This window comes from Sutcliffiella rhizosphaerae (assembly GCF_917563925.1).
Lineage (GTDB): Bacteria > Bacillota > Bacilli > Bacillales > Bacillaceae_I > Sutcliffiella_A > Sutcliffiella_A rhizosphaerae.
The window spans coordinates 346028-403698 of sequence record NZ_CAKJTJ010000001.1 but is presented as its reverse complement, the minus strand read 5'-3'; the positions used below and the strand labels follow the sequence as shown (position 1 = coordinate 403698).

The window sequence follows — 57671 nt, the reverse complement described above, 5'->3', positions numbered from 1 at the left end:
AGGAGTCGCTGGGACAAATGCTGCCAAAATGGCAATTGGTCTAGGAGCAGACGTAACGATCCTTGACTTGAACCCAGACCGTCTCCGTCAATTGGATGATATCTTTGGAAAAGACATTCAGACCCTTATGAGCAACCCGTTAAATCTTGAGGTTGCTGTAAAGGAATCAGACTTAGTCATTGGTGCAGTACTAATCCCTGGAGCAAAAGCACCAAAATTAGTAACGGAAGATATGATCAAAACAATGGGAGCAGGTTCTATTGTAGTTGATATTGCTATTGATCAAGGTGGCATATTTGAAACAACAGACCGCATTACTACACATGATGATCCTACATACATAAAACATGATGTAGTTCACTATGCTGTGGCTAATATGCCAGGTGCTGTGCCGCGTACTTCCACCATTGCATTGACAAACGTTACCGTTCCTTATGCCGTTCAAATTGCGAATAAAGGCTACAAGCAGGCAGGCCTTGACAATGAAGCAATACTTAAAGGGATCAACACATTGGATGGTTATGTAACATATGCAGCAGTAGCAGAATCCCATGGATTAGCATATGAAAGTGCAAGCAATTTGTTAGTGAAATAAATAATCAAAATGCCGAATTCCTCCCAATGTAAGGAATTCGGCATTTTTTTATTGAGTAAGTATTAATTTTGAAATTATTAACGTTTGTCTTATCTCTTGAGGAGCCAAGCTAAGTCGCTACGCTGGTGGCTTCCGATTTTTAACTTAAAACCTACTATGCTTTAATTATTTTTAAATCTTTTGGATAACTAGTAAGAAGCTCTATTCCGCTTTCTGTAACTAGTATATCATCTTCAATACGAACCCCCCCGACACCAGGCTTATAAATTCCAGGTTCAATCGTAAAGGTCATTCCCTTTTGTAGTGTCATGGTATTTGTTGCATTCATGGAAGGATATTCATGAACCTCAATTCCCAACCCATGGCCAATTCTATGTGTAAAGAACTCACCATAGCCATGATCCGTGATTACAGAACGTGCTGTTCGGTCTATTTGACCAATTTCAACCCCAGGCTTGCAGGCTTCCACTGCAGCTAGTTGTGCTTTTAGAACAGTCTCATAGATTTCCTGCTGTTTCTCGTTTACGTTCCCAAATGCAACGGTTCTTGTTATGTCAGAACAATAGCCATTTAACACGACACCGAGATCAAATAAAACAAGATCGCCATCTTTTACAGTATCTAATCCTGGTTTACCATGTGGTGCTGCTGTCTTTTCACCAGTAAGTGCCATTGTGGAAAATGACATTTGGCTGATCCCTTTTTTCTTCAATTCATACTCAATAACAGCAACAAGTTCTTGCTCGGTAACACCATTCTTCAAATGGTGAACACCTACTTCTACACCAAAGTCAGCAAGCTTGGCCGCCTCACGCAAGATTGAAATTTCCTCCTCGTCTTTTATCAAACGTAGTTGAAACATTTTATCCTCAGCAGATGCGAGAGAGGCATCAGGAAAGATACCTTGAAGCTTATGTAATCTTGCGATGCTCATATGTTCCTGCTCTACGGCGATTTTATCGATGGAGAGTCCGAGTCTTGTTATATACTCCTGCACCTTTTGCCAAGGATCATCCGTATCATCGTAGCCAACAATATCAAACTTCCAACCGGATTTTTTTACTTGTGTAACTTCCATGTTTGGACAAACTATAGCAGGCTTGCTATTTGGAAATGCCAGTAATCCTAGTAGTCTTTCGTGTGGGTTAGTATAAAACCCGCTTATGTAAAAAACATTTGGTGTAGAAGTTAAGAAACAAGCTGATAAGTCCTCATCCTTTAACCATTCGACAAGTTGATGCAATCGGTACTCTTTCATTTTTACCCCATCCCTTTCAAATACTTCTAGTTTCGAAGTTTTATGTTTACATTTAGATTATCAGGGAATCTTATTTCTGTAAATTTTATTAAGTAGCTTTCTACTTTTTTCTTTTGAAAATACTTATTTTTAAGAGTACTAAAAGTAATAACGCTTCATTTGAAGGAATTTTACAACAAAAAGCGAAGTTACAAGTAACCGTATTTTATCAAAGGAGTGTTTTTACATGAAAGTATCTTATCATGGACATGCCGTTGTGAAAGTGGAAGCTAACGGAAAAACGATATTATTTGACCCATTTATTTCAGGGAACGGATTGACAGATTTACATGCAGATGATGTAAAAGTGGATGTTATCCTGTTGACACATGGACATAATGACCATGTAGGGGATACAGTGGAGCTTGCATTGAAAAATGATGCATTAGTAGTGGCTCCATTTGAACTTGCAGAGTTCCTAAGTTGGCAAGGTTTAAAGGTACATGAAATGCATATCGGTGGTAAACATAAGTTCGATTTTGGAACAGTGAAATTAACCCAAGCTTTTCATGGCTCTAGCTACACTGATTATGAAACAAATTCTATCACATATACGGGAATGCCGAGTGGGATACTCCTAACCATTGATGGGAAAACCATTTATCATGCCGGAGATACTGCCCTTTTTTCTGATTTGAAAATGTATGGAGAGCAGCATGACATCGATATCGCGTTTTTGCCAATCGGCGATAACTTTACTATGGGGCCAGAAGATGCAGTGATTGCGGCAAAATGGCTAAATGCATCCACAGTAGTACCGATTCATTACAACACATTTCCGGTGATTAAACAGGATCCATATGCATTTGTATCGAATCTCCCAACAAATGTTGGTAAAGTACTCGAGGTAGGCGAATCGATAGAGTTATAAAAAGATGAGGAGCGGATAATCCGCTTCTTTTTTTTATGTTGATGAATATACATGATACAAGCTATTTATTTTGGAAGGAGTGATTGTTTTGAAGAATCGATTACTATTGGCTTTACTGTGCATTGGGGCATTATTTTACTTTGCTGTGCCTAGATTGCCAATGTCAGAAGATGGATTAGCAGGTTGGTTTGCAATTTCTTGGACTGTGTTTGCATTAATGGCAATCGGAGGCAATTTAGTAGCTATAATGTATTTACCAAAACGCAGAAAGCTAGTAAATAAAGTAAAACTGGCAGAGGTTAAACGAGCTAGGTTACGTCAATATCAGTAATCAACATTGAACCCAATGGAAATCACCCGTATAATAAAGGTAAAAATATCTATGTGGACGGGTGAATATTGTGACAAAGCATGAACAAATTCTCCATTATATCGAAGAATTGCCGATAGGGGAAAAAATTTCGGTTCGACAAATAGCCAAAGCGCTAACAGTAAGTGAGGGAACGGCTTATAGGGCGATTAAGGATGCGGAAAATAAAGGATATGTCAGTACCATTGAACGGGTTGGTACCATCAGAATTGAACTGAAGAAGAAAGAAAATATAGAGAAACTGACTTTTGCAGAAGTGGTTAACATTGTGGATGGACAAGTACTTGGTGGAAAAGAGGGCTTGCACAAGACGCTTAATAAATTTGTAATTGGAGCAATGAAGCTCGAAGCAATGATGCGCTATACCGAAGCAGGAAACCTTTTAATCGTAGGTAATCGTACCAATGCCCATAAACTTGCAATTGAAGCAGGAGCGGCAGTGTTGATAACAGGTGGTTTTGATACGGATGATGACGTAAAGGCAATAGCAGACGAGATGAAACTACCGATTATCTCCAGTAGTTACGACACATTTACTGTTGCAACCATGATAAACCGAGCTATTTATGATCAACTTATCAAGAAAGAAATTGTGCTTGTAGAAGACATCCTTACCCCTATTGAGGCGACTACTTATTTAACAACAGAAGGCACCATTACCGACTGGTATAACGTAAACGAAGAATTCAAGCATAGCAGATTTCCGGTAATTGATAAGAACTTGAAAGTGCAGGGAGTCGTAACTTCAAAAGATGTGCTTGGAAAAGAATACAGCACCCCAATCGATAAAGTAATGACTAAACATCCAATTACCGTAAACGGAAAAACCTCGGTAGCCTCAGCTGCTCATATTCTAGTATGGGAAGGAATTGAAATGCTGCCTGTCGTTGACCCGAGTCACCATCTACTTGGAATTATCAGTCGCCAAGATGTATTAAAAGCATTACAAATGATCCAAAGGCAACCTCAAGTAGGTGAAACACTTGATGACATCGTAACCAACCAGTTTGTAGATATGACTGAACAAAAAGGGGACGAAATATACATAAGTGAAGTGACCCCGCAAATGACCAATTCCGTCGGGACAATCTCTTATGGTGTTTTCACTACCATTGTTACCGAAGCGGCAAGGCGAGTAGTACGTAATTCGAAAAAAAGCGATATAGTGGTAGAAAATATCACCATCTACTTCATCAAACCAGTACAAATAGACAGTAGCCTCGAAATTCGCCCCAAAGTCCTCGAATTAGGTCGAAAATTCGGCAAAGTAGACGTAGAAGTATATAACGAAGGCAACGTCGTCGGCAAAGCTATGATGATGGTGCAGTTGATTCAATAGTGGGTTTAGTAGAAGCAGGGGACAGGTTAGAGGTTCTCCTGCTTTTTTTAAGTAGTGATCATTTAACCAGGTAATTCAGTGGCGGCGATTTTTGTCGATTCACGTCGGTTCGTCGATATGTGGGGAGTTTTCGTCGATATAATCTTAATACCGTCGATAAATCCAATTTTCCGTCGATATCCCAAAAATTAGAGGAGTTTCTGAGTAGGTGTAGAAGTAGTTTTAGAATAAATAAACCAAAAGGAGAAAAAAATGATTGTCAAATCAAGAGAAAAGTCTCAAAGGTTGCTCGCTTTTGAAGCAGCAATTAGGAGAGTGCCAAAAAATCATGAAAAATACCCTCTGATTGAAAAAGAACATGGAAAACTTCACTACGGCTTCGTTGGTGAAAAAGCCCTCGACTTCTTCCTTACCTTCCACCCAAATGAAAACACACATATTTTGCATGGTATACGTCTCGCAGATCCGTCGGATAGATATTTTCAAATGGATACTCTTCTCATCACCCCAAGCTACTGTGTCATTCTTGATGCAAAATACATTTCTGGTGTTCTAGAACTTGATTTATCAACAAATCAGTTAATTCGGCACAAAGATGACCAACAAGAACGAATAGGTGACCCAATCGCACAAATTTCACGGCAAAAATATCAACTATCCACTTGGATGCAAGAATACAATTTTCCACCTTTACCAATACACGGTCAAATTGTTTTAAGTCACCCAAATGCTACCCTCATTAACACCACTCCATACACGATGAAGAACTTAACCTTTCATACAAATCTACCAACTAAACTGAATGTAATAGATAAAAAACATCCCAAGCAGATTCTAGAAAAAAATGATTTGCGTAGGCTTATAAGAACGATAAAAAAGAAACATGTACCTGATCACTATAACCTCTTAAGTAATCTCAACATTCCCTATCAAGAATTAATCAAAGGAATTTTTTGTCCCTCATGCTGTTCACCTGGGATGAAAAGGGAAAAGGGAAATTGGATGTGTCTAACGTGTACCAGTCTTTCAAAGATTGCACATGTTCCAACCATACTAGATTATAAATTACTTATTGGAAGGACCATAACAAATCAGCAGCTTCGAGATTTTCTAAAACTCTCTTCGGCTAGTATTGCTAAGAACATTCTTGTTTCTCTAAATCTCCCTTCAATTGGCACAAATAGAGGAAAAACCTATATCCTTGATCATTTTCACATATGATGGTTGTTTTTTTATTTGTTGAGCAATGAACTTTGGTAGGTTACGACGAGGCAGGAGGGAATAACGATGAAGCCAAGGGGGAAATCGACAATGCCAAGGAGGAAATGGACGAAGTCAAAGGGAATATAGATGAAGCCAAGGGGGAAGTGGACGAAGTCAAAGGGAATAACGATGAAACCAAGGGGAAATGGACGAAGTCAAGGGGAAATCGACGAATAGACAAAATGCGACAATTCCCGAGTGTCCCGTGCATCTCCATCCTCCGTCGCACAACTCCATCGCCCCATCCCAAAATAAAAAAACCGCCCTCATCCAAGGACGGTTAAAACCTTTAATTAGTCACGGTTTTTTCTTTCATTTCAGCTTCTTTTACAGCTTCGGCTTCTTTAATCGCAAAGGGGAGGTAGTAGCGGTATGCTTTCACTCCTGCCCAAATGCTTCCCAGTCCAACCAAGATTAGAATAATACCCACTACAATGGCAACATTGGATAAAGGGTTAATTAGGGTATTTATTCCGAAAAAGAAAACAAAGCTACCAAGTGCTATGCTGGACTTTCCACTTAACCATTTTTTCTCTGCTGGGAGATGTGTGCGGAAATATTTAACCTTATACATGACATAGAACATGAGGGAAAAGATAATTAGAAATATAAAAATAGCCAAAGGGAACACTCCTTATTTTTTGTGGGTTATTTTCGCAAACTTTAAAAGTTATTCATCCGTTCTTTTCCTGTATACAGTTTCGAAATTTGTCCAAAATGCACATGTAATAAGTCCAAAAACCGACTTTTACGTGATATAAGAAAAGAACCTCATTTTATTAGTATTCTATCATATCCATACAAGCTATATTGTAACGAGTTCGTGAACAAAATTCAAAGTTTCTAAATGGGTCCACTAATTAGGCAACTTATATTTCTTTGAGAACGATGGAATCTATGATTAAATGTAAGAAATGAAACTCGCAAAAGAGGGATAATATGAGACAGCAAATAATAGATGAAATAAAGGCTCATGATACGGTAATCATCCACCGTCACGTTCGCCCTGACCCGGATGCATATGGATCGCAGTGTGGATTAGCTGCGTTAATTAAGGAAAGCTATCCGGAGAAGAAAGTGTATAGAGTCGGGAAAGAAGAGGAGTCGCTAAATTTTCTTAGCAAACTTGATGAGATTCCGGATTCCACATATGACGGTGCACTTGTTATTGTATGTGATACCGCAAATACAGACCGGATCTGTGATTCACGCTATAAACTTGCTAGTAAATGGATTAAAATAGACCATCATCCAAATGAAGATAGATATGGAGATATGATGTGGGTAGATACTGATGCCAGTTCTACAAGTGAAATGATTTATGAGTTATATCTCATTGGAAAGAATCAGGGCTGGATTATGACCAAGGAGTCGGCAAGGTTAATATTTGCCGGAATAATTGGAGATACTGGTCGTTTTCTATTCCAAAGCACCAATACAAAAACTTTTCAGTATGCGAGTGAATTACTGAGCTTTGGCTTTTCTATGACAGCACTCTATGATGAACTTTACCGTACAAAGCTTCATATTGCTAAATTAAGTGGTTATGTATTAGAACATTTCGCATTACATGAAAATGGAGTTGCTTCCATGAAAATAACTCCTGAAATTTTGCAAAGGTATAATGCTATTCCTTCCGAGGCATCACAGCTTGTAGGAATGCTTGGGAATATTGAGGGCATTAAGGCGTGGGTGTTCTTTATTGAGGAGTCAGATCAGATTCGTGTTCGACTTCGTTCAAAAGGACCTATTGTCAATACGATTGCAAAAAAATACAATGGTGGAGGCCATCCACTTGCGTCTGGTGCTTCCATTTATCATTGGAAAGATGCCGATCAAGTGCTTGCCGATCTTGTAGAAGCGTGTGGTCAATAATAATAGGCTGATTTCGGAGACTTTGTTTCATTTGCAAACTATACAAAGGACTTGTAATAATTGATACTGTCGAGCTCTTTTCCAGCATTTAATTTTAAAAAGCCTACTTTTAATGGATAAATGGCAACAATTCTATAAAGAGAGAACTGTGCTTCTTTCCAGTTCTCTCCTTATTCTACCTTGACTATTAACAGGTCAATTTCAATAGTTGTATCAATATAAAGGAAATTCACTTCAAAATAATATTCCTTATCATCTAGGGCATATCTTTTATTCTCGATCATTTTTATCAATAACTCTCTATTCTCTTTTATATTTGCCAAATCCTTAGAGACTAAATGATTCAGGTCTTCTGTAATTCTTGCGATTATCGAACTGCTGCTAAAGGAATTTAGCATATACTTTTCATGATTGATAATGGTTATCTTGAAATCTTCAATTTCCAACTGGTCTTTTTCTTCATTTAATTTATCATTATCCTCGGTAAGGATATCGATTCTTTCTTCAAGCTTCTTCACAGTATCTTTATATTCCGATAATTCGCTGACATAGATGTCTACAGATGTTCCGTACATCCAAATGAAGATTAGCCAACCCAATATAGCACCTATGACAGTACCTGAGAAAAAACGCTGCCAGCCTGGATCGCGGTTGTAAGGGGGAACCCTCATATTACATGGACTCCTGAGTAAACCAACTGATAATTAATGCCCCTAATTGGGCTCCTCCTGTGGCAGAAATAATGAGAAGCAGCTGTTTCACCAGGAATTTCGTTTCTCCATCAAATAATCCTTTTTCTAAATTGTAGAATGTATCAAAGGTACCACCAATTGCCGCTACGATTGCCCATATTTTCAAGCTATTTGCCAAACGAAACATGCGTGTTAATGGTTGGTCCCCGACTAAAAAGGCGGCGATTCCTCCTATAAGGGCTCCGCCGAGAATTACTCCGATGGCGATAAAAAAACTAAATATGAGGGTTGCGATAAATGGATCTTTAACATCCATGTCCATCATCCTTTCTGTCCTTACTTCATGTATATGGACAGGACTATTCAAGTATGAGACGTTAGTAATTGTTTTTTCATGGAAAAGAATCCTATAATAAAAATACAATGGAAGTTTAATAAGGTGTGATATAACATGAGTGTGATTCATTTACATATAAAAAGTTGTTATAGTTTGTTAAATAGTTCTGTGCGTTTTTCGAGTCTCATTGAACGTGCGAAAGCGTTCGGAATGACTGCTCTTACATTGACGGACGAAAATGTGATGTATGGAGCAATCGATTTTTATAAAAGCTGTGAAAAAGCTGGAATAAAGCCAATTATTGGGCTTACTTTATCTGTTAGTGAGAAGGATGAAGGAAAAAGCGGGAGCTATCCCATCATTCTTTTAGCAAAAAATAATCAAGGCTATACTAATTTGATGAAACTATCTAGTATTGTGCAAACGAAATCCTTGGACGGTGTACCAAAAAGATGGCTGCGGCATTATACAAACGGATTGATAGGCATTCTTTCTGCAACAGAGTCAGAGTTGGCGCTTGAGGAGGAGGCAACTTCAACAGAGTTTCTGGAGATGTTTGAAAAAGATTCAGTCTACCTAGGGGTCGATAGGAACTCAGGAGAATCTTATCAAAAATCCGAAGAGACACGCATGCGCCATTCCGATTTACCATTAGTTGCAATAAGCAAAGTGCATTATCTATTTAAGGAGGATGCTTTTGTATATGAGTGCCTGAGGAACATAAAACAAGGAACAAAGCTAGAATCACTCCCGAAAGAGTCCTCTGATTATTTTAGAGACCAAACGGAGTTGGTGGGGCTTTTTGAGGATATACCGGAGGCATTGGAAAATACATTAAAAGTAAGCAGTCAATGTCATGTATCGTTTGAATTTGGGAATGCTGCCTTACCACGGTATCCTGTTCCAAATGAAAAGTCAGCCGATGTGTATTTGGATTCTATTTGCTGGGAAGGGTTGGAAAAGCGAGTAGGGAATGTGACTCCAGAATATAAGGCACGTCTGACCTATGAATTGAAAGTAATTAAAGGCATGAAGTTTAGCGATTATTTTTTAATTGTGTGGGATTTTATGTTATTTGCTAAAAACGCAGGGATTTTAACAGGCCCTGGACGTGGCTCTGCTGCCGGCTCATTGGTTGCCTATAGTTTGAATATTACGGATGTAGATCCAATCGAACATGATCTGCTTTTTGAACGGTTTTTGAATCCTGAGCGAATTACCATGCCAGATATTGATATCGATTTTCAGGATAATAAAAGGGACGAAGTGATTAAATATGTTGCCCAAAAGTATGGAGAGCTACATGTTGCTCAAATTATTACCTTTGGTACATTAGCGGCTAAAGCTGCATGGCGGGATGTTGCTAAGGTATTGAATCTTTCAGGAAAAGAAATAGAAATGATATCAAAAATGATTCCCACAAGGCCAGGAATCACGCTCCAAGGGGCATTAAAAGAAAATGATAAATTGCAAAAAGCAATCAACGAAACAGTAGAAAGGCAGCAGGCATTCAAGACAGCGCAAAAAATAGAAGGATTGCCACGTCATACATCCACACATGCTGCTGGGGTTGTGATTACTGAAAAACCATTAACTGAGCTTATTCCAATTCAAGCTGGTCATGAGGATATTTATTTAACACAGTTTCCAATGGAAACGCTAGAAGAACTCGGATTATTAAAAATGGATTTTCTTGGTTTGCGAAACCTTACGATGATTCAAAATATCCGGTACCTCATTAAAAAAGAAACAAAACAGAAAATAGTGAATGAGGTGCCCTATAATGATATGTCCACCTTCCGCCTATTAAGTGAAGGAGACACCTCAGGAATTTTCCAACTGGAATCACCAGGTATGCGAAAAGTACTGACAAAACTAAAACCAACCAATTTGGAGGACATCGTTGCAGTAAATGCTCTTTACCGACCGGGGCCAATGGAACAGATTCCAACTTTTATTGATAGAAAACATGGGAAACAAAAAGTAAAGTATTTGCATCCCGATTTAATTCCCATCCTGGAAAAAACGTTTGGTGTCATCGTTTATCAGGAACAAATAATGCAGATTGCAGCAGTTATGGCCGGCTTTTCCCTCGGGGAAGCAGACTTATTAAGGAGAGCGGTAAGTAAAAAGAAGAAAGAGGTATTGGATAAAGAGCGTACACATTTTGTAAATGGATGCATGAATAAAGGATATGAACAGGAAATAGCCAATGCGGTATATGATTTGATTGTACGCTTCGCCGATTACGGTTTTAACCGTAGTCATGCAGTAGCATATAGTTTTATAGCCTATGAGCTAGCATACTTAAAAGCGACCTATCCAAAACTATTTATGTCTACCTTATTATCTTCTGTAATGGGTCATGAACAAAAGCTTTCGCAATATATCAATGAAGCGAAAAGAAAAGGGATTAAGATATTACCTCCTTCTATTAACAATAGTGGGATAGGATTTTCAGTAGAGAAAGAGGGAATTCGCTTTAGCTTGTTAACTATAAAAGGTATCGGAGTTCAAGTTATCAAAAGCCTGGTAGATGAGCGCAAAAATAAAGCGTTTGAAGATTTATTTGATTTTTGTAAAAGAATGGCGGACAAAGTAAACAGAAAAACGATGGAGATGCTAATATACTCAGGAAGCTTAGATGAGTTTGGGGAGGATAGGGCAACATTGCTTGCGACATTGGATGTAGCCTTACAGCATGCAGAATTAATGAAGCCTGCTGAAGATAACCAAATTGATTTTTTCTTAGAAGAAGAGTTTAATATTAAGCCAAAATATGTAAAAGTAGAGTCGTTACATCCTATGGAACAGCTTCAATTGGAGAAAGAGGCGTTAGGTTTTTACCTATCTAAGCATCCTACAGAACCCTATTACGATTATTTTCAGGTAGGAGGAGCTAAGCTCATAGGTGATCTTGCCTCAAAAGATCGTAAAAAGGTAAAAATAGGGATTTTTATCACAAATGAACGGGTTATCAGAACAAGAAAAGGCGATTTGATGGCTTTTCTTACATTTTCAGACTCATCAGGTGAAATAGAAGCTGTTGCCTTTCCCGATGTGTATTCTCGGTTCTCTCCTTTGCTTCAGTCAGGCGAAACTCTTTTAGTCGAAGGAAATGTAGAAGAAAGAGAAGGAAAGACACAGCTTATTATTAAACAGGTAGAAGCAAGTAAAACAGTGAAAGAGAAATATGCTTCCTTAGTTGGAAATCTTTTCTTGCAAATAAATGAAGAAGTGCATGAAACAGAGGTAATGGAACAATTGCAAAAAGTACTAAGGCAATATTATGGTCCCTCCCCTGTTTATGTTCACTATATTCAGTCCAAGAGAACAATTAAATTGCAACCATCTTTCTTTGTGACCCCTACAGAAGAGTGTTTAAATAAATTGAAAACGCTGCTAGGAGAAGGGAATGTCGTGTTCAAAAATTCTTTACAATAATTAATATTATGATATAGTTAACAAAGGTGGTCTGACCACCTTTTCTTGTGAAGTATATTAGTATAAGTTATACAATATATAGTAATTTTTAGCTCCAGCTTGAAGGCGTCAAGAAGGTAAAAACCAACCTTTTCGCAGCTGAACGAGGCGCTTCCGCTTTTCTTACTAACAAAAAGCTAAATTGCAAGGGGGATGTAATCAGTGTCATTAAAAGAAGAAGCCTTACATATGCATAAAGTTCATCAAGGAAAATTAGAATCTAAATCAAAAGTGCCTGTTAGAAATGCTCAAGATTTGAGTCTTGCATATTCTCCTGGGGTAGCTGAACCGTGTAAAGCAATTTATGATGATAAAAATAAAGTTTATGACTATACAATGAAAGGCAATATGGTAGCGGTAGTTTCTGATGGCACAGCGGTGCTAGGTCTTGGGAATATTGGTCCTGAGGCAGCCTTGCCTGTTATGGAAGGGAAAGCAGTACTATTCAAAAGCTTTGCAGGAGTAGATGCATTTCCGATTTGTTTGAACACTACAGATGTAGATAAGATTGTAGAAACTGTAAAGCTATTGGAGCCAACATTCGGGGGTGTCAACCTTGAAGATATCGCTGCTCCAAACTGTTTTGTAGTAGAAGAAAGATTAAAAAAGGAAACGAATATTCCTATTTTTCATGATGACCAGCATGGAACAGCGATTGTTACTGTGGCAGGTCTTGTAAATGCTTTGAAGCTTGTTGGTAAAAACATTGGAGAAATAAAAGTGGTAGCCAATGGAGCGGGAGCAGCCGGGATTGCAATTATAAAATTATTATATCGATATGGTGTGCGAGATATTACGATGTGTGATTCCAAAGGCGCTATTTATGAAGGACGTCCTTTTGGAATGAACAGTGTAAAGGCAGATGTGGCTACCTATACAAATCGAAATAAAATAGAAGGTACACTTGCTGATGTCATGAAAGGGGCGGATGTGTTCATTGGTGTGTCCGTTGAAGGTGCCCTGACACAAACGATGGTAGAAAGTATGAACGATAATTCTATTATCTTTGCAATGGCTAACCCAAATCCTGAAATAATGCCGGAAGAAGCAAAAGTGGCTGGAGCAAGCGTAGTTGGGACAGGCCGTTCTGATTTTCCTAACCAAGTAAACAATGTCCTTGCATTCCCAGGGATTTTTAGGGGAGCACTGGACGTTAGAGCAACTCATATTAATGAACAAATGAAGATAGCAGCTGTTGAAGCGATAGCGAGTCTTGTAGCAGACCATGAACTTTCAGCTGATTATGTTATCCCTGCACCTTTTGACCCTCGCGTAGCACCTGCAGTTGCTGCTGCAGTTGCAAATGCAGCAATGGAAACAGGTGTTGCTCGTATTAAAGTTGACCCTGAAGAGGTTGCAGAAAAAACAAGGCGTACAGCTATTATTGGAAAAAGTGAATAGTATATGGCAACAACTAAAATGTATTTGGAGATAGTGAAAAAAATTCGATCCATCATCATGGAAGATGGATTGACAACAGGTGACAAAATTCCATCTGAACGAGAATTGTCCGACAGACTCCATGTCGGGCGTTCTTCTGTTCGGGAAGCACTTCGGGCCTTGGAGTTACTAGGGTTAATAGAAACAAGGCGTGGAGAAGGAACATTTATCAAGGATTTTAAAGAGCACCACCTGGTGGAGATTTTAGGAACATTTATATTGGAACAGGACAAGACCAAAACGGATCTCCTAGAAACAAAATGTGAAATAGAAAAATCCTGTCTGCTTCTCTTTATGAAAAAAGCAGATGTTGCTGATTATGAATCATTAAAAAACTTAATAGAGAAAAACCCTGAGAGAACTGACTTTTTCAAAAGGTTATTTATAACTGTGAATAACAGCTTACTCTTAAGAATCTGGTCACTTGTCAATAGTTATGCACTTATTATCGCAAAAGGTAATATGATAGAGAACGGTGTGTATATGGAGTTGCTAGAAATGTTAAGAGAAGGGCAATTGGAAAGAGTTTTAATGTTATATGAAAAATATTTTGCGGAATTTGTTGATAGAAAGCAGACATAAATCTACAACATCCAAAATATAATTTCCGTTACATTTACAGTATGAGGAAAAAGGTAAGTAAAGGAAGTTTTATGGAAATAATGTTGACAGCCTTACTTGCCAATATTTTGATCTGTTATTAGTACCAAATACCAAAACTAAGTAATAACTATTAGGTTGATTTTAAATATGCACGGAGTCTTTTCCGGACTCAATTTAAGGGAGGTTCTATCGTTTTGTTAAAGGATTTGTTCACAAAGAAGAAAAAATATGCTTCCATCCCATCAGAACAAGCAAAGCAAGATGTTCCAGAAGGGATTATGACAAAATGTCCAAGCTGTAAAAAAATAATGTATACGAAAGAATTGATGAAGAATTTAAAAGTATGTCTGCACTGTGGGCACCATCACCCTATGAATGCAAAAGAAAGAATTCTAAGCTTACTTGATGAAGGGACTTTTCAAGCTTATGATGTGGACATGGTATCGGAAAATCCACTTCATTTTCCTCAATATTTAGAAAAGCTTGAAGGTGACCGTAAAAAAACAGGCATAAATGAAGCAGTTGTGACAGGTGAAGGAACTATAAATGAATTACCACTCGTGATTGCTGTAATGGATTCTACATTCCGTATGGGAAGTATGGGTTCAGTTGTTGGAGAAAAAATTACGAGAGCAATCGAAAAAGCGACAGAAAAGAAAGTGCCTTTTCTAATTTTTACTGCTTCTGGTGGAGCGCGGATGCAAGAGGGAGTTTTAAGTTTAATGCAAATGGCAAAGACTAGTAGTGCTTTGAAACTTCATAGTGAAAAAGGCGGCTTAATCATTTCTATTATGACACACCCGACAACAGGTGGAGTATCAGCGAGTTTTGCATCTCTAGGAGACTTTAATTTTGCTGAGCCTAAAGCTTTGATAGGATTCGCTGGACGCCGTATTATTGAACAGACGATTCGTGAGGATCTTCCAGAAGACTTCCAAACTGCAGAGTTTCTGCTAAAGTGTGGGCAACTTGATGCTGTTATTCCTCGCCTTGAATTAAAAGAAACTTTAACAACAGTATTGGATATTCATCAAGAAAGGGGCGAGACAAAGTGGTAGGAGAAATGGAATTCGAAAAACCGGTTGTTGAACTCCGCAAAAAAATTGGGGAATTAAAAGAATTTACAAAAAATAGTGACATGGATCTTACGAGTGAAATAGAGAAGCTAGAAGTAAGATTACAAAAACTAGAATCTGATATATACGGAAATCTCACTCCATGGGATCGTGTTCAAATTGCAAGACATCCAGAACGTCCCACCACTCTGGATTATATTGAACGAGTATTTACAAACTTTTTAGAGTTGCATGGTGACAGGTACTATGGGGATGATGAAGCAATTGTGGCAGGAATCGGGAAGTTTGAAGGAATTCCTGTAACCATTATCGGTCACCAACGTGGTAAGGATACAAAAGAAAACATTCGCCGTAATTTCGGAATGCCACATCCAGAAGGTTATCGTAAGGCTTTGAGGCTTATGTATCAGGCAGAAAAGTTTAACAGACCTATTATTTGTTTCATTGATACAAAAGGAGCCTATCCTGGAAAAGCGGCAGAGGAACGCGGGCAAAGTGAAGCAATTGCTAAAAATCTATTTGAAATGGCGGGGTTAAAAGTACCTGTTATTTGTATTGTCATCGGTGAAGGTGGTAGTGGTGGCGCGTTGGCACTTGGAGTAGGGAACCATGTTCATATGCTTGAAAACTCTACGTACTCTGTAATATCTCCTGAAGGAGCAGCAGCCATTCTTTGGAAGGATGCTAGTCTTGCGAAGAAAGCTGCCGAATCTATGAGAATTACTGCACCAGACCTGTATGATTTAGGAATCATTGATAAGATTATTCCGGAAGCAAAAGGCGGCGCGCATAAAGATACGAATTATCAAGCCGAGGGTATTAAGGAGATTTTGAAGGAATCTTTACAAGATCTAATCCCACTCTCAGCGGACGAATTGATTGAGCACCGTTACGCGAAATATAAACGAATTGGTTCTTTTTCTTTTAAAGAACAGTTGAAGGAACAACCGGCTGCTGAGAAAATAAACTTATAAGAATTGGAATGGGACGAGATCCAAAAACTCGTCCTTTCTTTTATGCCGAACTAAATAATAATTATTTTAAATTGGTAGTTATATGCAGCAAAACTGGGTATGTTATACGATGAGACCGCTATAAGTTTACTTTTTTGAAACAATTAGCCGACAAATATCTGTTGTTTTCGACAAATTCACATGTTAATTTTTATAAAGATGCTTTACATAACACGTATATTTCTAATAAAATAAGTGTTTGGATATGTTTTAATAGGTAAATAAGCTCAAGAGGTGAAATAAATGAAACGAATAGGCGTACTAACTAGTGGTGGCGATGCACCTGGTATGAATGCTGCTGTTCGAGCGGTTGTTAGGAAGGCCATCTATCACAATATAGAAGTATTTGGGGTATATCGTGGGTATGCAGGACTTATAGAAGGTGACATAAAGAAGCTAGAAATAGGTTCTGTTGGGGATATTATCCATCGTGGAGGTACAATGCTTTATTCTGCTCGCTGCGAAGAATTTAAAACCCGTGAAGGGCAGCTTAAAGGAATTGAGCAATTGAACAAGCATGAAATTGAAGCTTTAGTAGTTATAGGTGGAGATGGCTCCTACCAAGGCGCAAAAAAGCTAACGGAACATGGCTTTCCTTGCATCGGTGTGCCAGGAACCATTGATAATGACATACCAGGTACTGATTTTACTATCGGTTTTGATACAGCTTTAAATACAGTGATTGATGCTATTGATAAAATTCGTGATACTGCGACATCTCATGAACGTACATATGTTATCGAAGTAATGGGCCGTCATGCCGGAGATATAGCTTTATGGGCAGGACTTGCTGGTGGTGCAGAGACAATCCTCATTCCTGAAGCAAAAGATGATATGAAGGAAGTGCTTGCGAGACTTAAGCGCGGTACTGAACGTGGTAAAAAACACAGTATTATTATTGTTGCAGAAGGTGTAGGAAGTGGCGTTGAATTCGGGAAGAAAATTGAGGAAGAAACCAAATTTGAAACACGTGTTAGTGTGTTGGGACATATCCAGCGTGGAGGATCTCCAACAGCATTTGACAGAGTGCTTGCAAGCCGTTTAGGTGCAAGGGCAGTAGAGCTACTAATTGATGGACACGGAGGAAGATGTGTCGGAATTCAACAAAACATACTTGTGGATCATGATATTATTGAAGCATTATCTCAAACCCACACGATAGATAAGAAAATGTATAACCTGTCAAAAGAACTTTCCATTTAATAATATTTTCACTTTGGAATCGTTTTCATTACCAGGGTATACATAATTTGGTTGGTGGCAAGGTACCCACTTGATTTATAATAAAATGGTTGTATTAGATCGGAATAATAAATTGGAGGAACTATACATGAAAAAAACCAAAATTGTATGTACAATCGGACCGGCTAGTGAAAGTGTAGAGAAATTAACACAACTCATAGAAGCAGGAATGAATGTTGCTCGTCTAAATTTCTCCCATGGAGATTTTGAAGAGCATGGAGCGAGAATCCGTAATATCCGCACAGCAGCTGAAAGTACTGGAAAGAATGTTGCAATACTATTAGATACAAAAGGCCCGGAAATTAGAACTCATACGATGCAGGATGGTGCAATCGAACTTATTGCTGGAAATTCTATTACTATTTCTATGGAAGAAGTAGTAGGAACAACTGAAAGATTCTCGATTTCTTATCCTGGACTTATGGAGGATGTTTCTCCTGGTTCCCGTATTCTACTGGATGACGGCCTTATTGGTCTTGAAGTAGTAGAGGTAGGGAATGATGAAATTCATACAAAAATTCTAAACTCTGGTACGTTGAAAAATAAAAAAGGTGTGAATGTACCTGGTGTAAAAGTAAACTTGCCTGGGATGACGGAAAAGGATGCAAATGATATCCGTTTCGGAATTGAACAAGGAGTTGACTTTGTTGCAGCATCCTTTGTAAGACGTGCATCCGATGTATTGGAAATCCGTGAGCTATTAGAAGCACACAATGCCGGTGATATTCAAATCATCCCTAAAATTGAAAACCAGGAAGGTGTAGATAACATCAATGAAATCCTGGAAGTATCTGATGGTTTGATGGTTGCTCGTGGAGATCTTGGTGTAGAAATTCCAGCAGAAGAAGTTCCTCTTGTGCAAAAAGAACTGATTAAGAGATGTAATATTGCAGGAAAACCTGTTATTACTGCAACACAAATGCTAGATTCCATGCAACGTAATCCACGTCCAACCCGTGCCGAGGCAAGTGATGTGGCGAATGCTATTTTTGATGGTACAGATGCGATCATGCTTTCTGGGGAAACAGCAGCAGGATCTTATCCGGTAGAAGCGGTTCAAACGATGCATAACATTGCTTCCCGTGCAGAACAAGCGTTGTCTTACGGAGAAATATTAAATAAAAATAGCAAGCAGGCTGCTTTGACCATTACAGATTCAATTGGACAATCTGTTGCTTATACAGCTATCAGCTTAGATGTTTCTGCGATTGTTACACCTACAGAAAGTGGTCATACTGCACGTATGATCTCAAAGTATCGTCCTAAAGCTCCAATCGTTGCTGTTACTTCCTGTGAAGCAGTATCTAGGAAGCTTGCCCTTGTTTGGGGTGTATATCCTCGAATAGGACGTCAAGCTACCTCCACGGATGAAATGCTTGATGTTGCAGTGGAAGAGTCCTTGAATACTGGTATCGTATCGCATGGTGACTTGATTGTTATTACAGCAGGTGTGCCAGTAGGAGAAAAAGGAACGACCAACTTGATGAAAGTTCATGTAGTTGGGGATGTTCTTGCAAGTGGCCAAGGAATTGGCAGAAAATCAGCTTTCGGTAAAGTGGTTGTTGCTACAACTGCTGAAGAAGCGCAAACCAAAATGACCGATGGTGCAATTATTGTAACGAATGGAACGGACAAAGATATGATGCCAGCATTGGAAAAAGCATCAGCACTTATTACAGAAGAAGGTGGATTGACAAGTCATGCCGCAGTAGTCGGATTAAGTCTTGGTATCCCTGTAATAGTTGGAGTGGAACATGCAACTTCTGTTTTCCATGATGGACAAGAAATAACTGTAGATTCATCCCGTGGAACGATTTATAATGGCCACGCAAGCGTACTATAATTAATACGACTGACCCCCTTCATTCTTACTATTTGTTAGAGGAAGGGGGTCTTCTTTTTAGCTAAAATTAGAGTTATTTTTTGTTTTTTGCTATAATTAATGAGACATTTGGTTGTCTAAAAGAGAAATGGGGTTGACCACTATTGTTTAGAATCATACTATTATTGCTTATTGTGGTACCTGCACTGGAAATCTTTCTTTTTATTACAGTGGGGAAAAACATTGGCGCAATGCCGACATTATTGATGGTGTTCCTTACAGGTATGTTAGGAGTGTTGCTTACTAAACGCCAAGGACTTTCTGCATTACGGAATGCCCAACAAAAAATTAACAACGGTCAAATGCCTGGAGATGTTTTAATAGATGGATTGTGTATATTCTTTGGGGGATTATTATTAATAGTGCCAGGGTTTTTAACTGATTTCATTGGACTAGCGTTGCTTTTCCCTTTTTTTAGAAATCTGATAAAACCTGCTATATTTCGAGTGATTCGAAATAGGATGCATAGAGGACAATACATTATTATTAACAGAAGATAAAAATTGAAAAAATATTTACTAATGGGGGAAGATCATGAAACATTGGTTTAAATTATTGCTGATTTTAGCCTTGGTTATTTCTGGACTTAGTATGCCAAATATCGCAAACGCTTCTGGTGGAGAAGATGAAGAAGAAAGTATTAATGAAAAATTTGGCCTTCCAATTGTCGTTTATGGTGGAACATTGAATGATAGTCAAAAGCAAGAAGTACGTGATCTCTTAAAAGTTAAAAATCCTGAAATGGTAGAAGAAATTACCGTAACAGGTGAAGATTTAGTCAAATACATTGATGGTGAAGACCGTAACGCCCGCATGTTTTCTTCTGCAAAAATTACTAGAAAAGAAAAAGGCGAGGGTCTGACAATTAACCGGGCCACCCCGGAGAATATAACACAAGTAACGGATGATATGTACGCAAACGCACTACTAACCGCTGGTATTGAAGATGCTGAGGTCATCGTCGTATCACCTGTAAAGGTAAGTGGTCACTCTGCACTTGTTGGGATTTATAAGGCCTATGAAGTTAGTGGAGAAACATTAAATAAGGACCGGATGGAAGTTGCAAATGAAGAATTGACACTTGCTACTGACCTTGCAGAAAAAGAAGGACTAGACAGTGAAAAGGTTAGTGAGTTGCTCACAGAAATAAAGAAGGAAATTGCTGATCAAAATCCTGCATCTAGGGAAGATGTAGAACGAATCGTGGAAGAACAACTTTCTAAACTTAAAATTGAACTTAGCGACCAAGACAGACAGCTTCTTATTGATTTGTTTGAAAAAATGCGTTCTTTGGATATAAATTTTGATAACGTAAAAAAACAACTCGAAGATATTTCTAAGGATATTAAAAACAGGATTGAAGAAGTAGTTGGAAATGAAGGTTTTTGGCAAGGTGTGGCAGATTTCTTCCGTGACCTATTCCAATCAATAGCAAATCTTTTTAAATAGTTAATCATTTCCGCTCTCCCTTTGGGATAGCGGATTTTTATGTCATCACGGAAAAAGAAAAAGCCAGCCCATTCTAAGAGATAGGCTGACTTATATTAAACAACTCTGTTTTTTCCTACAACATATAAATAAATATCTTTAAAGACTCCAGCCTTCCATAGAGTATTAAATATAACGACCACAACAGGACCTGCGATCAACCCTAAAAAACCCATCAACTGAAAACCGACAAATAAGGAGATAAGTGTTGCCAATGGATCAAGACCGATGCTTGTTGATAATATTTTTGGCTCCATTAATTGTCTTTGGACAATGACAATTAAATATAAAACCCCCAAACCAATAGCAAGTGGTAAATTCCCGCTGATGGCTAAAAAAATGATCCAAGGAACAAAGATTAGACCCGTTCCTAAATAAGGGATTAAATCAATAAGGCCAATTATTAAAGCAACGGTTATAGCATATTCAACCCGAAGAATAAGTAATCCGATTAATACGATAATGGTTGTAATGGATATTAAGGTTGCTTGGGCTCGTAAGAATCCAAAAAAGGCCCTTTTTAAGCTGGAGAATACATTTGTTAGGCTACCTTGTACCTTTGGTGGAGTGAATTTTTGTAGCCTAGCTTTCAGTTTATACCAGTCTTTACTTATGAAGAAGGTGGCTAATAAAGAAAAAATCAGGACAGTGGCAAAGCTAGGGATCCAAGTAATTAGCTTAGGAAGATTAGTCAGGAAATTTTGGATAAAGCTGCCGACTGTGCTAGCTACTGTTCCACCAATATTTTCAATGTTCGTCATTAATGATTGTTGCTGTCCTTCTTCGAGGCTATGAAACATAGCGGTTATCTGATTGAAAAATGGTAATATTTGCGTAACGATAAATGTCTCCCCATATACTACAAGTGTTTCAAAATGACCTGGTACAACTTTTGCTAAATATTCAGTACCAGATACAATTTCTACGATCAGCAATGTGACAATACCTGCAACGGCTGCAAAAACAGCGAGGATTGATATAAAAACGGCTAAGCTTCGCGGAAGCTTTCCTTTTCCCTCTAGTACATTCACTAGTGGATTAATAAAGAAGGCCAAGATTAAAGCTATGATAAATGGATATGCGATGGAAAATATGTGATATGAAGCATAAATCCCTAAAATTATGATTAGCAGGACTAAAAGAAATCGAAAGAAAATATGTACGTAATTCCAGTTCACATGAACACCTCTCATTACCATAATTTACTTAATACTATTTTACAACCTCAATACTTCTTTTCCTAGCGATAATATGAAAAATTAACAATATTCAGTACAATACTAACTCTTTTTCTTTCATGATTCATTATGATAGTATGAAAAGGGGAATGGACTTGGAAGGATGAAATGGAATGATAAGTCAGCCAACATTGTTTTTACTCATACTTTTGTTGATAGGTTTTATAGCAAAAAATCCATCACTCATGTTTGCAGTTGGAGTACTATTATTTATAAAGTTGATAGGTTTGGATAATAAAGTGTTTCCACACCTGCAAGCAAAAGGAATCAATTGGGGCGTTACGATTATTACCATCGCCGTTCTAGTTCCAATTGCGACCGGAGATATTGGATTTAAACAATTACAAGAAGCGCTTAAATCTTCATACGCATGGGTAGCGCTTGCGGCAGGAGTATCCGTTGCGTTAATAGCTAAGAGTGGATTAACACTATTAGCAAATGATCCGCATATCACTGCTGCATTGGTATTCGGTACTATTTTAGCAGTTGCGTTATTTAATGGTGTAGCAGTAGGTCCATTAGTTGGTGCTGGAATAGCTTATCTTGCAATGAAGATTGTCGAGTACTTTACATAAGATACTTTTCACAAATTGTTTTTTTGTTATAATATTTATTACAAGTCTTTCGTTCTTTTCATTCACAAAAGTCTGATAATTGTTTATAATAGGGACAAGGACACATCCTTCCTAAACAGCAAGAGACTTATTGTTCGCCAAGAATGTGCGCACTCCCACGAATCTTGATATCTGGTGATACTGCGCTTATTTTATTGCATGGAAATGTAAGCATTTTCTTAGTTTGCTAGATTCTGAATTGATAAATAACTTTTAATATTTATTCATAAATTTGTTCTTTATCATTATTTTGAGCAAGCGTTCGGGTGAACAATAGGAGTAAGGATTTGGGGATATTTCAAATAAAGGAGAGGTTTCATATGACAACAACTAAAGGTCTAGAGGGAATTGTAGCAACGACATCGGCTATCAGTTCCATTATTGATGACACATTGACGTATGTTGGCTACAATATTGATGACTTAGCTAATCATGCAAGCTTTGAAGAGGTAATTTACCTTCTTTGGCATCAAAAATTGCCTAACAAGAATGAGTTAAATGAACTTAAAAAAGAGCTTGCGGAAAATGCGGCCCTTCCTGAAGAAGTAATCAATCATTTTAAAACGTACCCAATTGATAAAGTGCATCCAATGGCTGCTCTTCGTACGGCAGTTTCTCTACTTGGTTTATATGATGAGGATGCAGATAAAATGGATGAGGAAGCTAATTACCACAAAGCTGTTCGTCTTCAAGCAAAAATGCCGACAATTGTGACAGCGTTCTCAAGAATTCGTAAAGGTTTATCGCCAATTGCTCCAAGAACGGACTTAGGATTTGCGGCTAATTTCCTTTACATGCTAACAGGTGATGAGCCTTCTGATATCGCTGTGGAAGCATTTAACAAGGCGTTAGTATTGCATGCAGACCACGAGCTGAATGCATCGACATTTACAGCGCGTGTATGTGTAGCAACCCTTTCTGATGTGTACTCTGGGGTTACAGCTGCGATTGGTGCATTGAAAGGTCCATTACATGGTGGTGCCAATGAAGCAGTAATGAAGATGCTATCTGAAATTGGAGAAGTGGAAAATGCGGAGACCTATATTCGTGAAAAGCTTGCAAACAAAGAAAAAATTATGGGCTTTGGTCATCGAGTATACCGCCAAGGAGATCCACGTGCGAAACATTTACGTGAAATGTCCGAAAAGCTTACTCATATAACTGGACAACCAAAATGGTATGAAATGTCCGTTAAAGTGGAAGAGGTTGTAACATCCGAAAAACCACTTCCGCCAAACGTAGATTTCTATAGTGCTTCCGTGTATCATTCCCTTGGTATTGATCATGATTTATTCACTCCAATTTTTGCGGTAAGTCGAGTATCTGGGTGGTTGGCACACATTTTAGAGCAATATTCCAACAACCGCTTAATTCGCCCTCGTGCTGAATACACAGGTCCTGGGAAACAAGAGTATGTAGAACTGGATAAACGTAGCTAATTGGTAAGAGAAGCGACAAATTAACAGACTTTGTTATAATAACAAGGAGAGGGATAACCCTCTCCAAAAACGAACATTCTTACTATTATTCTTAGGAGGTTTTCACATTGACACAAGGAAATAAAATTACTGTAACTGATGGTGTATTAAATGTACCTAACAACCCAATTATTCCATTCATCGAAGGAGACGGTACAGGTCCTGATATTTGGGCGGCTGCATCTCGAGTATTGGAAGCAGCGGTTGAAAAAGCATATAATGGCGAAAAACAAATCGTATGGAAAGAAGTATTGGCAGGAGAAAAAGCATTCAACCAAACAGGTGAATGGTTACCAAGCCAAACTTTAGAAGATATTCGTGAGTACATAATTGCAATTAAAGGACCTCTTACAACTCCAGTTGGTGGTGGGATTCGCTCTTTAAATGTTGCATTACGCCAAGAGCTTGATCTTTTCACTTGTTTACGCCCTGTACGTTATTTCCAAGGGGTTCCTTCTCCTGTAAGACGTCCTGAAGATACGGACATGGTTATCTTCCGTGAGAATACAGAAGATATCTATGCAGGTATCGAATATGCAAAAGGATCTGAAGAAGTAGAAAAACTTATTAATTTCCTTCAGACAGAAATGGGAGTTAACAAAATTCGCTTCCCTGAAACGTCTGGAATCGGAATTAAGCCTGTTTCTGAAGAAGGTACTTCTCGTCTTGTTCGTGCTGCAATCAATTATGCAATCGAACATGGCCGTAAGTCTTTAACGCTAGTACACAAAGGAAACATCATGAAATTTACAGAAGGTGCTTTCAAAAACTGGGGTTATGAGCTTGCTGAGAAGGAATTTGGAGAGAAAGTATTCACTTGGGCACAATATGATCGCATTGCAGAAGCAGAAGGAAAAGACGCTGCTAATAAAGCTCAAGAAGCTGCGGAAGCTGAAGGTAAGATTATTGTAAAAGATTCAATCGCTGATATATTCTTACAACAAATCTTAACACGTCCTAAAGAGTTTGATGTAGTTGCGACGATGAACCTTAATGGTGACTATATCTCTGATGCACTTGCTGCACAAGTTGGTGGAATTGGAATCGCTCCTGGAGCTAACATCAACTACGAAACAGGACATGCTATTTTTGAAGCGACTCACGGTACCGCTCCAAAATATGCTGGACTTGATAAAGTAAACCCATCTTCTGTTATCCTTTCTGGAGTGTTAATGCTTGAACACCTTGGTTGGACAGAGGCAGCGAAGCTTGTTGTAGATGCGATGGAAAAATCCATAGCTTCTAAAGTGGTAACGTATGACTTTGCACGTTTGATGGACGGTGCAACTGAAGTCAAATGCTCCGAATTTGGAGACGAATTAATTAAAAACATGTAATGATAAATGTAAAAGAGCAGTGCTTATTTAAGTATAAGGACTGCTCTTTCACTAGATTAGGGAATAGGAGGAGTTATCATGACAATAAGACGTAAAAAGGTATCTGTGATTGGTGGAGGGTTTACGGGAGCAACCACTGCATTTCTGCTTGCTCAAAAAGAACTGGCGGATGTTGTACTAGTAGATATTCCACAAATGGAAAACCCTACTAAGGGAAAAGCTTTAGATATGTTAGAAGCAGGTCCTGTCCAAGGCTTTGATGCAAACATTACAGGAACTTCTAACTATGAAGATACAAAAGACTCTGATATTGTTGTCATCACAGCTGGAATAGCTCGGAAGCCAGGCATGAGCCGTGATGATCTTGTACAAACAAACCAAAGTATCATGAAGAGCGTCACGAAAGAAATTGTTAAACATTCTCCTAATTGCTATATCATTGTTTTAACCAACCCTGTTGATGCGATGACATATACGGTCTTTAAAGAATCAGGATTCCCTAAAAACCGCGTTATTGGTCAATCTGGTGTACTGGATACAGCTCGTTTCCGTACATTCGTTTCCCAAGAACTGAACCTTTCAGTAAAAGATGTCACAGGGTTTGTTCTTGGCGGACACGGCGATGACATGGTACCGCTTGTACGTTACTCATATGCAGGTGGTATTCCGCTTGAAACACTCCTTCCTAAAGACCGATTAGATGCTATTGTAGAAAGAACAAGAAAAGGTGGAGGAGAAATAGTAAATCTACTAGGTAATGGTAGTGCTTACTATGCTCCTGCTGCATCACTAGTAGAAATGGTCGAGGCGATTCTTAAAGATCACCGTCGTGTCCTCCCTTCCATAGCATATCTTGAAGGAGAATATGGACATGAAGGAATTTATCTTGGTGTCCCAACTATTTTGGGTGCCGGTGGAATTGAAAAAATTATCGAACTAGAACTAACTGATGATGAAAAAGCAGCGTTGGCAAAATCAGTAGAATCCGTGAAAAGTGTAATGGAAGTGTTATCATAGTTATGAAATCTTATTCGGGGAATGTTTTCCCCGGATTTTTAACATAATAATGTAATCGCTTTCAATTTGTTTTAAACATTGTAGGGGGTGTCTCTATGTTACTTGGTAAAAAGAGAAAGCTTGGGAGAAAGCTAGCGGAGATACAAGTAGGGGAAAAATTAGAACTGACAGAGAAAATTGAAGATAAAGATTTGTTATTATATCTTGGTCTTACGAATGATGCGAATCCTTTATATATTCAGCATGATTATGCATCACAAACACCTTTCAAAAAACCGATTGTACCTAGTATCATGTTAACTGGAATTATTACATCTGCCGTCTCCAAATATTTGCCTGGACCAGGTAGTCATATTGTAAGTCAGGATATTTCATTTCCAAAGCCGGTTTATCACTATGGTATAGTTCAATTTCTATTTGAAGTTGTGGAAGTAGATGCAAATAACCATAGTATTTTAATGACCGTTCATGGGACAAACGAAGAGAAGCAGACGGTCATAAAGGGCTCTATAAAAGTTTGTCCTCCACATCGCTTGGAACCAATGGAAAGCAGTGCTTTGGAAAACTTTTAAATCGCTTCTTTTAAAACCCAAAACCACTATTATTATTTTTTCTTGAAAGCTACCTTGACAGTAATTTTATTATTGTTAGGGTAGTTTTTGTTTTTAGCATAATCTGACAAGCTTAAGCTCCTATTTGCACGAAGTTGATTACTAAAAAAGGTAATAGGTAAAAACTTACTTTTTTTGTTTTACCGTTATTCTATTTGGTATTAAGTATCCTATTTTCTTATGTAATATAGAGTCCCTCTATGATTTAAACAGGAAGAACGAAAAGAGTATAAACTTCTTTTTCAACTAATTTTTATTTATTGTGATGAATATTATTTACGTGTAGAATGAAAAAGTAAAGATATAGGAAAATAGGAATTGGCGATTGGGTATATGGGTTTTCCAAAACAATTTTAGTGGAGGAAATAGATGAGTAAAAAAATACTTATTGTAGATGATGAACAATCCATTGTAACTTTGCTTCAATACAACTTGCAGCAAGCAGGCTTTGAGATAACTGTGGCCATGGATGGAGAATCCGGTTTGTCTAAAGCTATGGAAGAGCATTTTGACATGATTGTTTTGGACTTGATGTTACCTAAAAAAGACGGTATCGAGGTTTGCAAGGAACTTAGACAACATAAAGTGCATACGCCCATTTTAATGCTCACTGCAAAAGATGATGAATTTGATAAAGTATTGGGTCTTGAATTGGGCGCAGATGATTATATGACAAAACCTTTTAGCCCAAGAGAAGTGGTGGCAAGAGTAAAAGCAATCCTTAGAAGAATGCAACAGATGCAACAATCTGGAGCTGTAGTTGTTCCAAAAGTAGAGCAGGAATCTAATGCTATCATAATTGGAGACGTAAAGATTATGCCTGAACATTATGAGGCATATTTTAAAGGACAGCGGATTGAATTGACTCCAAAGGAATTTGAACTTTTAGTCTATCTATCAAAGAATAAAGGGAGAGTGCTGACGAGGGACCAACTACTAAGTGCTGTTTGGAATTATGACTTTGCAGGGGATACGCGCATAGTAGATGTTCATATTAGTCATCTTCGTGAAAAGATAGAAGTGGATACTAAAAAACCTACATATATAAAAACAATTAGGGGCCTTGGTTATAAGCTGGAGGAACCAAAGCAGTATGAATAGATTTCGATCACGTCTTTTATTTGCACTCGTAACACTTATCATTGTCGTGCTGGTCGGACTGGGGATATTGCTTGGGCAGCTTTTTAAATCGTTCTATTTGAACACATTTAATCAAAGGCTCATAAAAGAGACTAATTTAGTGACGATGCTTGTGGAAGAGGAAAATCGATTATCACCTGAATTGCAAGTAAAACTTGAAGAGATAAGTAAGACACTTTCAGCACGAATTAGCATTACAGATATTGATGGAAATGTTCTTTATAGCACAGCCGGACCAACTTTTTCTAGTGAAGGATCTCTTCAGCATACGATTGGGGAGGCCGTTCAGAAAAATAAAGCACGTGATCGAATTTTCTATGAGCAAGATGAAGAGATGTTTTACTACGGCAGTGTACTTAACCGTAACGGAAATCGGGATGGTTATATCATGCTAAGTACGCCGATTGGTTCTCTCCAAAATGTAAATCAACAAATTTGGGGGTTACTTATTGCAAGTTTAGGGGCAGCTTTTGTGGTTATTTTACTACTTGGAGTTAAAATTACTTCCAGGTACACCCGTCCGATTGAATCTGCAACTAAAGTGGCGATGGAACTGGCAAAAGGAAATTATAAGGCAAGAACGTTTGAAGAACATGTGGATGAAACGGGAATGCTAAGTCAATCCATCAACATTTTAGCAAGAAACCTTCAAGATATGTCAAAGGCACAAGAAATGCAGCAGGATAGATTGCGGACTCTCATTGAAAGCATGGGAAGTGGGATTATATTAATTGATGGACGTGGGTATGTCAATTTAATAAATAAGGCATATAAGGATACCTTTCATGCAGATCCGACTGAATATTTATATCGTCTTTATTATGAAGCAATCGAACATAAGGAAGTAGTTACATTAATTGAAGAGATCTTTATGACAGAGGTTAATGTCCGAAAACAGTTGCTTCTACCACTCCAAATAGAACGGAGGCACTTTGATGTATATGGTGCACCAATCATAAGTATCAATGATGAATGGAAAGGTATTGCACTCGTTTTTCATGATATTACAGAGTTAAAAAAGCTGGAGCAGATGCGAAAAGACTTTGTTGCCAATGTATCACATGAACTGAAAACACCTATTACGTCCATTAAAGGATTTTCAGAAACGTTATTAGATGGAGCAATGAATGACAAGGAAACACTAGAGTACTTTCTTTCCATCATATTAAAAGAAAGCGATAGGCTTCAAGTGTTAATTGAGGACTTATTAGATCTATCGAAGTTAGAGAAACAAGGGTTTAAGTTATTGCCGAGCTACATTGACATTATAGCCGTGCTAGAAGAAATTATCTTTATCCTTGATGGTAAAGCAAAGGAAAAAGATATTGAACTGATATTTTTTAAACCTTCCAATGAATTGTTTCTATTTGTAGATGCAGAGAGAATTAAACAAGTATTTATTAATCTTATTAATAATGCCCTTTCTTACACCCCAAGTGGTGGAAACGTAACAGTGAAAGTGATGGATGTTGGGGAGAATGTAAATATTAGTGTTGCTGATACCGGGATTGGAATAGAACAAGAAGAAATTCCAAGGATATTTGAAAGGTTTTACAGGGTAGACAAAGCGAGAAGTAGAAATTCCGGTGGAACTGGATTAGGTCTCGCAATCGTCAAACATATTGTGGAAGCGCATCATGGCAATATTACCGTAGATAGCAAATTAAATAAAGGAACAACTTTTACGGTTAAATTGTCAAAAGAAAACAAACATTTACAATAGATTTACAATTATTTCATTACCCGTTTACAAAGCTTTGCTATTATAATTCTTGAAAACCCCTTCATCCAAGGAGCCAATTTTGGAAGAGGAGAGAGCCCACCCAGCTCTCTCTTTTTTTTTCTGTTTTTAGAGATAGATGCCTAGAAAGGATAAAAAAACAAATTATTCAATAATACGAAACTTTTCCCCCATCTCCACGTATTAATTTACGAGAAGAATAAAAGGGGAGAGTACAACTTGATGAGTATAAAACGAATTTATACGGCAGTATTTCTGATTATCTTAGCTGCTGTGATTGGTTCTGTTGCCTTAACATCCTGGTACACAGTCGATCAGTCTGAACAAGCAGTTATCATGACTTTCGGTAAGGTCGAAGAGGGAATCAGTGAGCCAGGATTACACTTTAAGATGCCATGGCCAATTCAAGAAGTAGAAAAAATATCGAAAGAAACGTTTAGTCTTCAATTCGGCTATGAAGAAAAAGATGGCGAAATAGTTGAATTTACAAAGGATACAAAGATGATTACAGGTGACGAAAATATCGTATTGGCTGATATGGTAGTTATGTGGAAAATAAGTGATCCTGGGAAATACCTATTCAATTCGAATGACCCTCAGGACATTCTGTATAATGCAACTTCCGCTTCATTACGGAGTATTATTGGAAGCACTGAAATTGATGAAGCATTAACTTCCGGTAAAGGACAAATAGAATTGGAAGTATTTGAACTTCTTACTTCTTTAATGGAAACGTATGACATCGGAATTTCTGTTACATCAGTCAATTTGCAGGATGTTGAACTGCCAAATGCTGAAGTGCGTAAAGCATTTACAGATGTTACAGATGCACGCGAAATGGAAGTTACGAAAACAAACGAAGCCGAAAGATATCAAAGTCAAAGAATGAATGAAGCAGAAGGAGAAAAGGCAGCGATCATGGCCAAAGCAGAAGGAGAAAAAGCAGCTAGAACAGAACGAGCGCGCGGAGATGTTGCAAAGTTCAACTCCATCTATGCCGAGTATGCTAATGCACCAGAATTAACGAGAAAGCGTCTTATTTTAGAAACGATGGAAGAAGTATTACCTTATGCCGAAATTTTCATTATGAACGATGATGGCAATACGATGAAATACTTACCAATTCGATCTGAGTCTTCTACACCTAAACCGCCAGCCACCACGGAAGGAAGTGAGAATAATGAGTGATCAAAACATCATAAATCTAGAAAATAAAAAACCTGATTTGAAATGGAAAACCATTATTCGTGGGGGGTTAATGGCAGTTGTCCTACTAATTATTTTTGGAGTTGTTCTCGCAAATGTTTTTGTTGTAAAAGAAGGAGAGTATAAGGTTGTTAGGCAGTTCGGGGAAGTTGTGAAAATTATAGATGAACCTGGTCTAAAATTTAAAACTCCATTTATTCAAACTGTTACAACCGTTCCTAAATACCAAATGCTTTATGATGAAGCGGGTTCAGAAATTAATACTCGTGATAAAAAACGTATGCTAATAGATAACTATGTTGTCTGGAGAGTAACTGACCCGGAACTAATGATAAGCACACTGGCAAGTCTTGTGAATGCGGAGACAAAAATGTCAGAGTTTGTTTTCTCAGTTGTTAGAAGCGAGCTAGGTCAATTAAATTATGAAGATATTATTAATGATGAAAAGTCTTCCAGAGGTAGTTTAAATGATCAAGTAACAGAAAGGGTAAATACGTTAATGGAGGGGTATGGTGTAGATGTGACAGATGTTAGGATTAGAAGAACAGACCTTCCTCCAGAGAATGAACAATCAGTATTTACTCGTATGATCTCCGAACGACAAACAACTGCACAAGATTACTTGTCACGGGGAGATGCTAAAAAGAATAAAATTATGTCAGAAACCGATCGTACAGTAAGAGAAATGCTTGCAAAAGCAGAAGCTGATGCAGACACGATTAGAGGACAGGGTGAAGGGGAAGCGGCAAAAATATATAATGACGCTTTTTCAAAGGATGCAGGCTTTTATGAGCTATATCGTACACTTGAATCTTATAAGAAGACCATTGATGGAGAAACAGTTATCATACTTCCATCAGATTCTGAATATGCAAAGCTCTTAATGGGTGGTTTGTAATAACCACTTCTTTACTAAATCCACAGTTTTTATTTCTATTCCTATCCATGATAGAATAGAAGTACGACTGTGGCTTTTTTGCCTAATTAAAATATGATACAAGTGTAAGACGTAAAGCTCCTAGCACATATTCTAAAAACGGATAGAAATTAAAAAATGTATTTTAAAAGGAGGAGTACCTTGTGGCAAATAAATTAGTATTAATTGACGGTAATTCAATAGCATACAGAGCATTCTTTGCACTACCCCTACTAAGCAATGAAAAAGGAATACATACAAATGCCATATACGGCTTTACTATGATACTTATGCGCATTCTAGAGGAAGAACAGCCAACCCATATGCTAGTAGCCTTTGATGCAGGAAAAACAACATTTAGACATAAAACATATGGTGAATACAAAGGTGGCAGACAAAAGACACCACCTGAACTTTCTGAGCAATTCTCCTTCCTGCGCGAGCTGTTGGATGCTTTTAATATTAAGAGGTATGAGCTGGAGAATTATGAAGCGGATGATATTATTGGAACTCTTGCTAGACAAGCTGCAAAAGAAGATTTTGAAGTGAAGGTCATCTCTGGTGACAAGGATTTGACGCAGCTTGCAACCGAAAAAATCACTGTAGATATTACTAAGAAAGGGATTACAGATGTAGATTCGTATACTCCAGCTTTCATTGAAGAAAAATATGGTTTAAACGTTAATCAAATTATTGATATGAAAGGGCTTATGGGGGATTCTTCAGATAATATCCCAGGTGTACCAGGAGTTGGAGAAAAGACCGCAATCAAACTATTGAAAGAATTTGGAACGATTGAAACCCTTTTAGAATCGATTGACAAGGTCAGCGGCAAAAAACTCAAAGAAAAGCTTGAAGAGAATAAAGAGCAGGCGATTATGAGTAAAGATCTTGCCACCATCATGACAGAAGCTCCAATTGAAGTTACTGTCTCTGATTTATTGTATGAAGGGTATGATACGAAGAATGTAATAGCGATTTTTAAAGAGCTCAGCTTTAACTCCTTATTGGACAAGCTAGGGGAAAGTGGAGAAGACGTGACAGAGGATTTAGAAGAGATTTCCTTTGAAGTGCTAGAGGAAATTAAGGAAGAGCATTTTGCTAATGATAATTTCCTAATGGTGGAAGTCCTTGATGAAAACTATCACAAAGCTGAAATTCAAGGGATTGCCCTTGTAAATGAAAAAGGAAATTATTTTATTCCAACAGAGGCTGCATTGAAATCAGACCAATTTGCTGCATTTGCTTCTGATTTAACGAAAAAGAAGTCGGTCTTTGATGCGAAACGGGCAATTGTAGCATTAAAATGGCAGGGAATCGAACTAAATGGTATTGATTTTGATTTTATCATCGCTTCTTATATTGTAAATCCGTCAGAAACCTCGACGGACTTGGCAGAAATCGCAAGGAAAAAAGGATACTTTCAAATAGAAACAGATGAAGCTGTTTATGGAAAAGGGGCAAAACGTTCCATTCCGGATCAAGAAATAGTGGCCAAGCATCTTGTTCGTAAAACCTTTGCCATGCAGGAAATGAAAGAATCCTTTATCCATGAATTAAAAGACAATGAACAGTTGAAATTGTTTGAAGAACTAGAAATGCCGCTTTCGTTAGTGCTTACTGAGATGGAAGCTTTAGGGATTCAAGTAGATAGAAACCGCCTAGAGGACATGGGAGAGGACCTATCTAATAAGCTAGTGAAGATTGAAGAAAAAATTTATGAACTTGCTGGAGAAACGTTTAATATCAATTCACCTAAGCAACTTGGTGTTATACTTTTTGAAAAATTAGGGCTGCCAACAGTTAAAAAAACAAAAACAGGCTATTCTACGTCAGCAGATGTTTTGGAGAAGCTTGCAGAAAAGCATGAAATTATCCAACAAATTCTCCATTATCGTCAATTAGGTAAACTAAAGTCAACCTACATTGAAGGTTTGCTAAAAGTAATCCATAGGGATACAAATAAAATTCATACTCGATTTAATCAAGCTTTAACGCAAACTGGAAGGCTGAGTTCAATTGATCCTAACCTTCAGAATATTCCTATCCGCTTAGAGGAAGGCCGCAAAATTAGAGAAGCGTTCATCCCTTCAAAAGAAGACTGGATTATTTTTGCAGCCGATTATTCTCAAATCGAACTTAGAGTCTTGGCCCATATTGCAAATGATGAAAAGCTAATCGAGGCATTTAATGAAAATGCAGACATTCATACGAAAACTGCGATGGATGTTTTCCACGTCTCAAAGGAAGAAGTGACTTCTAATATGAGACGCCAAGCAAAGGCTGTTAACTTTGGAATAGTATACGGTATCAGTGATTATGGATTATCACAAAGTCTAGGGATAACCAGAAAAGATGCGAAGACGTTTATAGATAGATATTTAGAAAGTTTTCCAGGAGTAAAAGCTTATATGGAAGAGAGTGTGATGGATGCAAAGGACAAGGGATATGTGACAACTCTTCTGCACCGTCGCAGATACCTTCCTGAAATTACAAGCAGTAATTTCAATCTGCGCAGCTTTGCTGAACGTACAGCGATGAATACCCCAATACAAGGGAGTGCAGCAGATATCATTAAAAAAGCGATGATTGACATGGCAGCAAAACTAGAAGAGGAGAACATGCAAGCAAATCTTCTTTTGCAGGTTCACGATGAACTTGTATTTGAAGCACCAAAGGATGAAATTGAAAAGCTAAAGAAAATCGTTCCAGAAGTAATGGAGCAGGCGGTGGACCTTAAGGTTCCACTTAAAGTTGATTACTCCTATGGGTCCACTTGGTACGATGCGAAATAGTAGTAAGGATGTGTAAACTATGCCAGAACTTCCTGAAGTGGAAACAGTAAGGAAAACATTAGTACACTTAGTAAGAGGAAAAAAAATCAGAGAAGTAAAGGTATTGTGGCCAAAAATGATAAAAGAGCCAGATGATGCTGTGCGCTTTGGTCATATGTTAGTGGGCCAGGAAATATTAGAAATCGGAAGAAGGGGGAAATTTCTCCTATTCTACACGAATGACTATTGCCTCGTATCTCATTTAAGAATGGAAGGCAAATATGGCTTATTTCAAAAAGAAGATCCAATAAATAAACATACTCACGTATTCTTTTATTTTGATGACGGTACAGAGTTAAGGTATCAGGATGTTCGTAAGTTTGGAACGTTGCACCTTTATAAAAAAGGTAAGGAATTGGCCTCTAAATCCTTAGCGAGCCTTGGTCCAGAGCCATTTGATGAGAGCTTTACTCTTTCGCTCCTTAAAGAGCGACTATCAAAAACGAATAGAGCTATAAAAGCTGTCTTGTTGGATCAAACGGTAGTTGTGGGACTCGGAAATATTTATGTAGATGAAGCTCTGTTTCGTGCAGGAATCCATCCAGAGAGAATCGCCAAAAGTCTGATGGAGGAAGAACTAAAGAAGCTACAACAAGAAATCGTCCTCACCCTACAAGAGGCAGTGGATAAGGGAGGAAGTACGATTCGCTCCTATGTGAATTCACAAGGACAAATCGGAATGTTCCAGCTCGAATTGTTCGTATATGGCCGCAAAGGTGAGTCTTGTAAGAAATGTGGTCATATTATTGAAAAATCTGTAGTGGCTGGTAGAGGTACTCATACATGCCCAATTTGCCAACCTAGGCCATAATAGCTGTACTATAAATAATCTAAAGTTCAATCGAACACATCGAATGGGCTCCTGCCATATACTATCTTAGTGATAGTTAGGGAGGAGCTATTTATGATTCCATACATCTCACTTGTACTACTAGCTTTTGCAGTTAGTCTGGATAGCTTTAGTGTTGGTTTGACATATGGCCTGAGAAAAATGAAGATACCTTGTAAATCTATTATGATAATTGCTTGTTGCTCGGCCATTTCGCTTTTGCTTGCCATGTTTGTTGGTACCATACTAATGAACTTTCTCTCCCCAGCTTTTGCAGAAACCATCGGCGGTGTAATTCTTGTTTTACTGGGGATATGGGTGCTTTACCAGTTTTTTAGATCAAGGACAGAAGATAATTCCGTCTCAGAGGTAGATGAACGCATATTATTTAATCTAGAGATAAAATCCTTAGGGGTTGTGATTAATATCTTAAGAAAGCCGACAGAAGCCGACTTTGATCGCTCTGGGTCTATAACAGGACTGGAGGCTTTTTTTCTTGGAATTGCATTGTCCTTAGATGCTTTTGGAGCTGGGATAGGAGCTGCTTTGCTAGGATATTCACCTTGGTTGATGGCATTTGCCGTTGCAGGAATGAGTTCCATTTTTGTCATCACTGGAATAAAGCTTGGGAAAATTTTCTCTAAAGTTTCATGGGTTAACAAATTTTCATTTTTACCTGGAGTATTGTTAATTATTATTGGTATTATAAAAATGTAAATAACCGTTACATTACAGGCAACTGATAAACGCTAATATGCATCATTTTTCTCCTTTAATCGGATGCCCATTACCACACAAGGTAACTTTGCTCCATCCAAGGATGGTATTAATAACTTTGTCTATTGTATAGAAGGGAAGAGATTCCTAGGCCGTTTGCATACGGAACAATCAAAGAGGCTGACGTAAGTGGCCTCTCTTTTATAAAGGAGAGTGATGTACATGCCTCAAATCATAGGATTAACAGGCGGAATTGCAAGTGGAAAAAGCACGGTAGCTAACATGTTCCGAGATAAAAACATACCCGTTGTCGATGCGGATATCGTCGCCCGTGAAGTAGTGGAGATAGGGACAAATACATATAAACAGTTGGTGGAAACTTTTGGTAATGAAATTCTGAATAGCGATCGATCGCTAAATCGACCGAAGCTTGGTAGTATCATCTTTCAAGATGAGGAAAAAAGGAAGCAATTAAACAATATTATGCATCCTGCCATCCGTTCTAAAATGAAAGAACAAACAAAGCAGTACATAGAAAAAGGGCATGAAACTGTCGTTATGGATATTCCCTTATTGTTTGAAAGTAAGCTGACACATTTAGTCGATAAAATAGTGCTTGTTTTCGTAAATGAAAAGACCCAACTTAAACGCCTCATGAATAGGAATGAATTGTCAGAAAAAGAAGCAGTAGATCGGATATCATCTCAAATGCCATTAAAGGATAAGGTGGCATTGTCACATGCGATTATTGATAACAATGATACTTTGAGTTATACAAAGCAACAATTGGAAGAAATATTACAAGAATGGCATATTCCAAATTAGGGGTATGCCCTTTTTTTATTTTATAGGTGACATGTTTGAAATAAATATGTTATACTAATTGCAGAATAACAGAACAATAAGTATAACATATATGCAGAAAAGGGGTATTTTCATGAGAGCAAAGGTTGCAATTAATGGATTTGGACGAATTGGGAGAATGGTATTCAGACGTGCAATCCAAGAGAAAGGCTTAGATATTGTTGCAATCAATGCGAGCTATCCAGCCGAGACATTAGCTCACTTAATTAAGTATGACACAAATCACGGACGATTTGATGCGGACGTTTATGCACAAGACGATGCCCTTATCGTAAATGGTAAGCGCATTCAATTGGTTAATGATCGAAATCCGGAAGCACTCCCTTGGAAAAAAATGAATATTGATATCGTGATAGAAGCAACAGGAAAATTCAATTCCCGCGAAAAAGCTGCGCTTCATCTTCAAGCTGGTGCAAAGCGCGTAATTCTAACTGCGCCAGGTAAAAATGAAGACGTGACTATTGTAATGGGAGTTAATGAAGAAGTCCTAGATCTTAATGATCATTTTGTCATCTCCAATGCATCTTGTACGACAAACTGCCTAGCACCAGTTGTAAAAGTACTTGATCAACAGTTTGGGATTGAAAATGGGTTAATGACTACCGTTCATGCATATACAAATGATCAGAAAAACATTGACAACCCGCATAAGGATTTAAGGCGTGCAAGAGCATGTGGCCAGTCTATCATTCCCACTTCAACAGGGGCGGCAAAGGCATTGTCACTTGTTTTACCACATTTAAAAGGGAAATTGCATGGAATGGCACTTCGTGTTCCAACTCCCAATGTCTCTTTAGTTGACCTTGTAGTAGATTTGAAAAAGCCTGTTACAGTAGAAGAAGTAAATGATGCTTTCCAAACAGCATCCATAAGTACCATGGATGGTATTCTTAATGTAACAATGGAACCATTAGTATCTATTGACTTTAATACAAACCCACATTCTGCGATTGTAGATGGATTATCCACAATGGTGATGGGGGAAACAAAAGTAAAAGTTCTTGCCTGGTATGATAATGAATGGGGCTATTCTTGCCGAGTCGTTGACTTAGTAAACTATGTAGCAGAGAAAATGATGGAATCGAAAGAAGTTATGGCAGGATAATAAAACTTGAATAGAATCGTTGTAAAGGCAGCTAATGATTGATATTAGCTGTTTTTCTGTTGCTTTTATTCGTCTTGCAATACGTACGAAGAAAAAATCCGATAAAATCTGGATATAGAATAGGCTAGACTTTTTCTTTAGCCCTCTCCCCATTTAAAGCACAGCTTGATCAAATGTGGGCTTATGAGATTACATAATCATTTAATAAATATCATTCAGAAAATGATAATACACTTTTTAGCTTCAAATAAGTTATATTAAAAACAAAAATTTTATAGATATTCCATGCACTTTTGAAAATGTCCCTTGGTTTTTAGTACTAATATTATCTATGCATGTTACTGTTACTTTAAAAAGTGCAAATTGCCTGTTGCAAATCCAAAACAAAAACAGTATACTATTTTTCGTGAACTTCTTGAAACGATTATGTGGCTACTTAAAGGGTTAGGACCTCTCTGGACTAACTTTCCCCCGTGGTAGTAAAACAATAATCAATTTTTACCTTCAAAGGATTTCATGTTTTATTAAAAAATGAAAAGGGGGAACGTGAGAGATGGAAACTATAGGTCGTCACGTTATTTCAGAGTTATGGGGTTGCGATTTTGACAAATTGAATGATATGGATTATATCGAAAAAACATTTGTAGATGCTGCATTAAAATCAGGTGCAGAAGTGAGAGAGGTTGCTTTTCATAAATTTGCACCTCAAGGAGTGAGTGGTGTAGTTATTATTTCTGAGTCCCACTTAACTATCCACAGCTTCCCAGAGCACGGTTATGCAAGCATAGATGTATATACATGTGGAGAATTAGATCCAAACATTTCAGCTGATTATATTGCAACAGCATTAAATGCTCAAACGCGTGAAACAATTGAACTTCCACGTGGGATGGGTTCTGTTCAAGTAAACAAAGCAAAAGCTCTTTAAAATTATATGTAAATGAATTAAAATAAAAAGAGGTGTATAACATGCACCTCTTTTTATTATACGCAAATTTAATAATACATATTGACTATATAAGTAAGGGGTTGTCTGAATAAAGTGGGAGCTATGCAGAAATTAAAGGGGTTGCTGACCAATCACTCGGAAACTAGAGAAAATCACGCTGATGAAGAATTGCGAAGCCGGTATTATAAAATAACTAACAAAAATGCGATTAAGACACTTCAAGATTTGTTTCAAAAGATGGAAGGTGTAATGGTAAAGTCTGTATCTGAGGAACATGGTGAAATTGCTGTGCAAATTACGAAAGGTAAGAAAGCTTTTATAGTTGTAACAGTAATTTCAGTCCGTCCTTTTGAAACAGCGGTAGATTTCTCCGCTACGACAGATACAAAAATATTACCTTTTGACTTTGGATATAGTAGACAATTAATAAAACAGATGTATGATCGGATAGATAAATCGATGACCTACATTGGCTCCGGACTTAATTCGGAATCAAAGTAGAATAGAAACGGAGTTGAAGCCATCATGAAATGCCCAGCATGTCACCATAACGGGACGAAAGTATTGGATTCACGTCCGGTAGAGGAAGGAAGATCTATTAGAAGAAGAAGAGAATGTGAGTCTTGCTCCTATCGTTTCACCACCTTTGAGAAAGTGGAAGAAATACCGCTTATTGTCGTGAAAAAAGAAGGAATAAGAGAAGAGTTCAGTAAAGAAAAAGTATTGCGAGGTCTAATCAGGGCTTGTGAAAAGAGACCAGTATCCCTTAATCAATTAGAAGAAATTGTATTTGAGGTGGAAAAGGAACTTAGAAACATTGGCATTTCTGAAGTGAAAAGTGATATGGTTGGTGAAATGGTCATGGAGAGACTCTCCAAAATTGACGAAGTTGCATATGTCCGCTTTGCATCGGTCTATCGACAATTTAAAGATATTAATGTTTTTTTGGATGAATTGAAAGAAATAATAGAAAAAGAAAGAAAATAAAAAACGTATTGTACATGCGTTTTGTAAAGAGAGGCGAACAATTACCTCTCTTTTTTATAGCTAAATTTTATTTATTTAAAGAAAGGTTTGGATGTTTCATGTCAGATCGTCATTGGAATGAGTTGGTTCCTGTTGACCGCTATATCGTCCGCTCAAATGGGGTACTTCAATCATTCGATCGAAAAATCTTAACCAAACTGTATCAGCCCCTTCTTGGGTATAGAGGGTATAGTTTGTTTATGACCTTGTGGAGTGAACTAGAAGAAGAGAATTTATGGGGAGAGGAAACAACACATCATAGTATTATGACAACCATGCAATGTAACCTGAAGGATATTCATCAAGAACGGTTAAAGCTTGAAGGCATCGGACTATTAAAGACGTTGGTAAGGGAAGAAAATCAGATTCGTACTTTTATTTATGAACTGCAGCCCCCTTTGTCACCTGAGGCATTTTTCTCAGAACCGATGCTTACGATTTATCTGTACAATCGTTTAGGGAAAACAAAATATGCAAGCATTAAAAAATATTTTTCAGAAAGTGTCCTGCCTCAAGAAGAGTATCGAGAAATAACAAGGAGCTTTAGTGATGTTTTCCAATCTGTACAATCAGAAAATCTTGTTTATGCATCCAACGAGCAAATGATGGAGGAGCTTCCTCTAGAAGAAGGAGCTGAATTTGTGGACCGTAAAGTAGGGAAGGAGCCTAAAATAAGTGAGCAATCTTTTGATTTTGAACTATTTTATGCGGGTCTTTCTGAAGTTGTCATCCCTAAAAAGTCCATTACCCCTAAAGTGATAGAGGCAATTGAAAAACTTGCCTATATTTATTCCGTTGATCCTCTATCAATGAGGGACATGATGATGAATACAATTGATGTAGATGGAAAAGTAAATATTGAAAAGCTTAGAAAAGCCGCGAGAGATTGGTATCAGCTGGAATACCAGGATACTCTTCCTACTTTGGTTGAGAAAGTTCAACCAATACATTTAAAGCAGTTTACAAACAAAAAACCTGCAACCAAAGACGAACAGCTCATCCAACAATTAGAAAACGTTTCTCCTAAACAAATGCTGACAGATCTTTCTAATGGATCGGAACCATCCATCTCTGACCTCCGTATCGTAGAAGACGTATTGTTCAAGCAGCAACTTACCCCTGGTGTAGTCAATGTGTTGCTTTACTATGTCCTGCTAAAAGCAGACATGAAATTAAACAGAAAATATGTAGAGAAAATTGCCAGCCATTGGGCTAGAAAACAAGTGAAAACAGTCGGTGAAGCAATGGAACTTGCAAAAGAAGAGCATCGTCAGTACCAAAACTGGGCAGAGAGCAAATCAACTAATAGTACAGTTCAAACAAGTTCTACATCCAAAAGTAAAAATGAAAAAACTGTACGTAATAGATTTGTAAGCGAGGAAGGCTTGACAGGCGAAACAAATGAAGAGGCAGATCGGTTTCAAGAAGTCCAAGAAGTCGAAAAACAAGAACTCATGAAGCGACTTGAGAAGCTTAAGGGAAAGAGACTAAAACTAGATTAATAATACGTATATAATATAAAATGTACTTGTGAAATGCTGTTTTGCCAATAATCGTTGGTGGTGAGCATAGTGGAAAAAGTGGCTTTGATTGTAAATCCTAATGCGGGAAATAATAAACTGGTTAACTCTATGAAGAAAATAGAGGACATACTGAGGTCCTCATTTGATGATGTTTCCATCCATACAACAGAAAAAGAAGGGGATGGTGCTCGACTTGCAAATGAATTGGCTAGCAGGGTAGATCTTGTGATTGGCTTAGGTGGGGATGGTACGGTACACGAGCTCATAAACGCCATTGCCCCATTAAAAAAACGCCCTGCATTTGCCATCATTCCTGCTGGGACTTGCAATGATTTTTCCAGGACAATTGGAATGAATCAAAACCCATTAAAAGCAGTGGAGCAAATTGTAAAAAAGAAAACAGAAAAAGTCGATATTGGGACATATGACAATCGTTATTTTTCAAACTTTTGGGGAATAGGCTTAGTCTCAAAGGTGGCAGATAATATAGATAGTGGAACTAAACAGCTCCTAGGAAAGCTTTCGTACTATATTGGCGCTGGCCAAACAATGTTAGAGGAGGAGCCGTTTCAATTAAAAGTAACAAGTGATACAGAAAGCTATGAGGGGAAGGCTGTTATGCTATTGATAGGTAACGGTTCATTCCTTGGTGGAATTAAATCCCTCATTCCGATTGCAAATGTAAAAGATGGGGAATTGGACGTACTCATTATTAAACAAACCTCCATCACACATCTTTGGACATGGATCCAGACAAGACTTCAAAATGAAATACCAGATCAAATAGATGATGGCTTAATTTTTTTTCAAGCAAAAGAACTTACGGTTGAAGCAATTCCTTTGCAAAACATTGATGCCGATGGTGAAGCAAGAGGTAAAACTCCTTCTCTAATAAAAATATTGCCTTCTCACCTGGAAGTGGTAGTTGGCGATATACCTCCCTTACCATCATCCTAGATAATAGTATGCGTCTCCTTTTAAGAGGAGGCGCTTATTTTTGATAATTTATACATTTTTGACCAATCCTCCCCATATACATAGAAGCAGGTGTAACAAAGGGGGGACAAACTTGTTTGAGATTTCCTTTCGAAAAGAAACAGATGCTTTAGCAGTATTTATGAGCCTGCTTCAAAAAAATCCTGAAAGTGATTCTATCCTTTCTTTACATAAAGAAAAAATTGTTGTGGAATCAAAGGATAAATTATTTATTAAAAACACCATCATTCCGGTGTTCAAGCAGTATATTCAAGGGGTGAAAATAACTGAATGGGTGATGTCTATACTAGAAAACACATACTACTTTAAGGACGTGGAAGAGCAGGAACAAATTCTATGCATTCTACAATCCCTGCTATTAGGTGAACGATCAGATATCCCGAACCTTCCTTCTGTTGAGCAAAGAGAGAATATTCTAGAAAATGTTATGGATGCTTTCTTTGAAAAGCCTATTTCCTTTTCATTCGATTCATTTCTTACATTTAGGTTGAAAAAGTACTTTGAATCCATTCACATCTACTTGGAATCAGCTATTGATGAATATAAATTGGAACAGGAATATCAGTCATTCATCCATCAACTTCGTAATTTGCTTACGACCACAGAACCTAAAATGGAGGAGCTCCACTTGCTTTATCAATATCAATTTGACTTTTACGATAAGACGTTCAAACTTATACCAAAAAGTCAGTTGATAAAATATATGAACCGAACTCATTTCAATAATTATTCCTACTATATCGATTCCGTCGTATTGGCACCACTTGTCTCAATATCACCTAAAAAACTTTACTTATACACAGATAATGCTGAACATCAGCTTGTGGAAACCATTAAGAATATATTTGAAGAACGTGTGGTTGTTTTACCATTTCATTACTTTGGGCAAAATAAAAGCAAAATTGATTAATTTGCGGACTTGATTTTCTGGATTTTGGAGAATATAATAACCTACATAATCCATTTTAATTTTATAGCCCAAAAGTTTTGATGAGGACAAGAGTGTATTATGATGGTCTTTAGAGAGGGAAGTCACTGGCTGCAAGCTTCCTGGCATAAGTAAACTACTTACCACCTCTGAACTTCAACAGTGAACTCACAAGTAGCTGTTGACGGGGAGAACCCTCGTTATACACGAATGAAGCCATCTATATATTTAGATGGGAATTTGGGTGGAAACACGGATATTAAACTCGTCCCTTGTCTATACAAGGGGCGGGTTTTTTTATTTATTTAAGGTTTTTTTCATAAGAGTTCTTTGAATAACCTTTTTCTGTGAGTAACGGACTCTTTTTGAAAAGAGCCTTATTAAAAATTTATTAAAGAGGTGACAGGGATGTCTGACATTTTGAAAATCACATTTCCAGACGGAGCGATAAAGGAGTTTGAGCAGGGCACCACAACAGAAGATATCGCTGCATCCATTAGCCCAGGCTTGAAAAAGAAGGCTATAGCCGGAAAACTAAATGGAGAATTAATTGATTTAAGAACTCCTATTCATAAGGATGGAGAAATAAGTATCGTTGTCCAAGATTCACAAGAAGCTCTCGAAATCATGCGTCATAGCACTGCCCATCTAATGGCACAGGCAATTAAACGATTATATGGTAATGTCAAACTTGGGATTGGCCCAGTGATTGAAAATGGATTCTATTATGACATTGATATGGAAGAATCATTAACTCCTGCTGATCTTCTGAAAATCGAAAAAGAAATGAAGAAAATCGTAAACGAAAACTTGGATGTTGTCCGGGTAGAGGTTTCAAGAGAAGACGCTTTACGTCGCTATGAAGAAATCGGTGATGAATTAAAGCTTGAGTTAATTCGTGAACTTCCTGAAGGTGAAATAATCTCTATTTATGAGCAAGGAGAATTTTATGACCTTTGCCGTGGGATTCATGTTCCTTCCACTGGGAAAATTAAAGAATTTAAGCTTTTAAGTATTGCGGGAGCATATTGGAGAGGCGACAGCAAAAACAAAATGCTACAACGTATTTATGGTACAGCCTTTTTCAAAAAAGCAGAGCTTGATGAGCATCTTCGCCTATTGGAGGAAGCAAAAGAACGTGATCACCGAAAAATCGGAAAAGAGCTTGACCTGTTCTTCAATTCACAAAAGGTAGGCCAAGGGTTGCCACTATGGTTGCCTAAAGGTGCAACGGTTCGCCGTGTAATTGAACGATATATTGTCGATAAAGAGGTAGAACTTGGTTATGATCACGTTTATACTCCAGTTATGGGAAGTGTCGAGCTTTATAAAACTTCTGGTCACTGGGATCATTACCAAGACGGGATGTTTCCACCAATGGAAATGGATAACGAACAGCTTGTTTTACGTCCGATGAACTGTCCGCACCACATGATGGTCTATAAAAACAGTATCCACAGTTATCGCCAGCTTCCAGTCCGTATAGCAGAGCTTGGGACAATGCACCGTTACGAGATGTCTGGCGCTTTAGCTGGACTTCAACGTGTAAGAGGAATGACTTTGAATGATGCACATATCTTTGTTCGTCCAGATCAAATTAAGGATGAGTTAAAGCGTGTAGTGAACTTGGTTCTTGAAGTGTATAAAGACTTTGGTTTTGAAGATTATTCATTCCGCCTTTCCTATCGCGATCCAGAAAACAAAGAAAAGTACTTTGATGATGATGCAATGTGGGAAAAAGCACAAACTATGTTGAAGGATGCCATGGATGAGCTTAACTTAGATTATTTCGAAGCTATAGATGAAGCAGCATTCTATGGTCCAAAACTTGATGTACAAGTAAAAACAGCACTTGGTAAAGAAGAAACTCTTTCTACTGTCCAGCTGGACTTCTTACTGCCAGAAAAATTCGATTTGACGTATGTTGGAGAAGATGGAAAACAACACCGTCCAGTAGTTATTCACCGTGGAGTGGTTTCTACGATGGAACGCTTCGTTGCTTTCTTAATTGAAGAGTACAAAGGAGCCTTCCCTGCTTGGCTTGCACCGGTACAAGTCCAAGTTATTCCGGTTTCTCCTGATGCACACTTTGAATATGCAAAAGAAGTACAGGACCGCTTGAAATCCAAAGGCATTCGCGTCGAAATGGATGAGCGGAATGAAAAAATTGGCTACAAAATCCGTGAAGCACAAATGCAAAAGATTCCATATATGCTAGTGTTAGGGGACAATGAAATCCAAGATCGAGCAGTAAATGTGCGCAAATATGGCGAACAAAAATCAGAAACAGTTTCCCTTGAGAAATTTGTGGATGAGTTAGTAAAGGTAGTCAAAAAGTAAGAGTAGATGCTACTAAAGGTATTTGGTTTTTCCCTATCATCGTTGACTAAAACACATCCGGAAATCCCGGTACTTCTAGCAGAAACTCATCACCAATAAAAAAGTATTGCACATCAAGAATTAATCTGATAGAATTTAAAACGTTGTTTCAATTAATATACGAATTCTTGACAATCGATTATCATTAATGATATATTTAACAAGGTCAAAAAAGAATACTTGTTTGAGAACAAGAAGAAGCACCCGCTTCTCACCTGATTGACGCAATTGGCAGTTGGCAGGTTTTACGACAAAAGTTAACTTTTACTTAGTAAATCGTAAAGTGTGGGTGTCTATGTGCACCCACACTTTTTTGTTCTACAATGTGCGGTAAATTGTTCGTCAAACGGTGTTCGGAAAAAACCTTGGAGGTGGCTAATTATTAGCAAGGACATGATGGTAAACGAAGGCATTCGTGCTCGTGAAGTTCGTCTAATCGGTCAAAATGGAGACCAGCTTGGGATTAAATCTAAAGTAGAAGCGCTTGAGATTGCAACCCGTGCAAATCTTGACTTAGTAATGGTTGCGCCTAATGCAAAACCTCCTGTATGCCGGATTATGGACTATGGAAAGTTCCGTTTCGAGCAACAGAAGAAAGATAAAGAAGCGCGTAAAAACCAAAAAGTTATCAGCTTAAAGGAAGTTCGTTTAAGTCCTACTATTGATGAGCATGACTTCAACACAAAACTTCGCAATGCAATTAAATTCCTTGAAAAAGGAGACAAAGTAAAGGCTTCAATCCGTTTCAAGGGTCGTGCCATAACACATAAGGAAATCGGTCAGCGTGTGCTGGATCGTTTTTCAGCTGCATGTGCAGAAGTTTCCACAGTTGAGTCTCATCCAAAAATGGATGGACGTAGCATGTTCTTAATTTTGGCACCAAAAAACGAAAAGTAATTCATATGAGGAGGAACTCCAATGCCTAAAATGAAAACTCATCGCGGATCAGCGAAAAGATTCAAGAAAACTGGATCTGGTAAACTGAAGCGTTCTCACGCATATACAAGTCATATGTTCGCTAACAAGACTCAAAAGCAAAAGCGTAAACTACGTAAAGCAGCAGTAGTGAGCAAAGGTGATTTCAAACGCATTCGTCACATGTTAGACAACTTAAGATAATATTTTTAAATTAGGAGGTACACAAAATGCCAAGAGTTAAAGGCGGTACAGTAACACGCCAACGTCGTAAAAAAGTCATCAAATTAGCTAAAGGTTATTACGGTTCTAAACACACTTTATATAAAGTAGCAAACCAACAAGTAATGAAATCCTTAATGTACGCTTACCGCGATCGTCGCCAAAAGAAGCGCGACTTCCGTAAGCTTTGGATCGCTCGTATCAACGCAGCGGCTCGCATGAATGGTCTTTCTTACAGCCGTCTAATGCACGGTTTAAAAGTAGCTGGTATTGAAGTTAACCGTAAAATGTTAGCGGAACTTGCAGTTAGTGATGAAAAAGCATTTGCTGAATTAGCAACAGCTGCAAAAAACAGCTTAAACAAATAATTTAAAAACATCTGTAGACAACCTGAAGTTGTCTACAGTTTTTTTATTTATTAAAAAAATTAAGAAAGGTTTAGCTTCTCAAAGATATGAGTCTCTTTGTCTAGAAGAAGAAACCCGATCTTTTCTTATGGACTATGCACATCTCTTACAATCGCATACAAAAGCCACTCCTCTTGGTGTTCTTTGAAGACAAATCGCATAGCTTGCCAAGTAACTCCACTTTCGTCTGTTGCTTTTGAGTAGTATTCTACGTATTTAGCATCTGGGTAATTTTCTGATATGGTGTTTAATGTGCCGCCACTATTTACAGATGAGCTGTTATAAGTAACAGTTTCATAGTTTACAGGTTCACCCATTATGGTATGGAATAAGTATTTATCTACATAGTTTGCTTTCGTTGCAGTTATTTCTTTCCCAGAAAGAAGGTCATGGCCCCAAAGGATTTCATGATCATTCCCAGTCAACTCTTCTTTAGCTAAAACTACCTCTGCCGCATCAAAACTACCTATATTTGCGAAGCTCGAGAAAACCACACCATCTGGATGGGAGATTTCAGTTATTTCTTCCCATTTAAGATGTTCTAAAGAAGAAAGTAATGATACGCTTTTCTCCAAAAGTATTTCTTCTTCAGTGGAACTTGGAGGTTCATTTTTAACTTCATTTTCTCCCCCATCAGCTTCACTTAAAGGTTCATTCTCGATTATTATCGTCTTTTCTGTTAGAGGGCTGCAAGCTGTCATAAAAACTAGTACTAAAATCAGTATAAAAACATAGAGCCTAATCAATACAATAACCTCCTATTGTCATTCATTTACAATTATTTAATTGTACTAATTAGACGGTAAAAGACAATTTTGGTTTCTTGTTTATCCATTAAAAAAAGTTAGATACAGGCGCAAGTCGGACTTCTTTTATTTTGTGTTGTAAAATAGAGATATATCTGCATAAAAGCCTATGCACACTTTTACTACTGGGAGGATATGATGGAAGTACTTATCGGCTATTATCTATTAATAAATATAATTGGTTTCGTTGTCATGAAAGTTGATAAAAGGCGAGCTATTCAACAGAAGTGGAGAGTTCCAGAATTGCATCTGTGGGGGATTGCTTTGCTGGGAGGACCGCTTGGAGAATGGATCGGAATGAACACATTTCGCCATAAAACGAAGCATCTATCCTTTAGATTGGGATTGCCGATGCTAACAATTATCCATGCAATGGCATGGGGGTATTATTTCTTTATCGGATAAGCTATCATAATTAATAACGACAAGAATAAGATTAACTAACACAGCAAGGGAGGCATGCCATATGGACGAAAAACTGGAAGTGCTTTTTGTCGTGATTGAAAGTCACTGGTTGCTGGCCTCTCTTGGCTTTCTGCTATTTCATATAGTAAGGCAAATTCTATTTATTCCAGTCGTCATTATCTGCATTGCAGGTGGTGCATTATTTGGTGGACTTATTGGGAGTATATATTCTATCGTAGGCTTGACCTTATCTAGTCTATTCTTTTATTTTTTATATCAACAGTTTCCACGAATTTTTGCCAAAATCTTAAATATGAAAGAAAGGCTTTTTGGTTCAAAGGCAAATTTCAGTGTGGGTCAAATTACGGTCATGCGCCTTATCCCCTTTATCCATTTTCATCTGCTGTCACTTTGTCTAATTGAAACGACAAAGAATTTCCATAAATATGCGAGGGCGTCACTGATTACCAATATACCACTCGCTATCATCTATACGATTTTTGGACAATTTATTACAGAATTTTCTCCAACCGCAATGCTAGTGGTACTTGTTCTATTACTCCTCCTTATGTTAGTCATGAGACAAAGGGTCGTGGTAATGAAATGGGAACAGTTTTTTCAAAAAGAAAAGCAATATAAAAGAGGTTGAAGCCATAAATTGGCACCAACCTCTTTATTTTTCTTTTAAGAATTCCTTGATTGGGCTCTTCCAATCAATCAGTGCATCGGGATACTGTTTTCTGATTTCTTTTTGAATATACTCAAAATCTTGCCTTTTTAACCCTTGCAACATCTCAGGATTCTTTGACCAAATAAAAATTGAGATTACTTCAAATGCTCTCTCGGTTGTTCCAAGGTATTTTTCCCCTTCAAACATGATTCCCTTGTATGTTAGAAGAAAATTCTTTCTTACATTATTTTTCTGATCGAGCAAAAAAAAGTTCTTCTGTTCATGGGCTATCTCCAGTTTCCGTTTAGGATTAAGGAGATACTTAAAGATAGAATAAATAATGAAGACAACAAGGGCAAGCAATGCTAGACGAATGAGAATCATAAACATAATTGTTACTCCTTCGCAAAAATAATGCATTTATTATAAAATATCTTATATACGAGCAAGGAGAGAAAAGGTTTCGTTTTTTTAAAAAAATAATATTAAAAGAGGTAGTACCTATGAACTTTACAATTTTATTAGAAATGCAAAAAGAATTAGATGAAAAAATAGAATCCCAACATGGGCTGCGAAAAGAAGACTTAATCAATGAAAAAATTCTGGCACTTTTAGTGGAACTTGGTGAACTTGCGAATGAAACGCGCTGTTTCAAATTTTGGAGTGTGAAACCATCTGCAGAACGCACTGTCATTCTAGAAGAATACGTGGATGGAGTTCATTTTATCCTATCACTTGGACTAACCTTTGGATATGGAAATGAGTTACCTCCAAGAATGGCAGAAAAGAAGGATTCTCTTACATCCCAATTCAATCAAGTATATTCTTTAATATCCGTGTTTAAAAATGATATATCAGAAATAAACTATGCTGTGTTAGTAGATAACTATATGAACTTGGGCGAAATGCTAGGTTTCTCGTGGGAGGAAGTAGAGGCTGCATACATGGCTAAAAACAAAGTGAATCACCAACGTCAGCAACAAGGCTATTAATTCTTTTTACAATAAAAATACTTTTCTGTATAATGATTGTTGGATTCATATTATTAAGGGGGTCGAAATAATGACTAAGCTTGATGAAACGTTAACAATGCTGAAAGACCTAACTGATGCCAAAGGTATACCTGGCAATGAAAAAGAACCACGTGACATCATGAGAAAATACATAACTCCTTTTGCAGATGAAGTCATGACAGACGGACTTGGAAGCTTAATTGCCAAGAAAATTGGTAAAGCTGGCGGACCAAAAGTGATGGTTGCTGGACACTTGGATGAGGTCGGGTTTATGATTACACATATTGATGACCGTGGTTTCCTACGCTTCCAAACGGTTGGCGGTTGGTGGTCCCAAGTAATGCTTGCACAACGAGTAACCATCGTAACGTCCAAAGGTGACGTAACAGGGGTAATTGGCTCCAAGCCACCACATATCCTACCTCCAGAAGCTCGTAAAAAGCCAGTAGATATTAAAGACATGTTCATCGATATCGGGGCATCTAGCCGTGAAGAAGCACAGGAGTGGGGAGTGCGTCCTGGAGATCAAGTCGTTCCTTACTTCGAATTCACAGTAATGAACAATGAAAAAATGCTACTTGCCAAAGCATGGGATAACCGCATCGGCTGTGCCATTGCTATCGATGTTTTAAAATACTTGAAAGATGCTGACCATCCAAACGTAGTATACGGAGTTGGTACCGTTCAAGAAGAAGTAGGTTTACGTGGAGCAAAAACATCCGCTAACCTAATTCAGCCAGACATCGGATTCGGTGTGGACGTAGGAATTGCCGGAGATACTCCAGGTGTAACAGAAAAAGAAGCACTAAGCAAAATGGGGAAAGGACCACAAATCATTCTTTACGATGCGTCCATGATCTCACACAAAGGCTTACGTGACTTGGTAACAAATGTAGCAGACGAAATGGAAATTCCATATCAATTCGATTCTGTTGCAGGTGGCGGAACAGACTCTGGAGCAATCCACTTAACTGCTCAAGGTGTCCCAGCACTTTCCATCACTATCGCGACTCGCTACATTCACTCTCACGCAGCAATGCTCCACCGCGATGACTATGAAAACGCAGTTAAACTTATCGGAGAAGTAATTAAGCGTTTAGATTCAGACACAGTAAATAAATTAACATTTGATTGATTGGAGAATCCCCGTTGCTTGCCTTTTTTAGTGCAGCAATGGGGGTTTTTTGGATGAATATGGATTTGGCACGAACTTGTTGTATTTTGGCACGAACTATAGTGACTTTCGCACGAACTTCTTGCATTTCCGCACCAACTGTTACTTATTTGGCACCAACTTTTAGTGTAGTACTACAATCTTCTATTTTATGGTAATATAAGTGGAAAAAACCACGAACAGAACCCATAATTATCCTCAAATTGCGTGCATTGCAACGAAGACTATCAAATAATCATACGAAAATGTCACAAATCGAACAAGAACTTGCCAAAAGAGTAGCAGGATACAGAGGTAAGCTTTCTATGGACTATTATTTATCCTTTTTGGATGTTAAAGGGTATTATATTTTTCATGATCTGCGATTACACACCGGTAATAAATACTTTCAGATGGATATCCTCATTTTATCTGCAAACTATCTTCTTATACTTGAAATAAAAAACATTATTGGTACTGTTCAATTTGAAAATTATTTTAATCAATTTATTAGGACTGTTAATGGGCTAGAAGAGGGGTTTTATAATCCTATATTTCAAACAGACAAACAAAAATATATGTTAAAGCAATGGCTGAATGTACAAAAGTTTAACACTCCTCCAATTGAGTCCTTGATTTGCTTTACCAACCCTCAAACTATTATAAGAGCTGATTCAAGAGTTAAAGGGACCGATTCTGTAATTCATAGTCAAAACCTACTGAAAATTGCTGAAATGGATCAGAAACATAGAACATCTATATTTACAAAAAAAGATTTATTAAAAATAGCTCGTTGTTTGATTAAAAGCAATAAACAAGATAGCTCGAATGTGCTTGCTAGATTTAATATAGCACCGGATGAAATTATTAAAGGTGTACATTGTCCAAGATGTTACAAAATTCCAATAGATAGAAAACGGGGGAATTGGTATTGTTCAAATTGTAAAATCCATTCAAAAGATGCATATATTGATTCATTAAAAGATCATTTGCTTTTATTTGGTCCTCAATTTACCCACCTCCAATTTAAAGAGTTTCTTAAAATAAACTCAAACTCAATTGCTTCAAAATTAATATCCTCGCTTAATTTGAGCTATAGTGGTACTTCATATAAACGGACTTACATTTTGAATAATGACGATTTCCTCCCAAAATAAAAAACAGCCCCTTCCAAGGAGCTGTCCACCATCGTCCAATACTATTTCAAGCCTTCTTCTAATGTGGAGAGCATTTCGGACTTTTCCTGTTCGGAAGAATTTTCCCAAATTACTTCAAACAAAACGCCTAAACCTGGAAGCATTTTTTCTTCGCCTTTGTTAATAGCATCTAAGATTGTCGCTCTAAGCTCTTCTTGGGAATTACCTTCCACATTTTGACGGATAGCATGACGTAAGTTCAAATTCAATGTAATCACCTCATAGGAAAAATAGTATCATTGCATAGGGTGTCCATGCCAAGCTTTCATTATGTATATCAAATGCGTATAATAGCTATATGGAAAAGCAAAAAGGAGAAACAAAGCATTGAAATATATTGAATCGGTAAAAAATAATCAGGTTAAGCAGTGGAAAAAGCTACATAAGAAAAAAGAGCGAGAGAAGTCAGGCACCTTCATTATTGAAGGTTTTCACTTAATAGAAGAGGCTTTAAAGGTGAATGACCTTGTTGAAATAATTATCATCTCTGAAGATCGATCTATCCCAAAACATTGGGAGTTTAATGAGATAGAACTCATCTATGCAGTCCCAAGTGTTTTAAAAGAAATTAGCGAAACAGAGACGCCTCAAGGGGTTACGGCTATTTGTAGAATTCCGAAAAACAACCAGCAAACCATAAACCAACATCATAAACTATTAATGCTTGATCAAGTACAAGATCCTGGGAATGTGGGTACAATGATAAGAACGGCTGATGCTGCAGGGATGGACATGGTTATTTTAGGGGAAGGTTGTGCAGATCTTTATAGCTCTAAAGTGATTCGCTCTACTCAAGGTTCTATATTCCACCTTCCAATTCTTCGAGGAGAGTTAAGCGACTATATCAAGTTGTGTAAGCTGCAGAATATTCCTGTATACGGAACAGCGTTAACAAATGGTGTTGTTTATCACGAAATGAAACCATCATCTTCATTTGCTCTTATCCTAGGGAATGAAGGAAGCGGGATGTCAGAAAATCATCTAGTTCAAACGGACAAGAATCTTTTTATTCCTATTCATGGAAAGAGTGAGTCCTTAAATGTTGGTGTAGCAGCAGGAATTTTAATGTATTATTTACGAGGATAGAGTTGCAACACGAACTGGTTTTCAATATAATATAAAAATAGTTACATACGAACAAAGCAGTGACAGAGGAAAGTACCTCCGATCAGACCTTTTTAGGGATAAAATGCCATAGACTGAAAGCATTTTAATGGAAGATTTGAGGGAACATTTCACCTCTTGAGTTGGCACTTGGACCAGCAGGAAGTTAGCTGTAAAGGTGTACCGGTTAGAAAGCCGTTATCTGGAATGAAGCGAACAGAAATCTTTCATGATTTTTGTTAATTAGGGTGGTACCGCGATGATAACTCGTCCCTTCACGATGAAGAGACGAGTTTTTTTATTTGCCAAAAAATAAGGAGGAATCAAAATGGAGGAAAGATTAAAGGAGCTAGAAGCACTTGCGATAGAACAAGTCAGCCAAGCGGAAGACTTAAAGCAATTAAATGATGTGCGTGTCGCATATCTTGGGAAAAAAGGACCAATTACCGAGATTTTAAAAGGAATGGGGAAACTTTCGGCAGAAGAGCGTCCAAAAATGGGATCACTTGCAAATGTAGTACGTGGAAATGTGGCTGCGAAGATAGAAGAGAAGCAAACAGCATTGGAAAAAGCAGAAGTGGCCAAAAAGCTTTCATCCGAAACCATTGATGTTACATTACCTGGTCGTCCAGTGCCTACAGGAAATCCACATCCATTAACAAAAGTAATTGAAGAAATTGAAGATTTATTTCTAGGTATGGGTTATACCATCACAGAAGGGCCAGAGGTGGAAACAGATTATTATAACTTCGAAGCATTGAATTTGCCAAAAGACCATCCAGCGCGTGATATGCAGGATTCCTTCTATATTACGGATGAAATATTGCTGCGTACCCAGACTTCTCCAGTACAGGCTAGAACGATGGAAGCCAACAAAGAAAAAGGACCAATTAAAATCATTTGTCCAGGGAAGGTGTATCGTCGAGATGATGATGATGCTACACACTCCCACCAATTCACTCAAATTGAAGGGCTAGTCATTGATGAAAACATCAGTATGAGTGATCTTAAAGGGACACTTGAAGCATTTGCAAAGAAAATGTTCGGGGAAGACCGAGAAATCCGCCTGCGTCCAAGCTTTTTCCCTTTCACAGAGCCGTCGGTTGAAATTGATGTGACCTGTGCGAAATGTGGTGGAAATGGATGCAGCATGTGTAAAGGAACAGGCTGGATTGAAATTCTTGGTGCAGGGATGGTTCATCCAAAAGTACTGGAAATGTCCGGTTATGACCCGAATAAATATCAAGGGTTTGCATTTGGAATGGGACCTGAGAGGATTGCGATGCTGCGCTACGGCATTGATGATATTCGTCATTTTTACACAAATGACCAACGCTTTGTGAAGCAGTTTAATCGAGTTTAATTGGAGGGAAACAAGCGATGTTAGTATCTTATAATTGGTTAAAAGACTACGTAAATATAGAGGACATTTCAGCAGAAGACCTTGCGGAAAAAATCACAAGAAGCGGGATTGAAGTGGAAGGTGTAGAAGTATTAAACGAAGGCATTAATGGAGTTGTCATTGGGCACGTCCTTGAAAGGGAACAGCATCCAAATGCCGATAAATTAAACAAATGCCTTGTAGATGTTGGAGAAAGCGAACCAGTACAAATCATCTGTGGTGCTAAAAATGTTGATAAGGGACAAAAGGTTGCAGTTGCGACTGTTGGTGCAGTACTTCCTGGAAATTTCAAAATTAAACGTGCAAAGCTGCGTGGTGAGGAATCCAACGGAATGATTTGTTCTCTTCAGGAACTGGGCATTAACTCGAAACTTGTTGCAAAAGATTTTGCAGAAGGAATATTTGTTTTCCCAAGTGATGTGGAAGTTGGTGCAGATGCGCTTGAATATTTAAACCGTACCGATAAAGTATTGGAATTAGGTTTAACACCCAACCGCTCTGATGCTCTAAGCATGCTTGGAGTAGCTTATGAAGTTGGAGCAATATTGGGACGTGAAGTTAAATGGCCTTCCACTGAATATGCAGCAAATAATGAGGTGGCTGAAGACTATATTTCTGTAAAAGTGGAAGCAGAAGAAGATAACCCATTGTATGTGGCTAAAGTCGTGAAAAACATCAAAATTGCACCATCACCACTTTGGATGCAGGCTCGCCTGATGGCTGCGGGAATTCGCCCCCATAATAATGTTGTTGATATCACTAACTACATCTTACTAGAATACGGCCAACCACTGCATGCATTTGATTATGACCGACTTGGAAGCAAGGAAATCCTAGTACGCCGTGCACAAAAAGGCGAGAAAATTACGACTCTGGATGATACAGAACGTACTTTAACCGAAGATCACCTTGTGATTACGAATGGAATAGAACCAATCGCCTTGGCAGGAGTAATGGGCGGGGCAAATTCTGAAGTACAATCTGATACGACGACAGTACTTTTGGAATCTGCCTATTTCAACGGTGTAACAATTAGAAAAGCTTCAAAAGATCATGGTCTGAGAAGTGAGGCAAGTGCCCGCTATGAAAAAGGTATTGATCCAGCTCGCACTCGTGAGGCAGCAGAAAGAGCGATTTCTTTAATGGAACAGTATGCAGGTGGAGAAGTAGTAAGCGGCTCTGTAGAAGCAAATACGCTTACCATTGAACCCGCAATAGTTACTACAACTGTTGAAAAAATTAATTCGGTTTTAGGGACTTCCATTACATCTGAGGAAGTTAAAGACATCTTTACTCGCTTACAATTTGGTGTAGCAGAAGACAATGGCAGTTTCACTGTCACGGTACCGACTCGACGTGGTGACATAACCATTGAAGAGGATCTTGTAGAAGAAGTTGCACGTCTCTATGGATACGACAACATTCCAACTACACTTCCAGTCAGTGCTGCAACACCGGGAGTGTTAACTCCATATCAAGCGATGCGACGCAAAGTTCGCCGTTACCTTGAAGGAGCAGGGTTGATTCAAAATATTACGTATTCTTTGACTAGTGAAGAAAGAGCGAAGCAATTCGCCTTAGAAGATGGAGAAGCGATTCGTTTAGCAATGCCGATGAGTGAAGAGCGTAGTACGTTACGTTTAAGTCTAGTTCCGCACTTACTTGATGCATTACAGCATAATATTGCGAGATCTCTACAAGCAAACGCTGTCTATGAAATCGGTTCAGTCTTTATCGGAAAAGAGAATACCACATTACCAGAGGAAAAAGAACGTCTTGCTGGTGCTTTAACGGGTTTATGGGAACAACACCCGTGGCAAGGAGAGAAAAAGGCAGTTGATTTCTTTGTAGTAAAAGGTATCTTAGAAGGAATGTTCCGTATCCTTGGAGTAGAAGAATCTATTTCCTATGCTCGCTTAGAAAAAGACGGATTACACCCTGGTCGTACGGCAGAAGTTTTGTTGAATGGGAAAAGCATTGGTTTTGTTGGTCAACTTCACCCTGAAATCTTAAATGAAATAGATCTTCCCGAAACGTATGTGTTTGAATTGGATTTGGTTAGTC

55 protein-coding genes and 3 other annotated features (2 of these 58 running past the window's edge) are annotated in these 57671 nt (G+C 37.9%); of the genes, 47 read left to right on the top strand and 8 right to left on the bottom strand.

Going from position 1 to position 57671, the window contains the following annotated elements; translation table 11 throughout:
• Positions 1-595, top strand: partial view of an alanine dehydrogenase gene (ald, locus tag LRP81_RS02000; protein ID WP_230499548.1) — the 3' portion only. The gene continues 524 nt to the left of window position 1, outside the view; the window shows 595 of its 1119 coding nt (coding positions 525-1119); its start codon lies beyond the left edge, outside the window; the stop codon is at positions 593-595.
• 154 nt (positions 596-749) lie between these two features.
• Here the strand turns inward: ald and LRP81_RS01995 are convergent, their stop codons facing one another.
• On the bottom strand, positions 750-1853 hold the full coding sequence (locus LRP81_RS01995) for a M24 family metallopeptidase (protein ID WP_230499547.1): 1104 nt from the start codon (positions 1851-1853) through the stop codon (positions 750-752).
• Positions 1854-2079: 226 nt separating this feature from the next.
• Between LRP81_RS01995 and LRP81_RS01990 the strand changes: the two genes are divergently transcribed.
• The 4 genes from LRP81_RS01990 to LRP81_RS01975 all read left to right on the top strand — a co-directional run bounded on the left by LRP81_RS01990 (position 2080) and on the right by LRP81_RS01975 (position 5693).
• Complete coding sequence (locus LRP81_RS01990) at positions 2080-2763, top strand: metal-dependent hydrolase (protein WP_230499546.1); 684 nt, start codon at positions 2080-2082, stop codon at positions 2761-2763.
• 88 nt (positions 2764-2851) lie between these two features.
• Entirely contained in the window at positions 2852-3094 is a 243-nt protein-coding gene (locus LRP81_RS01985) for a hypothetical protein (RefSeq protein ID WP_399206836.1), read from the top strand.
• Positions 3095-3161: 67 nt separating this feature from the next.
• Positions 3162-4472 carry a DRTGG domain-containing protein gene (locus LRP81_RS01980; RefSeq protein ID WP_230499578.1) on the top strand — a complete coding sequence of 437 codons (1311 nt, stop codon included), beginning with the start codon at positions 3162-3164 and terminating at the stop codon, positions 4470-4472.
• A gap of 252 nt (positions 4473-4724) precedes the next feature.
• Positions 4725-5693, top strand: coding sequence for a nuclease-related domain-containing protein (locus tag LRP81_RS01975; RefSeq protein WP_230499544.1), 969 nt, complete (start codon positions 4725-4727; stop codon positions 5691-5693).
• Positions 5694-6024: 331 nt separating this feature from the next.
• On the opposite strand, the gene LRP81_RS01970 is transcribed toward LRP81_RS01975, so the two are convergent.
• The gene (locus tag LRP81_RS01970; RefSeq protein ID WP_230499543.1) at positions 6025-6357 is read right to left on the bottom strand and encodes a YtpI family protein; all 333 of its coding nucleotides are present in this window, start codon (positions 6355-6357) and stop codon (positions 6025-6027) included.
• 317 nt (positions 6358-6674) lie between these two features.
• Here LRP81_RS01970 and LRP81_RS01965 point away from each other — a divergent pair, with 317 nt between their 5' ends.
• Positions 6675-7610 (top strand): DHH family phosphoesterase, encoded by a 936-nt coding sequence (locus tag LRP81_RS01965; RefSeq protein ID WP_230499542.1) that lies wholly within the window; start codon positions 6675-6677, stop codon positions 7608-7610.
• A gap of 170 nt (positions 7611-7780) precedes the next feature.
• Here LRP81_RS01965 and ytrI read toward each other — a convergent pair whose 3' ends face one another.
• Both ytrI and LRP81_RS01955 read right to left on the bottom strand, forming a co-directional pair.
• The gene (gene ytrI, locus LRP81_RS01960; protein ID WP_230499541.1) at positions 7781-8281 is read right to left on the bottom strand and encodes a sporulation membrane protein YtrI; all 501 of its coding nucleotides are present in this window, start codon (positions 8279-8281) and stop codon (positions 7781-7783) included.
• A gap of 1 nt (position 8282) precedes the next feature.
• Positions 8283-8618, bottom strand: coding sequence for a YtrH family sporulation protein (locus tag LRP81_RS01955; RefSeq protein ID WP_230499540.1), 336 nt, complete (start codon positions 8616-8618; stop codon positions 8283-8285).
• A gap of 135 nt (positions 8619-8753) precedes the next feature.
• Between LRP81_RS01955 and dnaE the strand changes: the two genes are divergently transcribed.
• The 9 genes from dnaE to LRP81_RS01910 all read left to right on the top strand — a co-directional run bounded on the left by dnaE (position 8754) and on the right by LRP81_RS01910 (position 20827).
• Positions 8754-12083 (top strand): DNA polymerase III subunit alpha, encoded by a 3330-nt coding sequence (gene dnaE / locus LRP81_RS01950; RefSeq protein WP_230499539.1) that lies wholly within the window; start codon positions 8754-8756, stop codon positions 12081-12083.
• A 201-nt stretch (positions 12084-12284) separates the two neighbouring features.
• Positions 12285-13523, top strand: a complete 1239-nt coding sequence (locus LRP81_RS01945) for an NAD(P)-dependent malic enzyme (RefSeq protein WP_230499538.1) — start codon at positions 12285-12287, stop codon at positions 13521-13523.
• A gap of 3 nt (positions 13524-13526) precedes the next feature.
• Complete coding sequence (locus LRP81_RS01940) at positions 13527-14144, top strand: FadR/GntR family transcriptional regulator (RefSeq protein WP_230499537.1); 618 nt, start codon at positions 13527-13529, stop codon at positions 14142-14144.
• Between the two features lie 215 nt (positions 14145-14359).
• Positions 14360-15223 (top strand): acetyl-CoA carboxylase, carboxyltransferase subunit beta, encoded by an 864-nt coding sequence (accD, locus tag LRP81_RS01935; protein ID WP_230499536.1) that lies wholly within the window; start codon positions 14360-14362, stop codon positions 15221-15223.
• A complete protein-coding gene (gene accA, locus LRP81_RS01930) occupies positions 15217-16215 on the top strand; it encodes an acetyl-CoA carboxylase carboxyl transferase subunit alpha (RefSeq protein WP_230499535.1) in 999 nt (332 codons plus the stop codon). Before accD ends, accA begins: the two co-directional genes overlap by 7 nt.
• Before the next feature lie 282 nt (positions 16216-16497).
• Positions 16498-17457 (top strand): 6-phosphofructokinase, encoded by a 960-nt coding sequence (pfkA, locus tag LRP81_RS01925; protein WP_230499534.1) that lies wholly within the window; start codon positions 16498-16500, stop codon positions 17455-17457.
• A gap of 127 nt (positions 17458-17584) precedes the next feature.
• Positions 17585-19339: a pyruvate kinase gene (gene pyk / locus LRP81_RS01920; protein WP_230499533.1), complete on the top strand. Its 1755-nt coding sequence runs from the start codon at positions 17585-17587 to the stop codon at positions 19337-19339.
• 143 nt (positions 19340-19482) lie between these two features.
• Positions 19483-19878 (top strand): FxsA family protein, encoded by a 396-nt coding sequence (locus tag LRP81_RS01915; RefSeq protein WP_230499532.1) that lies wholly within the window; start codon positions 19483-19485, stop codon positions 19876-19878.
• 34 nt (positions 19879-19912) lie between these two features.
• Complete coding sequence (locus tag LRP81_RS01910; protein WP_230499531.1) at positions 19913-20827, top strand: DUF1002 domain-containing protein; 915 nt, start codon at positions 19913-19915, stop codon at positions 20825-20827.
• A 95-nt stretch (positions 20828-20922) separates the two neighbouring features.
• Here LRP81_RS01910 and ytvI read toward each other — a convergent pair whose 3' ends face one another.
• On the bottom strand, positions 20923-22044 hold the full coding sequence (gene ytvI / locus LRP81_RS01905; protein ID WP_230499530.1) for a sporulation integral membrane protein YtvI: 1122 nt from the start codon (positions 22042-22044) through the stop codon (positions 20923-20925).
• Positions 22045-22217: 173 nt separating this feature from the next.
• On the opposite strand from ytvI, the gene LRP81_RS01900 reads away from it, so the two are divergent.
• The 24 genes from LRP81_RS01900 to rplT all read left to right on the top strand — a co-directional run bounded on the left by LRP81_RS01900 (position 22218) and on the right by rplT (position 47819).
• Complete coding sequence (locus tag LRP81_RS01900) at positions 22218-22679, top strand: DUF441 domain-containing protein (RefSeq protein ID WP_230499529.1); 462 nt, start codon at positions 22218-22220, stop codon at positions 22677-22679.
• Between the two features lie 359 nt (positions 22680-23038).
• Positions 23039-24157, top strand: a complete 1119-nt coding sequence (gene citZ, locus LRP81_RS01895) for a citrate synthase (protein ID WP_230499528.1) — start codon at positions 23039-23041, stop codon at positions 24155-24157.
• 107 nt (positions 24158-24264) lie between these two features.
• Positions 24265-25533: an NADP-dependent isocitrate dehydrogenase gene (icd, locus tag LRP81_RS01890; protein WP_230499527.1), complete on the top strand. Its 1269-nt coding sequence runs from the start codon at positions 24265-24267 to the stop codon at positions 25531-25533.
• A gap of 78 nt (positions 25534-25611) precedes the next feature.
• Positions 25612-26550, top strand: a complete 939-nt coding sequence (gene mdh / locus LRP81_RS01885; RefSeq protein WP_230499526.1) for a malate dehydrogenase — start codon at positions 25612-25614, stop codon at positions 26548-26550.
• A gap of 95 nt (positions 26551-26645) precedes the next feature.
• Positions 26646-27122, top strand: a complete 477-nt coding sequence (locus LRP81_RS01880) for a MaoC/PaaZ C-terminal domain-containing protein (protein WP_230499525.1) — start codon at positions 26646-26648, stop codon at positions 27120-27122.
• A 408-nt stretch (positions 27123-27530) separates the two neighbouring features.
• Positions 27531-28262 carry a response regulator transcription factor gene (locus LRP81_RS01875; protein ID WP_230499524.1) on the top strand — a complete coding sequence of 244 codons (732 nt, stop codon included), beginning with the start codon at positions 27531-27533 and terminating at the stop codon, positions 28260-28262.
• Positions 28255-30024 (top strand): two-component system histidine kinase PnpS, encoded by a 1770-nt coding sequence (pnpS, locus tag LRP81_RS01870; protein WP_230499523.1) that lies wholly within the window; start codon positions 28255-28257, stop codon positions 30022-30024. The genes LRP81_RS01875 and pnpS overlap by 8 nt, the downstream gene beginning before the upstream one ends.
• 240 nt (positions 30025-30264) lie before the next feature.
• A complete protein-coding gene (gene hflK, locus LRP81_RS01865) occupies positions 30265-31230 on the top strand; it encodes an FtsH protease activity modulator HflK (protein ID WP_399206826.1) in 966 nt (321 codons plus the stop codon).
• Positions 31223-32146, top strand: a complete 924-nt coding sequence (gene hflC / locus LRP81_RS01860; RefSeq protein WP_230499521.1) for a protease modulator HflC — start codon at positions 31223-31225, stop codon at positions 32144-32146. The genes hflK and hflC overlap by 8 nt, the downstream gene beginning before the upstream one ends.
• A gap of 182 nt (positions 32147-32328) precedes the next feature.
• Positions 32329-34959 (top strand): DNA polymerase I, encoded by a 2631-nt coding sequence (polA, locus tag LRP81_RS01855; protein WP_230499520.1) that lies wholly within the window; start codon positions 32329-32331, stop codon positions 34957-34959.
• Between the two features lie 19 nt (positions 34960-34978).
• A complete protein-coding gene (mutM, locus tag LRP81_RS01850; protein WP_230499519.1) occupies positions 34979-35809 on the top strand; it encodes a DNA-formamidopyrimidine glycosylase in 831 nt (276 codons plus the stop codon).
• A gap of 93 nt (positions 35810-35902) precedes the next feature.
• Positions 35903-36544, top strand: a complete 642-nt coding sequence (gene ytaF, locus LRP81_RS01845) for a sporulation membrane protein YtaF (protein ID WP_230499518.1) — start codon at positions 35903-35905, stop codon at positions 36542-36544.
• A 222-nt stretch (positions 36545-36766) separates the two neighbouring features.
• Entirely contained in the window at positions 36767-37369 is a 603-nt protein-coding gene (gene coaE / locus LRP81_RS01840; RefSeq protein ID WP_230499517.1) for a dephospho-CoA kinase, read from the top strand.
• 112 nt (positions 37370-37481) lie between these two features.
• Positions 37482-38513 (top strand): glyceraldehyde-3-phosphate dehydrogenase, encoded by a 1032-nt coding sequence (locus LRP81_RS01835; protein WP_230499516.1) that lies wholly within the window; start codon positions 37482-37484, stop codon positions 38511-38513.
• 553 nt (positions 38514-39066) lie between these two features.
• On the top strand, positions 39067-39441 hold the full coding sequence (gene speD / locus LRP81_RS01830) for an adenosylmethionine decarboxylase (RefSeq protein WP_230499515.1): 375 nt from the start codon (positions 39067-39069) through the stop codon (positions 39439-39441).
• A gap of 114 nt (positions 39442-39555) precedes the next feature.
• On the top strand, positions 39556-39963 hold the full coding sequence (locus tag LRP81_RS01825; protein WP_399206821.1) for a cytosolic protein: 408 nt from the start codon (positions 39556-39558) through the stop codon (positions 39961-39963).
• A gap of 24 nt (positions 39964-39987) precedes the next feature.
• The gene (nrdR, locus tag LRP81_RS01820) at positions 39988-40449 is read left to right on the top strand and encodes a transcriptional regulator NrdR (RefSeq protein ID WP_230499513.1); all 462 of its coding nucleotides are present in this window, start codon (positions 39988-39990) and stop codon (positions 40447-40449) included.
• A gap of 98 nt (positions 40450-40547) precedes the next feature.
• Positions 40548-41990 (top strand): replication initiation and membrane attachment family protein, encoded by a 1443-nt coding sequence (locus LRP81_RS01815; RefSeq protein WP_230499512.1) that lies wholly within the window; start codon positions 40548-40550, stop codon positions 41988-41990.
• Positions 41991-42059: 69 nt separating this feature from the next.
• On the top strand, positions 42060-42968 hold the full coding sequence (locus LRP81_RS01810) for a diacylglycerol/lipid kinase family protein (protein ID WP_230499511.1): 909 nt from the start codon (positions 42060-42062) through the stop codon (positions 42966-42968).
• 112 nt (positions 42969-43080) lie between these two features.
• Positions 43081-43917 carry a sporulation protein YtxC gene (gene ytxC / locus LRP81_RS01805; RefSeq protein ID WP_230499510.1) on the top strand — a complete coding sequence of 279 codons (837 nt, stop codon included), beginning with the start codon at positions 43081-43083 and terminating at the stop codon, positions 43915-43917.
• A 68-nt stretch (positions 43918-43985) separates the two neighbouring features.
• Positions 43986-44211, top strand: a binding site (T-box leader).
• 132 nt (positions 44212-44343) lie between these two features.
• A complete protein-coding gene (gene thrS / locus LRP81_RS01800) occupies positions 44344-46275 on the top strand; it encodes a threonine--tRNA ligase (protein WP_230499509.1) in 1932 nt (643 codons plus the stop codon).
• A gap of 225 nt (positions 46276-46500) precedes the next feature.
• Positions 46501-46635 (top strand) — a sequence feature (ribosomal protein L20 leader region).
• Between the two features lie 57 nt (positions 46636-46692).
• Complete coding sequence (infC, locus tag LRP81_RS01795) at positions 46693-47211, top strand: translation initiation factor IF-3 (protein WP_230499577.1); 519 nt, start codon at positions 46693-46695, stop codon at positions 47209-47211.
• A gap of 21 nt (positions 47212-47232) precedes the next feature.
• Positions 47233-47433 (top strand): 50S ribosomal protein L35, encoded by a 201-nt coding sequence (gene rpmI / locus LRP81_RS01790; RefSeq protein ID WP_230499508.1) that lies wholly within the window; start codon positions 47233-47235, stop codon positions 47431-47433.
• 26 nt (positions 47434-47459) lie between these two features.
• Complete coding sequence (gene rplT / locus LRP81_RS01785; RefSeq protein ID WP_010195693.1) at positions 47460-47819, top strand: 50S ribosomal protein L20; 360 nt, start codon at positions 47460-47462, stop codon at positions 47817-47819.
• Positions 47820-47944: 125 nt separating this feature from the next.
• Here rplT and LRP81_RS01780 read toward each other — a convergent pair whose 3' ends face one another.
• Positions 47945-48604 carry a hypothetical protein gene (locus LRP81_RS01780; protein WP_230499507.1) on the bottom strand — a complete coding sequence of 220 codons (660 nt, stop codon included), beginning with the start codon at positions 48602-48604 and terminating at the stop codon, positions 47945-47947.
• A gap of 198 nt (positions 48605-48802) precedes the next feature.
• On the opposite strand from LRP81_RS01780, the gene LRP81_RS01775 reads away from it, so the two are divergent.
• Both LRP81_RS01775 and LRP81_RS01770 read left to right on the top strand, forming a co-directional pair.
• Complete coding sequence (locus LRP81_RS01775; protein WP_230499506.1) at positions 48803-49069, top strand: DUF1294 domain-containing protein; 267 nt, start codon at positions 48803-48805, stop codon at positions 49067-49069.
• A gap of 61 nt (positions 49070-49130) precedes the next feature.
• Complete coding sequence (locus LRP81_RS01770; protein ID WP_230499505.1) at positions 49131-49718, top strand: TVP38/TMEM64 family protein; 588 nt, start codon at positions 49131-49133, stop codon at positions 49716-49718.
• Between the two features lie 24 nt (positions 49719-49742).
• On the opposite strand, the gene LRP81_RS01765 is transcribed toward LRP81_RS01770, so the two are convergent.
• Positions 49743-50129, bottom strand: a complete 387-nt coding sequence (locus tag LRP81_RS01765) for a sigma-w pathway protein ysdB (protein WP_230499504.1) — start codon at positions 50127-50129, stop codon at positions 49743-49745.
• A gap of 113 nt (positions 50130-50242) precedes the next feature.
• Here LRP81_RS01765 and LRP81_RS01760 point away from each other — a divergent pair, with 113 nt between their 5' ends.
• From LRP81_RS01760 to LRP81_RS01750, 3 genes are all read left to right on the top strand, one after another.
• Positions 50243-50731: a dUTP diphosphatase gene (locus tag LRP81_RS01760; protein ID WP_230499503.1), complete on the top strand. Its 489-nt coding sequence runs from the start codon at positions 50243-50245 to the stop codon at positions 50729-50731.
• A 70-nt stretch (positions 50732-50801) separates the two neighbouring features.
• Complete coding sequence (locus LRP81_RS01755; protein ID WP_230499502.1) at positions 50802-51887, top strand: M42 family metallopeptidase; 1086 nt, start codon at positions 50802-50804, stop codon at positions 51885-51887.
• A gap of 284 nt (positions 51888-52171) precedes the next feature.
• Positions 52172-53062: an NERD domain-containing protein gene (locus LRP81_RS01750; protein ID WP_230499501.1), complete on the top strand. Its 891-nt coding sequence runs from the start codon at positions 52172-52174 to the stop codon at positions 53060-53062.
• A gap of 41 nt (positions 53063-53103) precedes the next feature.
• Here the strand turns inward: LRP81_RS01750 and sspI are convergent, their stop codons facing one another.
• Positions 53104-53310: a small acid-soluble spore protein SspI gene (sspI, locus tag LRP81_RS01745; RefSeq protein ID WP_230499500.1), complete on the bottom strand. Its 207-nt coding sequence runs from the start codon at positions 53308-53310 to the stop codon at positions 53104-53106.
• A 118-nt stretch (positions 53311-53428) separates the two neighbouring features.
• On the opposite strand from sspI, the gene LRP81_RS01740 reads away from it, so the two are divergent.
• From LRP81_RS01740 to pheT, 3 genes are all read left to right on the top strand, one after another.
• Positions 53429-54187 carry a TrmH family RNA methyltransferase gene (locus tag LRP81_RS01740; protein WP_230499499.1) on the top strand — a complete coding sequence of 253 codons (759 nt, stop codon included), beginning with the start codon at positions 53429-53431 and terminating at the stop codon, positions 54185-54187.
• A 50-nt stretch (positions 54188-54237) separates the two neighbouring features.
• Positions 54238-54483, top strand: a binding site (T-box leader).
• A gap of 50 nt (positions 54484-54533) precedes the next feature.
• Positions 54534-55568 carry a phenylalanine--tRNA ligase subunit alpha gene (gene pheS, locus LRP81_RS01735; RefSeq protein WP_230499498.1) on the top strand — a complete coding sequence of 345 codons (1035 nt, stop codon included), beginning with the start codon at positions 54534-54536 and terminating at the stop codon, positions 55566-55568.
• A 17-nt stretch (positions 55569-55585) separates the two neighbouring features.
• Positions 55586-57671, top strand: the 5' portion of a protein-coding gene (gene pheT, locus LRP81_RS01730) for a phenylalanine--tRNA ligase subunit beta (protein WP_230499497.1). 329 nt of this gene lie beyond the right edge of the window; the window shows 2086 of its 2415 coding nt (coding positions 1-2086); its start codon is at positions 55586-55588; its stop codon lies off the right edge, out of view.

What these genes read in the sequence shown, in the direction of transcription:
- LRP81_RS01995 (WP_230499547.1), bottom strand. Translation starts at nt 1,853, where the DNA reads ATGAAAGAGTACCGATTGCATCAACTTGTCGAATGGTTAAAGGATGAG.
- LRP81_RS01990 (WP_230499546.1), top strand. Translation starts at nt 2,080, where the DNA reads ATGAAAGTATCTTATCATGGACATGCCGTTGTGAAAGTGGAAGCTAAC.
- LRP81_RS01975 (WP_230499544.1), top strand. Translation starts at nt 4,725, where the DNA reads ATGATTGTCAAATCAAGAGAAAAGTCTCAAAGGTTGCTCGCTTTTGAA.
- LRP81_RS01965 (WP_230499542.1), top strand. Translation starts at nt 6,675, where the DNA reads ATGAGACAGCAAATAATAGATGAAATAAAGGCTCATGATACGGTAATC.
- ytrI (WP_230499541.1), bottom strand. Translation starts at nt 8,281, where the DNA reads ATGAGGGTTCCCCCTTACAACCGCGATCCAGGCTGGCAGCGTTTTTTC.
- LRP81_RS01955 (WP_230499540.1), bottom strand. Translation starts at nt 8,618, where the DNA reads ATGGATGTTAAAGATCCATTTATCGCAACCCTCATATTTAGTTTTTTT.
- dnaE (WP_230499539.1), top strand. Translation starts at nt 8,754, where the DNA reads ATGAGTGTGATTCATTTACATATAAAAAGTTGTTATAGTTTGTTAAAT.
- LRP81_RS01940 (WP_230499537.1), top strand. Translation starts at nt 13,527, where the DNA reads ATGGCAACAACTAAAATGTATTTGGAGATAGTGAAAAAAATTCGATCC.
- pfkA (WP_230499534.1), top strand. Translation starts at nt 16,498, where the DNA reads ATGAAACGAATAGGCGTACTAACTAGTGGTGGCGATGCACCTGGTATG.
- pyk (WP_230499533.1), top strand. Translation starts at nt 17,585, where the DNA reads ATGAAAAAAACCAAAATTGTATGTACAATCGGACCGGCTAGTGAAAGT.
- LRP81_RS01910 (WP_230499531.1), top strand. Translation starts at nt 19,913, where the DNA reads ATGAAACATTGGTTTAAATTATTGCTGATTTTAGCCTTGGTTATTTCT.
- LRP81_RS01900 (WP_230499529.1), top strand. Translation starts at nt 22,218, where the DNA reads ATGATAAGTCAGCCAACATTGTTTTTACTCATACTTTTGTTGATAGGT.
- citZ (WP_230499528.1), top strand. Translation starts at nt 23,039, where the DNA reads ATGACAACAACTAAAGGTCTAGAGGGAATTGTAGCAACGACATCGGCT.
- mdh (WP_230499526.1), top strand. Translation starts at nt 25,612, where the DNA reads ATGACAATAAGACGTAAAAAGGTATCTGTGATTGGTGGAGGGTTTACG.
- LRP81_RS01880 (WP_230499525.1), top strand. Translation starts at nt 26,646, where the DNA reads ATGTTACTTGGTAAAAAGAGAAAGCTTGGGAGAAAGCTAGCGGAGATA.
- LRP81_RS01875 (WP_230499524.1), top strand. Translation starts at nt 27,531, where the DNA reads ATGAGTAAAAAAATACTTATTGTAGATGATGAACAATCCATTGTAACT.
- pnpS (WP_230499523.1), top strand. Translation starts at nt 28,255, where the DNA reads ATGAATAGATTTCGATCACGTCTTTTATTTGCACTCGTAACACTTATC.
- hflK (WP_399206826.1), top strand. Translation starts at nt 30,265, where the DNA reads ATGAGTATAAAACGAATTTATACGGCAGTATTTCTGATTATCTTAGCT.
- hflC (WP_230499521.1), top strand. Translation starts at nt 31,223, where the DNA reads ATGAGTGATCAAAACATCATAAATCTAGAAAATAAAAAACCTGATTTG.
- mutM (WP_230499519.1), top strand. Translation starts at nt 34,979, where the DNA reads ATGCCAGAACTTCCTGAAGTGGAAACAGTAAGGAAAACATTAGTACAC.
- ytaF (WP_230499518.1), top strand. Translation starts at nt 35,903, where the DNA reads ATGATTCCATACATCTCACTTGTACTACTAGCTTTTGCAGTTAGTCTG.
- coaE (WP_230499517.1), top strand. Translation starts at nt 36,767, where the DNA reads ATGCCTCAAATCATAGGATTAACAGGCGGAATTGCAAGTGGAAAAAGC.
- LRP81_RS01835 (WP_230499516.1), top strand. Translation starts at nt 37,482, where the DNA reads ATGAGAGCAAAGGTTGCAATTAATGGATTTGGACGAATTGGGAGAATG.
- speD (WP_230499515.1), top strand. Translation starts at nt 39,067, where the DNA reads ATGGAAACTATAGGTCGTCACGTTATTTCAGAGTTATGGGGTTGCGAT.
- nrdR (WP_230499513.1), top strand. Translation starts at nt 39,988, where the DNA reads ATGAAATGCCCAGCATGTCACCATAACGGGACGAAAGTATTGGATTCA.
- LRP81_RS01815 (WP_230499512.1), top strand. Translation starts at nt 40,548, where the DNA reads ATGTCAGATCGTCATTGGAATGAGTTGGTTCCTGTTGACCGCTATATC.
- thrS (WP_230499509.1), top strand. Translation starts at nt 44,344, where the DNA reads ATGTCTGACATTTTGAAAATCACATTTCCAGACGGAGCGATAAAGGAG.
- rpmI (WP_230499508.1), top strand. Translation starts at nt 47,233, where the DNA reads ATGCCTAAAATGAAAACTCATCGCGGATCAGCGAAAAGATTCAAGAAA.
- rplT (WP_010195693.1), top strand. Translation starts at nt 47,460, where the DNA reads ATGCCAAGAGTTAAAGGCGGTACAGTAACACGCCAACGTCGTAAAAAA.
- LRP81_RS01775 (WP_230499506.1), top strand. Translation starts at nt 48,803, where the DNA reads ATGGAAGTACTTATCGGCTATTATCTATTAATAAATATAATTGGTTTC.
- LRP81_RS01770 (WP_230499505.1), top strand. Translation starts at nt 49,131, where the DNA reads ATGGACGAAAAACTGGAAGTGCTTTTTGTCGTGATTGAAAGTCACTGG.
- LRP81_RS01765 (WP_230499504.1), bottom strand. Translation starts at nt 50,129, where the DNA reads ATGTTTATGATTCTCATTCGTCTAGCATTGCTTGCCCTTGTTGTCTTC.
- LRP81_RS01760 (WP_230499503.1), top strand. Translation starts at nt 50,243, where the DNA reads ATGAACTTTACAATTTTATTAGAAATGCAAAAAGAATTAGATGAAAAA.
- LRP81_RS01755 (WP_230499502.1), top strand. Translation starts at nt 50,802, where the DNA reads ATGACTAAGCTTGATGAAACGTTAACAATGCTGAAAGACCTAACTGAT.
- LRP81_RS01750 (WP_230499501.1), top strand. Translation starts at nt 52,172, where the DNA reads ATGTCACAAATCGAACAAGAACTTGCCAAAAGAGTAGCAGGATACAGA.
- pheS (WP_230499498.1), top strand. Translation starts at nt 54,534, where the DNA reads ATGGAGGAAAGATTAAAGGAGCTAGAAGCACTTGCGATAGAACAAGTC.